Source organism: Actinoallomurus sp. NPDC052308 (assembly GCF_040679195.1).
GTDB lineage: Bacteria > Actinomycetota > Actinomycetes > Streptosporangiales > Streptosporangiaceae > Actinoallomurus > Actinoallomurus liliacearum.
The window spans coordinates 803686-859371 of the sequence record NZ_JBFAUM010000001.1 but is presented as its reverse complement, the minus strand read 5'-3'; the positions used below and the strand labels follow the sequence as shown (position 1 = coordinate 859371).

Below are 55686 nucleotides of genomic sequence, written 5' to 3'. Positions count from 1 at the left end.
GGAATGCCACCACCGCGCCGATCATCCCGCACTCCTACGGGTGTCGGCGGGGGTCGAACGGACGTGAGGTCCGTTGACAGTCCTGGGGCCGGATCTCAGCATGAGGCGACTTTGATCACCGGCGATTGGATCACTGATGCGCCTCCGTCCCGCCGTCGCCGCGGCGCTGACCGCGTTCGTCGCGGCCGTCTCATCCGCCGGGCCCGCCTCGGCGGGCGCCCGCGCCGCCGACCCACCCGTGAACGTCACCGTGAACGCGCGAGCGGGGCTGGCGACCATGCCCGCGACCGGGCTGGGCGTCAATGACGCGGTCTGGGACGCCGAACTCGGCACCACCGCGGTGTCGGACCGGTTGCAGGCGGCCGGCGTGCGGATGATCCGGTATCCGGGCGGTTCGTACGGGGACATCTATCACTGGAAGACCAACACCGCGCCGGGCGGCTACGTCGCCCCGAACACCGACTTCGACACCTTCATGGCCTCTGTACGGCGGGTCGGCGCGCAGCCGATGGTCATCGCCAACTACGGCACCGGGACGCCCGAAGAGGCGGCCGACTGGGTCCGGTACGCCAACGTGACCAAGGGGTACGGCGCGAAGTACTGGACGATCGGCAACGAGAACTACGGAAACGGCCACTACGGATCCGACTGGGAGGCCGACGACCACGCCGACAAGAGCCCCTCCGCGTACGCCAACGGCGTCGTCGCATACGCCGACGCGATGAAGGCGGTCGACCCCACGATCAAGGTCGGTGCCGTGCTCACCATGCCGGCGAACTGGCCGGACGCGGTGGTCGGCGACGGTGACTCGGCGAACTGGAACCAGACGGTGCTCTCGATCGCCGGATCGAAGATCGACTTCGTGGACGTGCACTGGTACCCGGGCGGCACCACCGCCGGCGAGTCCCTGGCCAGGCCGGGGCAGATCGACGACGCCATGTACCTGCTGCGGCGGCAGATCGCCCGGTATGCCGGGGACGGCACCGGCCGCATCGGCATCAGCCTCACCGAGACCAACGTGGGCGTGGGCGAGGACACCCAGCCGGCCGCGCTCTTCCTGGCCGACGCGTACAGCGGGCTGCTCGCGAACGGCGTCTTCACGGTCGACTGGTGGAACGTCCACAACGGGATCGGCACGGTCTCCACGGTGGCCGGCCAGACCGACTACGGCGACTTCGGCATGCTCTCCAGCGGGGGCTGCACGTCCGACGGGGCGACCTGCGAGCCGCCGCTCAACACGCCGTTCGCCCCGTACCACGGCCTGTCCATGATGAACGACTTCGCCCGCCCCGGGGACCAGTTCGTCCGGGCCGGCACCGACCAGGCCCTGGTCACCGCGCACGCCGCGCGCCGCCCGAACGGGGACCTCGCGGTGCTGCTGGTGAACAAGGACCCGGACAACGCCCACCCGGTGAGCATCGACTACGCCGGTTACACCCCCGCCGCCGCGGTGCCGACCGTGTACTCGTTCGGGAACGGCGACACCTCCGTGCACTCGGTCCAGACCGGCAGCGCGACGAGCCAGACCCTGCCGCCGTACTCGTTGACCACGCTCGTCCTGCACCCGGCGAGCACGCCCGCAGGAGCGCCCGCGACGCCCGGGCAACCGACCGCCTCGGCGGTCACCGACCGATCCGCGACGATCTCCTGGCCTGCGGCCGCCGCGGGCGCCCATCCGGTCGCCAAGTACGAGGTGTACCGGCAGAACGGCACGATCAGTGAAGAACTCGGTGAGACCGCCGGCACCTCGCTCACGGTCCGCAACCTCGATCCCGGCACCCGGTACACGGTGAACGTCCTCGCCCGCGACACCGCCGGGAAGGTGTCCTGGGCCTCGCCGCCGCTCACGTTCACCACCGGCAGCCCGGCGAGCAGCGCCTGCACCGTCCGCTTCACCGACCAGAACGACTGGGCCAGCGGCTACGTCGCCGGCGTGGACGTCACGAACAACGGTCCCGACCCGCTCGACGGCTGGACCCTGACGTTCACGTGGCCGACCGGATGGCAGCAGCTGAGCAGCGGCTGGAACGCCACGTGGACCCAGGACGGCCGGGACGTCAAGGCCACCAACCTCGACACGAACGGGAGGCTGGCCGCGGGCGCCACCGTGAGCATCGGCTTCGTCGGGGCCTACACCGGCCCGAACGTCCTCCCCGGGACGTTCCGGCTCAACGGAACGGTCTGCACGGTGGCCGAGTGACCGAAGGAGCACTGATCCCTGGCGTCTGCTGCGCCTCCTCGCTCAGCGGGCGCCAGTGATCCCCTTCCACTGGTACCGTCCTGCTTCCAACACACGGACAGAACGGACATAACGCCATGGCCGAACCGGTGAAGGGCCCCGCCAGTTACTTTCCGTCGATCGAGAAGAAGTACGGCCGCCCGATCGCCGAGTGGCAGGAGCTGATCCGCTCCTCGCCGCTCACCAAGCACATGGACCTCGTCTCCTGGCTGAAGACCGAGCACGGCCTGGGTCACGGCCACGCCAACGCGCTCGTCGCCCACACCCTCGCCGAGGACAGCGCCGAGTAGACCTACCGGGCCGGGGCGATGAGGACTTCCAAGGTGCGGGGGCCGTGGACGCCCTCCACGCGGTTCAGCTCGATGTCGCTCGTCGCGGACGGGCCGCTGATCCAGGTCTGCGGGCGGGACGGGTCGAGGCGTTCGAGCGCCTCGGGGACGGTGCGGACGATCTGCTCTCGCCGGACGACGCACAGGTGGTAGTCGGGGATCAGGGTGAGCGCGCGGCGGCCCTGGTCCGCGGCGCCGTCCAGGACGATCGTGCCGGTCTCGGCGATGGCGACCGCGCAGCCGGTGACCACGCCGTGCAGGGCGTCGAGGCCGGCCGCGGACAGGGCCGGGTCGTCCCGGACCGCCTCCGCGTCGCCGAGCCACTCGGCGGGGACGCCGGCGGGCGCGACGACCCGGCGGGCGCCGTGCCTCCGCAGCGCGTCCGCGACCGCCGCCGGCACGTCCGTGACCTCGTGCACGACCGCCTTGTAGTCGACGAGGCGGTCGACCAGCAGCTCGACGACGTCCGGGCCGGACCGGTCGCGGTCGTACGCGCGCGGCACCTCGACGTCCTCCGGCGCCTCCGTACGGGGGACGTCGGCGAGCGCCGCCCGGACGCGCGCCAGGATCCGGTCCCGGGAGCTCATCGATCCCCCTCCTCGCCCGCCCGCCGCGCCCACCAGTCGCGGAACGACTCGCGCGGCGGTACGGGCACCTCGCGGGTGTCCGACCAGGCCGACAGCGGGCCGGGCAGGCGACGCGGGGTCCAGCGGCGCAGCCGGCCGGCCGAACGCTGGGCCACGGCCAGCCACTTCGGGTCGGCCAGGACCCGGCGGGCGGCGCCCATCGCGAGGCGCTCCACGCGGTGGCCCTTCGTCACCACCTTGGCGCGCAGGTCGAGCAGCACCTCGGGGATGTTGATCGCGACCGGGCAGACCTCGTAACACGCGCCGCACAGCGTCGAGGCGTACGGCAGCGACTCCTCCAGCGGCCCGGTCAGGCCGCGCAGCTGCGGAGTGAGGATCGCGCCGATCGGCCCGGGGTACACCGAGCCGTACGCGTGGCCGCCCGTCCGCTCGTACACGGGGCAGACGTTCAGGCAGGCCGAGCAGCGGATGCAGCGCAGCGCCTGGCGGCCGACCCGGTCGGCCAGCACCGACGTACGGCCGTTGTCGACGAGGACCAGGTGGAACTCCTGGCCCTCCGTCGCGCCGGTCCACATCGAGGTGTACGGGTTCATCCGCTCCCCCGTCGACGAGCGGGGCAGCAGCTGCATGAACACCTCGAGGTCCCGCCAGGTCGGCACGAGCTTCTCGATGCCGACCACCGAGATGAGCGTCTCGGGCAGCGTCACGCACATCCGGCCGTTCCCCTCGGACTCGAGGACGACGAGGGTTCCGGTCTCGGCGACCGCGAAGTTGGCGCCCGAGATGCCGACCTTCGCGCGCAGGAACCGCTCGCGCAGGTGCAGCCGGGCGGCCTCGGCGAGGGCACGGGGATCGTCCTTCAGGCCCTCAGGGGCGGGGCGGCCCCAGGAGGCCATCCGGTCGCTGAAGATCTCCCGGATCTCCGCGCGGTTGCGGTGGATCGCCGGGACCAGGATGTGCGAGGGCAGGTCGTCGCCGAGCTGCACGATCAGCTCGGCGAGGTCGGTCTCGTACGCACGGATGCCGGCGGCGGCCAGCGCGGAGTTCAGCTCGAGCTCCTGGGTCGCCATCGACTTGACCTTGACGACCTCGGTCTCGCCGGTCGCCCTGACCAGGCCGACGATGATCCGGTTGGCCTCGGCGGCGTCCTCGGCCCAGTGCACGTGGCCGCCCGCGGCCGTGACCGCGGACTCCAGCCGTTCCAGGTAGACGTCGAGGTGCCGGAGCGTACGGTCCTTGATCGCCGCGCCCGCCGCGCGCAGCTCGGCCCAGTCGGGCTGCTCGCCGACGACGGCCGCGCGCCTGGCGCGGATCGTGTGGGTGGCCTTGCGCAGGTTGTGGCGCAGCTGCGCGTCGCCCACCGCCCGCGCCGCCGCCTCCGGAAACGCCGGCATCCCCACGAAGGTGGCCGTCATGTGGCCTCCTTCGGCGGAGGAGTGCCGACAAACGCCATGCTCATGGTTCGCTCGCTCATGCCGTATCTCCTTCCGTCGAGGCGAGGATCTGGGCGAGGTGGAGGACGCGGACGCCCGTGCGCTGGCGGGTCAGCGAACCGCCGATGTGCATGAGGCAGGAGTTGTCGGCGGCGCAGAGCACCTCGGCGCCGGTGTCCAGGACGTTGCGGACCTTGTCGGCGCACATGGCGGCGGACACGGCGGGGTTCTTGAGCGCGAAGGTGCCGCCGAACCCGCAGCACTCCTCGGCGCCGCCCAGCGGTACGAGGGTGAGCCCGCGCACGTGGGACAGCAGGTCGAAAGGCCGTGAGCCGACCTTGAGCGACCGGAGCGAGTGGCAGGTCGGGTGGTAGGTCACCGTGTGCGGGAAGTACGCGCCGACGTCGGTGACCTTGAGCACGTCGACCAGGAACTCCGACAGCTCGTACACGCCCTCGGGCGGCGTGACGCCGAGCGAGGGATACCACTCGCGGACCATCGCGGCGCACGATCCGGACGGCACCACGACCGCGTCGTAGCCGTCGAACGTCGCGGTGAAGCGGCGGGCCAGCGGCCGGGCGTCGTCGCGGTAGCCGGTGTTGAAGTGCATCTGCCCGCAGCAGGTCTGCTCGAGCGGGAAGTCGACCGTGCAACCGAGCCGTTCCAGCAGCCGGACGGTCGCCTTCCCGGTGCCGGGGAAGAGCGTGTCGTTAACGCAGGTGACGAACAGTGCGACCCGCATGACACTCACCTTAGTCCGTACACGCGGCGGGCCGTCGCGCCGAACACGGCGTCCCGGTCGCCGGCCGGCACCGCCTCCCGGGCGAGGTCGAGGACCTGCTCGTACGACGCGGCGAGCGTGCAGACCGGCCAGTCGGAGCCGTACATGACGCGGTCGGCGCCGAAGGAGTCCAGCACGTGGCGGGCGTACGGCAGGATGTCGGCGGGCTTCCAGCCGGGAGCCGCCTCGGTGACGAGGCCGGACAGCTTGACCGCCACGTTGGGCAGCGCGGAAAGGGACGTGATCCAGCCCGCCCACGGTTCCCAGGCGCCGCCGGCGATGTCGGGCTTGCCGGCGTGGTCGAGGACGAACGACACCTCCGGCAGCCGGCGCATGATCTCCAGGGCGGCCGTGGCCTGCGGTGGCCGGACCAGCACGTCGTACACCAGTCCGGCGGCCCCGACCGCCTCGACACCGCGTACGACGTCGGGCCGCAGCAGCCACTCGGGGTCCGGCTCGTCCTGGACCTGGTGGCGGACGCCGACGAGCAGCCCGCCGGACGGGCTCCGCCGCACCTCGGCGATCCGGTCCGCCACGTCCGGCGCGGCGAGGTCCACCCAGCCGACCACGCCCGCGACCGGGCCCGGCTCGTCCCCGTGGTCGAGCTCGACTGGGTCGGCCGCCGCCGCGAGCAGGTCGTACGTCTCGCCGACGTCGTGCAGCGCCTGCACGACGATCGAGTCCCGCACGCCGTACGCCCCGGTCAGCGCGGTGTAGCGGGCCGCGTCGAACCGGCCGCGGAGGGGGTCGGCCCACGGGCCGTCCATCCAGGGGTAGTCGCGGACGCCGGTGTCCCACAGGTGATGGTGCGCGTCGACCAGCACCGCCTCGGTCACAGGTCCTCCCAGAGCGTCTCGGGGATGTCCAGCTCGAACAGGTCGCCGTTGTCGTCGACCTCGGCCGCGCTGCGGCAGCCGACGAGGACGCTCGCCACCGCCGGGTGCCGGAGCGGGAACCGCAGCGCCGCCGCGCGCAGCGGAACGCCGTGCCCGGCGCAGATCCGCTCCAGCCGGGCGACGCGCTCCCGCAGCTCCGGCGGGGCGGGCGCGTAGTCGTACGTGGTGCCGCCCGCCAGCAGCCCGGAGTTGTAGACGCCGCCGGCGACGACCGAGGTGCCGCGCCGGGCGCAGGCGGGCAGCAGGTCCTCCTCGGCCGACCGGTCGAGGAGGGTGTACCGGCCGGCGCACAGCACGACGTCCAGGTCGAGGCGTTCGACGAACCGGGTGAGCATGGGGGTCTGGTTCATCCCGGCGCCGATCGCGCCGACCACGCCCTCGTCGCGGAGCGCGGCCAGCGCCGGGTACGCCGTCGCGTACACCTCCTCCTCGTGGTCGTCCGGGTCGTGCAGGTAGACGACGTCCACCCGGTCGACGCCGAGGCGTTTCAGCGACTCCTCCAGGGACCGGCGGACGCCGTCGGCGCTCCAGTCCCAGACCCGCTTGTACGGCGGCGGGTCGGCGAACCCCTCCGGCTCGGGCGGCTCCCCCGGTCCGAGAGGGACGAGGAGCCGCCCGACCTTGGTCGACAGGACGTACTCGCCGGTCAGGGCGGCGCCCATGCGGCGTTCGCCACGCCCGGCGCCGTAGTGCGGCGCGGTGTCGAAGTACCCGATGCCGCGCTCCTGGGCGCGGCGTACGGCCGCGGTGGCGTCGGCGTCGGACACCGGGGTGTAGAGCCCGCCGATCGCCGCGCCGCCGAACGACAGCGTCGTCACCTCGACGGGCGACCTTCCGAGTCTGCGGCGTTCCATGGCTACTCCTGTGCCTGGCCCGACGTGATCCTGCTGATGATCAGCGCGATCAGGATGATCGCACCGTTGAGCGCGCCGATCCACTGCGCCGGGACACCGGCCAGCGTGAGCACGTTCTGGATCAGGTAGAGCAGCAGGATGCCGGTGAAGGCGCCGAAGATGGTGCCCTTGCCGCCGTTGAGCGAGACGCCGCCGATCACCGCCGCCGCGAACACCGTGAAGATCGCGCCGTTGCCCTGGCTGGCCGCCACGGAGGCGAGCCGGCCGGTGAGCAGCAGGCCGCCGAGGGCGGCGAGGAGGCTCGCCAGCACGAGCGTGCCCCACAGCACCCGGTCGACGCGGATACCGGCGGCGCGGGCCGCATCGGCGTTGCCGCCGATAGCGTACAGCGACCGGCCCCAGCGGGTGTAGCCGGTCACCCCGATGGCCAGGGCGTACAGGACCAGGCAGATCCAGATCGACGCGGGCAGGCCCAGCCAGACGGCGTTGCCCAGGTAGATCATGGACGACGGCAGGTTGAAGAACGTCTTGCCGCCGCTGATGCCGGTCAGCAGGCCGCGCAGCACGATCAGCATGCCCAGCGTGACGATGAAGCCGTTCAGGCGGAACCGCACGATCAGCAGGCCGTTGATCCAGCCGATGACGGTGCCGACGGCGAGCGTGACCGGGATCGACCAAGCCCCGGGCAGCCAGCCGACGCCGTGCGTGATGCCGGGCGCGAGCACGAGCCAGGCGGCGATCCCCGGCGCGAGGCCGAACGTCGACTCCAGCGACAGGTCCATCCGCCCGCAGATGAGGATGAGCGCCTCGGCCAGCACGAGCAGCGAGATCTCCGACTGCTGCTGCAGCACGTTGACCAGATTGTCCCAGTGCAGGAACACCGGGTTGACGAAGTAGCCGACGATGGCGATCACAATGATCGCCGGTACCAGTGCGAGGTCGCGCAGGCGTGCCAGCCGTGGCGCGGTCATCCGGCCGCGGGCCGGCGCGGCCATGGCCGCCTGTGTCTCAGTCACGGATGCCCTCCATCGCGGCGATCAGTTCGTGGTCGTCCCAGCCGTCCGGCATCTCGGCGACGACGGCGCCCTTGAACAGGACGATCACCCGGTCGCAGGGACGGAGGTCGTCCAAGTCGTCGGAGATGATCAGGACGCCGGTGCCGTCGGCGGTCGCCGCGACGGCCGTGCCGAGCAGCGTCTCCTTGGCCTTGACGTCGACCCCGGCGGTGGGCTGCATAAGCACCAGCGCCTTCGGATCGCCCGCGAGCGCGCGGGCCATGACGACCTTCTGCTGGTTACCGCCGGACAGCGCGGACACCGGCTGCTCCGGCCCGGCCGCCTTGATGTCCAGGTCGGCGATGGCCCTGGCGCCGAGTTCGTCACGCCGCCGCGGCCCGATGATCCCGAAGCGGCCCAGCCGCTCGGGGACGGTCAGGGTGGTGTTCTCGGCGATGGACAGGCCGGGGATCAGACCCTCTTTGTGCCGGTCCTGCGGGACGAAGCCGAGGCCGGCCCGCAGCGCGGCGGGCACGCTGCCGGGGCGGGGCGTCGTGCCGCCGATCTGGACCGTGCCGTGGGCCGCCCGGCGCAGGCCGACGATCGACTCGCCGACGGCCATCTTCCCGGAGCCGCCGGCCCCGGCCAGCCCGACGATCTCGCCGGGGGCCACGGTCAGCGACACGTCCTCGAAGACGCCCGGGACGCCGAGGCCGGTGACGGTCAGGGCGGGCGGGGCGTCGCGCGCCGACGCGGGCCGGCCGGCGCCGAGGTCGATCAGCCCGGTGGCCTCGCCGGTCATCGCGGTGACCAGCGCCTCCTTGCCCAGCTCCGCGACCGGAGAGGTCACGATGTGCCGGGCGTCGCGCATGACGGTGACGGTGTCGCAGACCTCGTACACCTCGTCGAGGTGATGGCTGATGAACAGGAAGGTCACCCCGGACTCCCGCAGGGAGCGCATCCGGGTGAACAGTCGCTCGATCGCCTGGCCGTCGAGCTGGGCGGTCGGCTCGTCGAGGATGATGAACCGCGACCCGTGCGACAGCGCCCGCGCGATCTCCACGAGCTGCCGCTGCTCGACGGTGAGGCGCTCGGCCGGTGCCCGCACGTCGACGTCGACCTCCCAGGTGTCCAGCAGCTCGCGGGCGCGGCGGCGCAGCGAGCCCCAGGAGATCAGGCCACGGCCCTGCCTGTTCAAGCCCTGCCTATTCAAGAAAAGGTTCTCGGCCACGGACAGGGACGGGATGACCGTGAGCTTCTGGTAGACGCAGGCGACCCGCCGCCGCCACGCCTCGCGGTCCGCGAGGGGTGGGGCCGGTTCGCCGCCGAACTCGACCGTTCCGGAGCCCGGGGGGACGAGGCCGGTGAGCACCGACACCAGGGTGGACTTCCCGGCGCCGTTGCGGCCGACGAGGGCGTGGATCTCGCCGTCGCCCACGGCGAGGGACACGTCGTCGAGCGCGACGGTCACGCCGAAGCGCTTGCTGATCCTGTGGGCCGCCGCGACCGGCCGGACGCCGGCCGCGGCGCTGGCGGAATGGCTCATTTGACCTGGTTGCCCCAGAGTTGCGGGTCCGACGCCTTCAGCGAGCCCGCGTAGGTGCCGTCCTTGGTGACCAAGGGCGCGGGCAGCTGGTCCTCGAGCAGACCGGGCCGCGGCGCGACGATCGTCGAATCGTGGTCGGTCTTGCCCGGAGTGAACTTCTTGCCGTCAATGGCGGCCTTTACGTAGTACAGCGCGTACTTGGCGTACAGGTCGGCGGGCTGGGAGACGGTGGCGTCGATCTGCCCGGCCTCGATCGCCTTCAGCTCCTCGGGGATGCCGTCGTTCGAGATGATCGCGATGTGCTTCGGGTTGCCCGGCGGGAAGATCAGGCCCTTCTGCTTCAGGACGTTGAGCGTCGGGGCGAGGAACGCGCCGCCCGCCTGCATGTAGATCCCGTTCAAGTCCGGGTCGGCGGCGAGCGTCGTCTGCAGCTTGTTCGCGCCGACGTCACCCTTCCACTCCGTGGGCAGGCCGATGACCTTGACGCCCGGGTAGTTCTGGGACATGCACTGGTTGAACGCCTCGGTGCGGTCCCGGCCGTTGATGGAGGCGAGATCGCCCTCCAGCATCGCCACCTTGCCCTTGCCCTTCAGCGTGTCGCCGAGGAACTTGCAGGCCTTCTCGCCGTAGGCCCGGTTGTCCGCGCGGACCACCATGTAGACGTCGCCCTTGTCCGGGCGGGTGTCGACGGTGACCACCGGGATCTTCTTCTCCTGGAGCTGGTTCAAGGTGGGTGCGACCGCGGCGGTGTCCTGCGGGGCCAGCACCATGCCCTTCACGCCCTGCCCGATGAGCGACTGGACGTTCGCGGCGAGCTTGGCGATGTCGTTCTCGGAGTTGGTGGTCTTCAGGTCCAGGCCGTCCTGTTTGGCGTACTGCGGGACGTACTTGATGTAGGAGTTCCAGAAGTCGGTGTCGGACCGGGGATAGTCCACGCCGACGGCACCGCCGCCGGACGAGGCGCCGCTGCTGCTCTTACATCCGGTCACCAGCGTCGCGGCCGCCACGACCGCGGCACCCGCCGCGAGCACCTCTCGCTTCATCGCGTCCTCATTTCTCTGGGCGAAGTCGCAGGCCGGCCATGCCCCCGTCGACCGCCAGCGCCGTTCCTGTCGTCGCCGACGCCAGCGGGCTCGCCAGGTAGGCGATCGCCGCGGCGACCTCCTCCGGGCTGACCAGCCGGCCGTTCGGCTGGCGGGCCGCCAGGGCGACCCGCTCCGCCTCCGGATCGTCGGTCGCGGCGAGCAGCCGGCCGACCCAGGGGGTGTCGGCGGTGCCCGGGTTGACGCAGGTCACCCGGATACCGTCGCGCAGGTGATCCGCCGCCATCGCCAGGGTGAGCGACTGAACGGCTCCTTTGGTCGCCGAGTACAGCGCGCGCCGCGGCAGCCCGGCGGTGGCCGCGATCGAGCAGGTGTTGACGATCGCCGCGTGCTCGGATCGGCGCAGGTGCGGCAGGGCGGCACGGGTCACCCGCACCATGCCGAACACGTTGACGTCGAAGACGTCGCGCCACTCGTCGTCGCCGTTGTCCTCGACCGTGCCCTGCGCGCCGACCCCGGCGTTGTTGACCAGCACGTCCAGGCCGCCGAGGTGGTCGACCGCGGCCGCGACCGCCGCGCGGACCGACGCGTCGTCCCGTACGTCGGCCCGTACCCCGTGCAGCGGGGCGGGCGGCTCGGTCAGGTCGAGGCAGCTCACGGTCGCGCCGCGCTCGGTGAGCAGGCGGGCGGCGGCCAGCCCGATGCCGGAGGCCCCTCCGGTCACGATCGCCCTGATGCCGTCGAACTCCACGTCAAGACCTCCAGGCGGCGCCGTCGGGGTAGGCGTATTCGCGCAGGCTCTCGGGTCTGATCCGCGCCGACATGCCCGGAGCCGTCGGCGCGAGGTAGTGGCCGTCGCGGATGCGCACCGGGTCGGTGAAGTGCTCGTGCAGGTGGTCGACGTACTCGATGACGCGGTTCTCCGTGCTGCCGCTGACGGCGAGGTAGTCGAACATCGACAGGTGCTGCACGACCTCGCACAGCCCGACGCCGCCGGCGTGCGGGCACACCGGGACGCCGTACTTCGCCGCGAGCAGGAGGATCGCGACGTTCTCCGGCACTCCCGCGACGCGGCAGGCGTCGATCTGCAGCACGTCGATCGCGTCGGCCTGCAGCAGCTGCTTGAAGACGACGCGGTTCGCCACGTGCTCGCCGGTCGCCACCCGCACGGGCCGGACCGCCCGGCGCACGGCCGCGTGGCCCAGGATGTCGTCGGGGCTGGTCGGCTCCTCGATCCACCACGGGTCGTACGGTTCGAGGGCGTGGACCCACTCGATCGCCTGGTCGACGTCCCACCGCTGGTTGGCGTCGATCGCGATGCGGATGTCGGGCCCGACCGTCTCGCGGGCCAGCTCCATCCGCCGTACGTCGTCGGCCAGGTCGCCGCCGACCTTCAGCTTGATCTGGGTGAAGCCCTCCGCGACGGCCTCCCGGGCGAGGTCGACGAGCCTGTCGTCGGTGTACCCGAGCCAGCCGGGCGTGGTCGTGTACGCGGGGTAGCCGCCGGCCAGCAGGGCGGCCTCCCGGTCCTCGCGTCCCGCGCGGGCCGCCGTCAGCAGGCCGACGGCCTCTTCCGGGCGGAGGGCGTCGGTGAGGTACCTCCAGTCGGCCAGGTCGACGATCTGCTCGGGCGGCAGGTCCGCCAGCAGCCGCCAGACCGGCTTGCCGGCGACGCGGCCGGCCAGGTCGAACGCGGCGTTGATGATCGCGGCGGCGGCCATGTGGACCGCGCCCTTCTCCGGGCCGAGCCAGCGCAGGTGCGAGTCGTGGATCAGCCGCCGTGAGAAGCCGCCCAGGTCGGACAGGTCGATGTCGAGGCCGACGACCAGCGGCGCGTACGCCTGGACGGCGGCGACGCAGACCTCCGTACCGCGGCCGATCGTGAAGGTGAACCCGTGGCCCTCGGCGCCCTCGTCCGTGCGCAGCACGACGTACGCCGCGGAGTAGTCCGGATCCGGGTTCATCGCGTCCGAACCGTCGAGATGCCGCGAGGTCGGGAACCGGATGTCGTGGGCTTCGAGTGCGATGACCTTCATGTGAGCCTCTGCCGTTGCCGCCCGAGGCCGTCGATCTCGAGCTCCACGATGTCCCCCTGGCGCAGGAAGGAGATACCCGGGCTGCCCAGCGCGACGCCGGCCGGAGTCCCGGTGTTGATGACGTCCCCGGGGTCCAGGACCATGAACTGGCTGAGGTACCAGATCAGGTGGTCCACCGGGAAGATCATGTTCTTGGTGTCGCCGTCCTGCCGGAGCTCGCCGTTGACCCAGAGCCGCAGCCCGAGGTTCTGCGGGTCGTCGATCTCGTCGGCGGTCACCAGGTGCGGCCCCAGCGGGTTGAACGTCTCGCAGGACTTGCCCTTGTCCCACTGCCCGCCACGCTCGAGCTGGAACTCCCGCTCCGAGACGTCGTTGCTGATCGCGTACCCGGCGACGAGCGGTAGTGCGTCCGCCGGCGAGTCGAGGTAGCGGGCACGGGCGCCCAGCACGACGGCCAGCTCCACCTCGTAGTCGGTCTTCTCGCTGCCCCGTGGGATGAGCACGTCGTCGTCCGGGCCGACGACCGTGTTCGACGCCTTCATGAAGATGATCGGCTCGGCCGGGATGTCCGCGCCCGTCTCCTCCGCGTGGTCGCGGTAGTTCAGGCCGACGCACACGACCTTGCCGGGCCGGGCCACCGGCGCGCCGATCCGCTTGGTGTTCTGGATGGGCGGCAGCTCGCCCGCCGCGTACGCCGCCTTGGCCCGCTCCAGATCCGCGGCGAGGAAGTCGCCGTCGATCTCGCGGGTCAGGCCGGACAGATCGAGGAGCGAGCCGTCCTCGGCCAGGACCGCGGGGCGTTCGGCGCCTTCCGGACCGACACGCAGCAGCTTCACGTAGTCGTACCCCCTGCTCGTTCGGGTGGTCCGACCTCTCACCTATTCATCGGACCTCTTACCCGGACATGAGATCACTGGAGAGCACTGTCCTGGCAATACCCCGCTACATAGTTGTTACTTTCTACGAATTGGTACGACCTCTGCCGTCCGGCAGGATGTGATCCGCAGGCTGAGGAGGGAGCGCGCGTGACGGACGACGCCGGCGCCAGGACCACCGTCACCCAGCGGGCGATCGATGAGATCAAGACCCGGATCGCCATGGGTGAGTTCGCGCCCGGCCAGCGCCTGCCGACCGAACGCGACCTCGCCGCCGACCTGGGCCTGTCCCGCAGCTCGATGCGCGAGGCCATCCGCGCCCTGACCGTCATGGGCGTCCTGGAGGCGCGCCACGGGGCCGGCATCTACGTGACCCGGCTCGAACCGGGCGACCTGCTGGAGACGTTCGGCGTGGTCGCGGAGATCTCTCGCGGCGACACGCTGCTGCACCTCGTCCAGGTGCGCAAGATCCTCGAGCCCGCCGCCGCGGCCGCCGCGGCGGCCCGCATCGACGAGGCGGGTCTCGCCCGCCTGCGCGCCGAGATGACCGCCATGGAGCGGGGCACGACCGCCGAGGAGATCGTCGGGCACGACCTGGAGTTCCACCGCGTCATCACCGAGGCGGCGGGGAATCCGGTGCTCGGCGCGATCCTGGACGGGCTCAACAGCCGCACCTTCCGCGCCCGCGTCTGGCGCGGCTACCGCGAGGAGGGCGTCTTCCCGCGCACCAACCACGAGCACGACGCGATCTACCGGGCGCTGGTCGAGCGCGACCCCGACGGTGCCCGCGTCGCCGCGGCCGTGCACATCGGCGCCGTCGAGGAATGGGCCCGCCGGCAGGGAGGCGATGAGGAGTGACGATGCGCGTCGCGCTGCACACCCGGCTCAAGGCCGGCCGTGAGGAGGAGTACGAGCGAGCGCACCGGGAGGTCCCGCCGGAGCTCGTCCAGGCGATCAAGGACGGCGGCGCGCACGAGTGGACGATCTGGCGCAGCGGCCTGGATCTGTTCCACGTCATCGACTGCGACGACTACGCCGCCCTGCTGGCCGCCCTGGAGGACCTGCCGGTCAACGTCGCATGGCAGGCGCGTATGGCCGGCTACCTCGACGTCGTGCACGACTACTCCGGCGAGGGCGCCGCCAAGGGCCTCCCCACCGTCTGGCACCTGGAGTGAAGGGCCGGCGGAGTCCGCTGGACGCCGCCGCCTGGGCCCTCGCCGCCGGCCGGGCCCGCGTGAGCGCCGGGACGGCGAAAGAGCGCGGGCGGGTCACCAGGGGCCCGTCCGCGCTCGATTCGTGATCCCGGCCGCGTCCGGCCGGGACAGGTTCCGTCGGCCTGCCGGCCGACAGTCAGTTCTTGCCGCCCCTCCGAAGCCGGCGCAGGAACCTGCGCACCGATCCGGCCGCCAGGTCGTCCCGAAACTCGTAGAAGAATTGAGCCGCGGCCTGACTCACCGACTGCGACGAGTAGGACCCGACGATGAACTCAATCCGTGCAGTCGGCCGGCCCAGGTGCCCCTTGCGCGCCGAACCGAGGCCGGAGCGAAGCTGGGCCTTACAGGCCGGAATCTCGGCGACACCCACGACGACCTCTTCCACTACATCGCGAAGCGCCGAGAAGCCGGGGGCCTTCGACAAGGTCATCAGCTGCCTCGCGAAATCGCCGGCGGCGTAGTCGGCTCGCAGCTCGTACCTGGCGACGCAAAGGCCGTTCATGGACGGCGGGAAGGTCACGTGGTTGTAGGAGTCCGACTCCGGATGGGTCAGAGCGCTGACCATGTCCTCCAGGTCCCACTTCGCCCCCGAGCGGCTCACGTCCACCGCGAAGACGGCGACCTGCGGATGCGGCGTGACGGCCATTTCATTCCCTCTTTTCTGTCGCTCGATCGTCCGGCGCCTTTTGGTGCCGGACACAGAAGACGGTCCGCGAGAAGGCTGGTACGGCAACGCGGGTGGATGGGCGGCGACCATGGTGTACGGGCGGTCCCGACGTTCGTGGTGGGGGTGGCCGGACCGGCGGTTCGGGACGCCGCCGCCTGGGCCCTCGTCGCGGGTTGGGCCTACGCGACCGCCGAGACGTACCTCCTCACCCTCCGGCGCGGCCGGATGGCGGTCCTGCGAGGCGCGGCCCGGGCGCGGGCCACGCTGATCGGGTGCGCGGCGGCGGCCGTCGCCCTGACCGCCGCGCTGGTCTTACTGGCGCCGGCCCGCGCGGCGGCCGCGATCCCCCTGTCGGTGGACCGGCCGGTGGCGACGACCGCCGGATACGGCCTCACCGGGGCGGTCTGCGGCGGCCTGGCCGCACGGCGCCGCGGCGCCGTGCTGGAGCGCGTCCGGGCCGGCGTCCTGCACCGCGCGCTCGCCCTCGCCCCTCAGGACGGGCGGCCCCTCGCCGCCTGAGGTGGGCTACGACTCGCTGGGCATCATCACCCAGAGGATCAGGTAGATCACGAACTGCGGTCCGGGCAGCAGGCAGGACAGGATGGCCAGCAGCCGGACCGTCCATGCCGACATGCCGTACCGGCGGCCGAGCCCGGCGCAGACGCCGGCGATGACACGCCCCTTGCGCGGACGGGACAGACCGTTCATTGCGACACTCCTTCGCGTTCGTCTACCAACGACGCTAGGCCGCCCGCCCCGACCTCACATCGCTCCCGGGACCGATCCGGACTCGTCCCGTGGACCTACGGGTCGCCCCTAAGGGATGAGGTCGACCGACTCGCCGGGCCGAAGGCGGCGGAACTCCCGCTTCTGCCGCTCGCCCTCCCCGGCGAGCTGGCCGTCCAGCAGGCCCAGTCCGGCGTCGTTGAGCAGGCCGTCGTGGACCGCGAACGCGCGGCGGGGCGCCACCGCCCGCAGGTACTCGATCATCTCCGGGGCCTTCATCCACGGCGCCTGGCCGGGCACGAGGAGCGTGGGCGCCTCGAGGACGGTGAAGGCGTCACCCGGGTGGAAGACCTCCCCGTCGATGAGGAATCCGATGTTCTCCACGGGCGGGACGTCGGGATGCACCACCTCGTGCCGCTGCCCGGCCACGGCGACCTCGAAGCCCGCGATCGTCAGCCTCATCCTCCGATCGTGCCACGCGCCCGGCGGCCGCCTCCGCGAGCCGTGCACCGTTGACGGACCAAGCGGCAGCTTGGTAAGTACTGATCAAGGTCGGGGACACCATCGGCGGGGGTGCGTAAGGAGGCCGGACCATGCCCGTTCCCGACCAGCGGAATCCCGAGGTGACCCGTGCGGTGCTGACCCGCTGGCTGGCCGGGCGGCTGGCCGACGGCGACGTGACCCTGTCCGACCTGGAGATCCCCGGGACCACCGGGTTCTCCGCCGAGACGCTCCTGTTCGACGCCGAGCACGGCGGCCGTACCGAACGGTTAGTCGCCAAGGTGGCGCCGGTCCACTACCAGGTGTTCCCGGACCCGCTGCCGTACGCCGACCAGTACCGGCTGCTGCGCATCCTCGACGAGCGGACCGCGATCCCCGTCCCGCCGATCCGCTGGTACGAGCCCGACCCGACGCTGCTGGGCGCGCCGTTCTACGTCATCGACCGGGTCGACGGCCGGGCCCCCGACGACAACCCGCCGTACCACCAGGCGGGATGGGTCGCCGAGGCCGCTCCCGAACGGCGACACCGGATGTGGACGGCGGGCCTGGAGATCCTCGCCGAACTCCACCGGCTGGACCCGGCGCCCTTCGCCTTCCTCGACCGGACCAGGTACGGCCGGGGGGGACTGGACCAGCGGCTCGGCTACTACACCCACTACATGAGCTGGGCCTATCACCGCCCGCAGCCGACCTGCGCGGCGGCACTGCGGTGGCTGCGCGAACACCGGCCGCCCGAGCCCGGCCCGCCGGTGCTGCTGTGGGGCGACTCGCGCGTCGGGAACATCCTCTACGGCGACGACGGTGAGCCGCGCGCCGCGCTGGACTGGGAGATCGCCACGCTCGGCGCGCCCGAGGAGGACCTCGCCTGGTACATGTACCTCGACCGCCACCACTCGGAGGGCATCGGCGTGCCCCGCCTGCCCGGCTTCCCGTCCTACGCCGACACCGTCGCGTACTACGAGGAACTGACCGGCCGGCCGATGCGGCACCTGGCGTACTACGAGGTCCTGTCCGCCTTCAAGTTCGCAGTGATCATGGCGCGGATCGGGCAGGCGTTCATCGACTTCGACCTGGTGCCGCCCGACAGCGACTTCCCCGTGGACAACACCGCCTCGCGGCTCCTGGCCGCGCTGCTCGACCTGCCCGCGCCCGGTCCCGTGACCGGGCCGCCGCCCGGAGGCACGCGATGACGCTCTCCCCGCTCGACGACTACCCGGTCCACCAGGTCCCCGACGTCATGCGGCACGTCGGCACCTCCGACCGGAACTTCTACGACCGGTACTACTTCAACTGCCACTCCCGCTCGGACGAGCTGATGCTGATCGTCGGGCTCGGCCAGTACCCGAACCTGGGCGTCACCGACGCGTTCGCCCTGGTCCGGTACGGCCCGCTGCACCGCGTCGTCCGCGCCTCCCGCGAACTGGGCGCCGACCGTATGGACACGACGGTCGGTCCGTTCCGCGTCGAGGTGCTGGAAGGGCTGAAGCGCCTGCGCGTCGTCCTGGACCCGAACGACCACGGCCTGTCGTTCGACCTGACCTGGGAGGGCGCGATCCCGGCGCAACTGGAGCCCCCGCACTTCGTCCGCGCCCAGGAACGGGTGGTCTTCGACTCCCGGCGGCTCGCGCAGACCGGCCGGTGGACCGGCTCGATCACCGTGGACGACACGACGCTGCCGGTGACCCCGGACCGCTGGTGGGGCAGCCGCGACCGGTCCTGGGGCATCCGCCCGGTCGGCGAGGCGGAGCCGCCGGGCATCCAGGCGAAGAACTCGGCGAGCTTCTACTGGCTGTACGCGCCGATGCAGTTCGAGGACCACGCGATCCTGTGCATCCTCCAGGAGGACGCGCAGGGCCGGCGGATCCTGGAGGAGGCCGTACGCGTGTGGCCGGACGACCGCGCGCCGGAGTACCTCGGCCGCCCCGACTACCGGCCGACGTACGCCCCGGGGACCCGCGACGTCACCGAGGCGGTGATCTCCTTCGCGCCGCCGGCAGGTAAACCGTTCGACGTGCGCGTCACCCCGCTCCTGCCCGTCCACATGATGGTCGGCAGCGGCTACGGCCTCGAACCCGACTGGCGGCACGGGATGTACCAGGGCCCGGAGCCGAAGGTCCAGGGCGTCACGTACGACCTGCGCCGCGCGGAGGACGCGGCGAGGATGTGGGGCATGGTCGACGCCGTGGCCCGCTTCGACTACGACGGCGGAGTCGGCCACGGCCTCTTCGAGTACTGGGCCCTCGGCCCCCACCCGACCTTCCCCGACGACGTCTGACCGGCTCCTCGGCGAGATGGTGCGACAGACCGCTGTGCGGGTCGGCCTGGCGTGATCGGGAGTCGGAGGAAGATGATCCGCATGCCGCACACGACCCGCCCACCGATCGTGGACATCACCGAAGTCATTCCCGAACTGGCCGCTCATGCCCGTACCGCCATCCGGCTGCACCCTCGGCAAGGCGACCCGGGACCGGACGACAGCAGCATCGGCGGGCCGCTGCGGTGGCCCGCCGACGAGCCCTGGCCGTTCTGCGACGATCCGCACGAACTGGGCCCGTCCGCCGAGGCGCCGGTCGCGATGGTGCCGATCGCGCAGATCTACGCGGCCGACGTCCCCGCGTACCCGTTCCCAGAGGGGAGCGATCTGCTGCAGATCCTCTGGTGCCCCGACCACGATGGGGACTGGCCGGACGAGACGATCATGGTGCGGTGGCGCCGCGCGGCCGACGTGACCGCCGTCCTCGCCGACCCGCCGGCGCCGCACATGGTCGAGGCGACGTGGCTCGTGGCGGCTCCGTGCGTGCTCGACCCCGAACCGATCACCGAGTACCCGTACGCGGAGGAGCTTCCCCGGCAGATCCAGGATGCGATCAAGGAGTGGGAGACCGGTTATCCCGCGTACCAGTACGGTCTTTCGATCGCGTCCGGTTGCAAGCTGGGCGGCGGCATGGCCTGGAACGTCACCGGCATGGGGGAATCGCCGGAATGCGCGCAGTGCGGCGCTCCCTCCCACCTGATCCTCCAACTGGACAGCTCCGAATGGGGCGGTGAGTCCGACCATGACGGCGGTCCGCCCCGCTGGCGACCGATCGAGGACACCGACCTCCACGACGACGCCCGTTTGGCCGCGATACAGCCGACCGGGCTGGAGATCGGCCGCTACAGCCACGGCGGCTTCTTCATCTGCACCGCCGATCACCGACATCCGGCGACGTTCCACAGCCAATGACCGTCACTTCGAGGGGAATGGCCGCGCCCACGCCAAGGAGCGCACTGAACGTCGTGCACTCGGCGACCCGACGGCGAGCGCGGAACGCCGTCACGGCGTCGGCGGGCGCCGAGGCGGTTGGGGACGAAAAGGCCCCGGGCTCGCGGATGCTCGCCCGGGGCCGGTTCGTTCAGGTGGTCAGGCCTGTTCCGCTAGGCGGAAGGTGACGTCGCCGTTCTCGTCGACACTCGCGTCCAGCGTCATCTCATCCAGGATCGTCGCCGCGTCCGGTTCCAGGTAGACACGCGCGCCCTGATCCTCGACGATCTCATCGCCGGCCTGCGGCCCTTCGGCCACCGCGAGGGAGAGCGTGCCCGTCTCTTCGGTCTGGCCCTGAGTGGCGATCCGCAGGCCGGTCTGTGGTGAAAGCTCGGGCTGGCTGGTGACGGTACGGATCACCTGGACCGCCGAATCGGTCAGCGTCAGCACTGTCGACAGCTCCTTCGGTTCGATTGCAGGTCACGCACGGCGCACGGCCCCGTGCATGCGCCCTGCCATGCCCGACGCTCCGTATCGGCAAACATCCGGGATCTAGCGACTTGACGGAAATCAGGGCGCGAGAGCGGGCACGGCGTCCGGGATCGGGAGCTCGCTGTTCGGCAGGACGGCGAGGATCGGAGTGTCCAGGCCCGCCTCGACGTACTCGCGGATCCGCTCGCGGCACGCGTCCGGCGAGCCGTGCACGATGAGGTCGTCGACCACGTCGTCCGGGATCGCGTCGAGGGCGGCCTTGCGGTCGCCGGCGGCCCACGCCTCGTTCATCGCGGCGAGTTGCTCGCCGCGGCCCAGCCACTGATGGAAGGCCGCGTAGGCGGGCACGGTCAGGTACGCCGCGATCAGCCGGCGGCCGAGCGCCCGCGCCTCCTCGGCGTTCGACGTCGGGCAGACGAAGATCCGCGCGATCAGCTCCTTCTCCGTGCCGAACTCGCTCCGCACCGTCCGTACGTCCTGCGGCGCCAGCCAGTTGGTGATCGCACCGTCGGCCTCGCGAGCGGCGAGCCGGAGCATGCCGGGTCGCAGGGCGGCCAGGACGATGGGCGGCGGTGTCTTCGGGGGGTTGTCCAGCCGGAAGCCGGACACGCCGAGCGCCTCGTCCGTCACCTTCTCGCCCACGAGTGCCCGGCGCAGGAACCGCAGCGTGTCCCGGACGCGCTGGTACGGCTCGGTGAAGGGGATGCCGTTCCACCGCTCGACGATGACGGGCGAGGAGGTGCCGAGGCCGAGCACGAACCGGCCGGGGGCCAGGTCGGCGAGCGTGGCGGCCTGCTGGGCGAGCAGGCCGGGACCGCGCGTGTAGACCGGCACGATCGCCGGTCCGAGCCGCAGGTCGGGGGCCCACTGCGAGGCGAGCGCCAGCGGCGTGAACGCGTCGACCCCGTTGGTCTCCGCCGACCACGCGTCGGTGTAGCCGAGGCCGGCCAGGCCCTCGACGGTCTTGCGGTGCTCGGCCAGGGGCACGCCCATGAGCGGGATCGTCATTCCCCATCGAGACATGCGGAGCCTCCTCAGGCGATGGACGGACGGACGGTCGAACCGCCGTCGACGACGAGGGTCTGCCCGGTCAGCCAACTCGCCGTGTCCCCGGCCAGGAAGACCACCGCCTTGGCGATGTCCTCGGGCTCGCCGAGGCGGCCGAGCGGCATGTACTTGGCGATCTGCTCCTCGTTGTTCTCCCACAGCGCCCGGGCGAGCTGCGTCTTGACCAGTCCGGGGGCGACGGCGTTGACGCGCACCGAGGGGGCGAGTTCGACCGCGAACTGCCTGGTGAGGTGGATGACGGCGGCCTTCGTGGCGTTGTAGTAGCCGATGCCGTGCTCGGTCACCATGCCGCCGACGGAGGAGATGTTGACGATCGCCCCGCCGCGCGCCGCCATGGACAGCTTCCAGGCGAGCTGCGTCCACAGCACGACGGCGAACTGGTTGACCTGCACGGTCTTGTCGGCCCGCGCGGCGTCGATGTCGACCATCGGGCCGAAGTACGGGCTGGTGCCCGCGTTGTTCACGAGGACGTCCACGCCCCCGAACTCGGCCACGGCTGCCTCCACGCAGGCCCGCGCGGCGTCCTCGTCGCCGACGTGGGCGGCCTTCGGCAGCACGCCGACCCCGGGGTACGCGGCCCGGATGTCCTTCGCGACCTCCTCGAGCGCGTCCTGTTTGCGCGAGGACAGGACGACGTTGCAGCCCTCCGCGGCCAGCGCCTCCGCCGTGGCGCGCCCGATGCCGCGCGACGCGCCGGTGATCAGGGCGGTCTTGCCCGCCAGGCCGGTCTCGAGTCCCATGGTGCCGCCTTCCGTACTGACGCCCGGATCTTTCTGACAACCGAATCGGGTTCAGCCTAGTCTCGGATGTTACGTTCCTGCCATGCAGATCACCGGTAAGAACATCGTGATCACCGGAGCCGGGAGCGGGATCGGGGCCGCGCTGGCCCGCCGGTTCGCCGCCGAGGGCGCGGCCGCGCTCTGCCTGGCCGACCTCGACGGGGACGCGGTGGAGCGGGTAGCCGCCGGGCTGGAGTGCCGTACGGTCGCGCTCCGCGTCGACGTCGGCGACGAGGAGCAGGTCAAGGCGATGATCGGCAGGGCCGGCGAGTTCGGGCCGATCGATCTCGTGTGCTCCAACGCGGGCATCGGCACCGGCGCGGGGCTGGAGGCCTCCCCGGAGCAGTGGGCGGCCGCGTGGGCGGTCAACGTCCAGGCCCACGTGTACGCCGCGCGCGCCGCGCTGCCCGGCATGCTCGAGCGCGGCGAGGGCTATTTCCTGAACACCTGCTCGGCCGCCGGCCTGCTCACCCAGCCCGGCGACGCGCCGTACGCGGTGACGAAGCACGCCGCGGTGGCGTTCGCCGAGTGGCTCGCGCTCACGTACGGCGACCGGGGCGTCAAGGTGAGCGCGCTCTGCCCGCAGGGCGTGCGCACGCCGCTGCTGGCCGAGGCCCTGGAAGGCGTGGCGGGTCAGGTCGTGGCCGCGGCGGGCGCCGTCCTCGAACCCGATGACGTCGCCGAGGCCGTCGTCGCGGGTCTCATGGCCGAGGCCTTCCTGATCCTGCCGCACCCGGAGGTGGCCGAGTTCGAGCGCCGCAAGGCGGCCGACCGCGACCGCTGGCTCGCCGGGCTGCGCCGGATGGTCTCCTCCGTCCGGAACTGACCGCACCGCGATTCGGCGCCCCGCGCTCCGGTGCCCGACGAAGCGGCGTTCCGCGATCCGGCGTTCCGCGCTCCGGTGCGGACGGTCAGGGTGCCGCGCGGGACATGACGAAGCGGCGGAAGCCCTCGACGACGGGTGGGCGCGTCCGGCCGTCCACCCAGGCGAGCCCGATCGTCCGCCGGGCCCCCGTGAGGACGACCTCGGCCACGCCGGAGACCGGCTCGCCGGGCGGGACGATGGCGACGCCGAGTCCGGCGGCGACCAGGCCGCGGAGCGTGGCGGCCTCCTCGCCCTCGAAGGCGATGTCGGGCCGGACGCCCTCCTCCCGGAACAGTTCGTCGGTGATGGATCGCAGCCCGTACCCGGGCCGCATGAGGATGAACGGCTCGTCGGCGGCGTCGGACGGGCGTACCCGGCTGCGCCCGGCGAGCCGGTGCCCGGCCGGGACGGCGAGGCGCAGGCGTTCGGTCGTGAGCGGGTGCCAGGCGAGATCCGCCGGGCGCGGGCTGGTGATCGCCAGGTCGGCCCGGCCCTCGGTGACGGCCGCCACGAGGTGCTCGCTGCTGCCCTGGCTCAGCCGGAACGTCACGTGCGGGTGCTCTCGCCGGTAGTCGCGGAGCAGTTCGGGGACCAGCGCGGTCCCCTGGGTGTGCAGGAACGCCAGGCCGACCTCGCCGCTGTCCGGGTCGGCGGCCTGGGCCAGGGCGTGGCGGGCCGCCCGTTCCTCGGCGATCAGGCGTTCCGCGTGCCGGCGGAAGATCACGCCGTACGCGCTCAGCCTGAGCGTCCGGCCCTCGCGGTCGAACAGCCGGGTGCCGAGCTCGCGTTCGAGGCGGGCGATCGCGCGGGACAGGCCCGGCTGGGAGATCCGCAGCTCCGCCGCGGTCTGGGTGACGTGTCCGTCCTCGGCGAGTGCCAGGAACCAGCGCACCGTCTGCAGGTCCATGACTGTCCAGCATACTTTTCCGGCGAATCTTTCATTGGACGCATCGATGCAGTACGGCGCAGCCTGTAATGGTGCTCGTCACCTCCCCTCCCGATGTGGACCTGCGTCATCGGCGCGGCTCGCGCGGACTGCGCCGGGTGAACCTCGCGCTGTTCGCGGCGGGCCTGACCACTTTCATGTCGCTGTACTCGACCCAGGCGCTGCTGCCGGTGCTCTCGCGCGTGTTCGGCGTCTCCCCGACGGCGTCCAGCCTGCTGGTCTCGCTGTCGACCGGCGCGCTGGCACTCGCGGTGATTCCGGTGAGCTCCCTGTCGGAACGGCTCGGCCGGACCCGGATCATGCTGATCTCGTCCGTCGCGGCGGCGGCCCTCGGCCTGCTGCTGCCGCTCAGCCCGTCGTTCCCCGTGCTCGGCGTGATCCGCGCCGCGCAGGGGGTGGCGCTCGCCGGGGTGCCGGCCGTCGCGATGGCCTACCTCGCCGACGAGGTCCATCCCGAGGCGCTGGGCGGGGCGATGGGCCGGTACATCGCCGGAAACACGATCGGCGGCCTGCTGGGGCGGCTCATCCCCGGCTTCGTCATCGACCTGGCGGGCTGGCGGTGGGCGCTCGGCGTCACCGCGGTCGGCGCGCTGCTCCTCACCCTCGCCTTCTGGGCGCTGCTCCCCCGCTCCCGCTGCTTCCAGCCGTCCCGGAGCGGGCACGGGGCGGTGCTCCGGCACCTGCGCGATCCCGGCATGCGGCGGCTGTTCCTGATCGGGCTGGTGCTGATGGCCGGGTTCGTCACCGTCTACAACTACCTGGGCTACCGCCTCCTGGCCGCGCCGTTCGGGCTGCCGCAGTGGCTGACGGGCCTCGTCTTCCTGATGTACCTCGCGGGCACCTTCAGCTCCCCGGCGGCGGGGTCGCTGGCCGACCGGGTCGGGCGCCGCCCGGTCGTGTACGGCGCGTTCGCCCTCGCGGCCGTCGGGCTGCTGGCGACGCTGCCGAACACGCTGCCCGTCATGGGCGTGGGGCTGTTCGTCTTCACGGCCGGCTTCTTCGCGGCGCACTCGGTCGCCAGCGGCTGGGTGGGGCGGCGCGCCGCCGGCGGCAAGGCGCAGGCCTCGGCGCTCTACCTCTTCGCGTACTACGCGGGCAGCAGCATCGGCGGGTCGGCCGGCGGCCTGGCGTACGAGCACGGCCACTGGCCGGCCACGGTCGGCTACGCCCTGGCCCTCCTCGCGGTCGCCGCGCTGGCCGCTCGCCGCCTGACCGAACCCGCCGCGCGGAGCGTCGACTCGCGCTCCGAACCTTCCGCGCGCCGCCGGTCCGAACCCGTCGCGGGAGCCCGCCCCCGCCGGCCTTCGGCCCTTCCGCTCGAATAGAACACGTTATAGATTTGAGCGGTCGCTTGGTCAACAAGGAGGTCGCCGGTGGCGCAGCCTTCACCCGGGAACGAACCCGTGGCCGTCGAGGGGCCGGTGAGCGTGGTCGACGGCTGGTTCACCGTCGACCCGCCGCGCCTGACCGGCACCCGCTGCACCGCCTGCGGCACCGTCTACTTCCCGCCCCAGACGCTGACCTGCCGCAACCCCGCCTGCCACGGCGGCGACCTCGTCGCCACGCCGCTGTCGAGCCGGGGGCGGATCTGGTCCTACGCCGACGCGCGCTACCGTCCACCGCCGCCGTACGTCTCGGGTGAGGAGTTCGAGCCGTACGCGGTCGCCGCCGTCGAGCTGGCGGCCGAGCGGATCATCGTCCTCGGTCAGGTGGTGCGGGGCGTCGGCATCGCGGACCTGTCCGTCGGGATGGCGGCCGAACTCGTCGTCGAGGAGCTCGACCCCGGCCACCTCGTCTGGAAGTGGCGCCCGCTCTTCGAGGAGGGCCCGTGAGCGAGCGTAGCGAGCGAACCATGAGCACAGCGCGTCTGGTCACTCCCCGACGAAGGAGGGCCCCTGACGAGCGTAGCGAGCGAACCATGAGCACAGCATCTCTGGTCACTCCCCCGACGAAGGAGGGCCCGTGAAAGACGTCGCGGTGCTCGGCGTGGGCATGCACCCGTGGGGAAAGTGGGGGCGGAACTTCGTCGAGTACGGTCTCGCGGCGGCGCGGGACGCGCTGGACGACGCCGGGCTCGCCTGGACCGACGTCCAGTACGTCGCGGGCGCCGACACGATCCGGAACGGCTACCCGGGGTTCGTCGCGGGCGCGACGTTCGCCCAGGCGCTGGGCTGGTCGGGGGCGCGCGTCTCGAGCTGCTACGCGGCGTGCGCGTCCGGCGCGCAGGCGATGAGCATGGCCCGGGCGCAGATCCTCGCGGGCCTGGTGGACGTCGCCCTCGTCGTCGGCGCGGACGCGACGCCGAAGGGCTTCTTCGCGCCCGTCGGCGGCGACCGGCCCGACGATCCGGACTGGCTGCGGTTCCGGCTGCTGGGCGCGACCAACCCGGTCTACTTCGCGCTGTACGCGCGGCGCCGCATGGCCCTGTACGGTGCGACGCGCGACGACTTTGCCGCCGTGAAGGTGAAGAACGCCCGGCACGGCCGGCACAACCCGTACGCGCGGTACCGCAAGGAGGTCACCGCGGCGGACGTGGCCGGGTCGCCGGTGGTCGCCGATCCGCTGCGGCTGCTGGACATCTGCGCGACCAGTGACGGCGGCGCCGCCGTCGTCCTGTCCAGCGTCGAGTACGCGCGCAGGCACGGGCGGGGCGCTCCCGTGCGCATCGGCGCCATCGCCACGGTCACCCCGACCTTCCCGAACACCGCCCTCGAGCTGCCGAACTTCGCGACCGACTCGAGCGTCGCGGTCGCTCCGCCCGAGCGGCCGTTCCGCTCGGCGAACGCGGCGGCGGCGTACGAGGAGGCGGGGCTGGGCCCGGAGGACCTGTCGCTGGCCGAGGTGTACGACCTGTCCACGGCGCTGGAGCTGGACTGGTACGAGGACATCGGCCTGTGCAAGCCGGGCGAGGCGGAGGGTCTGCTGCGCGACGGGGCCACCGCGCTCGGCGGCCGCGTCCCGGTCAACCCGAGCGGCGGGCTGGCCTGCTTCGGTGAGGCGATTCCCGCCCAGGCCATCGCCCAGGTGTGCGAGTTGACCTGGCAGCTTCGCGGGCAGGCGGGAGCGCGCCAGGTGGAGGGGGCGCGCGCCGGGATCGCGGTGAACCAGGGGCTGTTCGGGCACGGATCGGCGATCGTCGCCCGGACGTGAGTTACGTCACTCGGCGTGCCCAGTAAGGCATTGCTGACCTGCGTGGACATCGCTTTGTGCGCAGGTCGACGACGGATTTGAGCACAGCGGGTTCTTGTCGGCCACGCTACGCGTCAGTATTTTTCACTGACGCGCCAGGGTTGTGTCCGTGTCGCACGCGTACCGTGTGGACGCCGGAAGCCCACCCTGACCGCGCGCCCAGTCCGCCGAGATTCGACGCGAGGTGCCGCGCTGATGCGTCCATTCCGGGAGCGCAATCCGCTGCCGATCGGCATCGCCGGCCTGGCGACCGTCGGCCTGGCGACACTGCTCGCGTTCAATCTGCAGCACTTCACCGGTGGCACGACGTACTCCGCGGCGTTCAGCGAGGCGGGCGGCCTGAAGCCCGGCGAAGAGGTGCGGATCGCCGGCGTGAAGGTCGGCAAGGTGGACAGCGTCGACCTCGACGGCGACCACGTGAAGGTCAAGTTCACCAGCAGCGCGCACTTCGGAACGCAGACCCGCGCCCAGATCAAGATCAAGACGCTGCTCGGCTCCCACTTCCTCGCCCTCGACCCGAAGGGGCCCGGGCGGCAGTCCACGGACCGGGAGATCCCGATCTCCCGCACCACCGCGCCGTACGAGGTCGTGCCCGCCCTCCAGGACGCCAGCGCCCAGCTCGGTCAGATCGACACGAAGCAGCTGGCCAAGGCGATGAACACCCTGAGCCAGACGATGGAGGGGTCCCCGGAGAACGTCCGGCGCACCCTGGCGGGCCTGCAGAAGATCTCCCGCGCGGTGTCCTCCCGGGACGACGAGCTGAACCAGCTGCTGAAGCACTCCAGCAACGTCACGTCGCTGCTCGCCGCCCGCAGCGGCGACCTCGCCGTGCTCGTCCAGAACGGCGGCCTGCTGCTCCAGGAGATCAACGACCGGCGGACGGTGATCAACCAGCTGCTGACCGGCACCGTCTCCCTGTCCCAGCAGATCACCGCGACCATCCACGAGAACCAGGCCACCCTCAACCCCGCGCTGCAGAACCTGCAGAAGGTCACGCAGATCCTGCTGCGCAACCAGGGCAACCTGGAGAAGTCCTTCGAGCTGATGGGCCCGTTCGGGACCGAACTGTCCGACGTGACCGGCAGCGGCCGGTGGTTCGACGTCTACATCCAGAACCTCATCCCGCTCCCCCTCTCGATCGCCCCGCCCAGCACCCAGAACGACACCACGGCGCAGCAGACCCCGGCGCAGGGAACTGCGACCCCGACGCCGGGGACGAGCAAGAAGTCCACCGGCGGCACCGGCACGGCCGGCCGCAAGTCCAAGAACACCAGGACCGGCAGCCCGTCCCCGTCCACGAGCAGCGGCAGCCCCTCCCCGTCCAAGACCGGAAATCCCTTCCCGTTCCTTCCGTGAACCCCGGTGCGCGCGGGCGGCCGGTCCGGGGCCACGATCGAGGTATGGACGTACGCGAGCTGACGACCTCGAAGGAGCTCTTCGCCGCGTCCGCGCTGCTCGCCGAGGTCTGGCGGCCGACCGACCCGATGCCGTACGAGATGCTCCAGGTGACGCGTCACATCGGGGGTTACATCGCCGGGGCGTTCGAGGGGAACACGATGGTCGGGGCGTGCGCGGCGTTTCCGACGGCCGACGGCGGCCTGCACTCCCACATCACCGGCGTCGCCGTGCCGGGCCGGGGCGTCGGGTACGCGATCAAGGTGCACCAGCGCGCGTGGGCGCTGGCGCGGGGCATCACGACGATCGGCTGGACCTTCGACCCGCTGACCCGGCGCAACGCGTACTTCAACCTCGTCAAGCTGGCGGCGCGTGCCACCGAGTACGCCGAGGACTTCTACGGCGACATGCCCGACGAGCTGAACATGGGCGACCCCAGCGACCGTCTCCTCCTGACCTGGCCGCTCGAGAGTCCGGACGTGGCCGCGGCCCTCGCGGGCGTGCCGGCGACGCGGCCGGAGCCCGGGGCGGACACGCCGATCGTGCTGCGCGCGAACGCGGCGGACCGGCCTGAGACACGCGACGCGGCGGGCGCCGCGACCCTCGCGGTCGGAACGCCGGCCGACGTCACCGCCCTGCGGGCCGGCGATCCGGACGCGGCCCGGGAGTGGCGGCGAGCGCAGCGGGCGGCGCTCGGCGGCGCGCTGGCGGAGGGGTACCGTGTGACCGGTTTCACCCGCGCCGGTTATTACCTCCTGGAGCGCCCGAGATGAAGCTCGCCGGAGTGGAGCTGCGGCGGATCCGCATGCCCCTCGTGACGCCGTTCCGCACGTCCTTCGGGACGGACATCGACCGGGAGGTCCTGCTCGTCCGGGTGTTCGGGGACGAGGTCGAGGGCTGGGGCGAGTGCGTGGCCGCCGCGGACCCGCTGTACTCCGCCGAGTACGTGAACGGCGACGAGCAGGTCATCCGCGACTTCCTGCTGCCCCGGCTGCCCGCGGACGTCACCGCCCGCGGCCTCGGCGCGGCGTTCGAACCGGTCCGGGGCCACCCGATGGCGAAGGCCGCCGTCGAGATGGCGGTGCTGGACGCCGAGCTGCGCCTGTCGGGGATGTCGTACGCCGCGTACCTGGGGGCGACGCGGACGCGGGTGCCGGCCGGGGTCTCCGTCGGGATCATGGACTCGATCCCCGAGCTGCTGGACGCCGTGGACGCCTACCTGCGGCAGGGATACGCGCGGATCAAGCTGAAGATCGAGCCGGGGTGGGACCTCGAACCGGTGCGCGCGGTGCGCGAGCGGTTCGGCGACATCCTCCTGCAGGTGGACGCCAACGCCGCGTACCGCCGCGCGGACCTGCGGCACCTCGCGGCGCTGGACCCGTTCGAGCTGCTGCTGATCGAGCAGCCGCTGCCAGAGGACGACCTGCTCGGGCACACGCGCCTCGCCCGGGCGCTGACCACCCCGATCTGCCTCGACGAGTCCATCGTCTCGGCGCGGGCCGCCGCCGACGCCATCACCCTGGGCGCGTGTTCGATCGTCAACGTGAAGGCGGGCCGCGTCGGCGGCTACCTGGAGGCCCGGCGGATCCACGACCTGTGCGCGGCCCACGGCGTTCCGGTCTGGTGCGGCGGGATGCTGGAGACCGGGCTGGGCCGGGCCGCCAACCTGGCGTTCGCGGCCCTGCCCGGCTGCACGCTGCCGGGTGACGTCTCGGCGTCCGACCGGTACTACACGCGCGACATCACCGAGCCGTTCCGGCTGGCGGACGGGTTGATGAGCGTGCCGTCCGGGCCGGGGCTCGGCGTGGCCCCGCTGCAGGACGTCCTGCACGAGTTCACCGAGCGGACCGACGTCGTACGGCTCCCCTAGTCCGCGACCGGCAGGTTGTAGACGCGCCGCACGCTGGACTCGACGCGGGAGATGTCCGTGCCGTAGATGTGCAGGGAGATCGCGATGCCGTCGCCGGAGTTCCGCACGCGGTGGATGTCGCCGGGCGGCGCGAAGCCGCTGACCTCGCCGACGTGGTTGTCGTTGACCCCCACGCGGACCAGGTGGTCGTCCCGCTGCACGTAGAGCTCCTCGTGCTCGACGCCCTGCAGCACGCCGAAGACGCACCAGGTGACGTGGTCGTGGATCGGCGTCACCTGCCCGGGCCGCCACACGAGCCCGACCAGGGAGAAGGTGCCGCCGGGCTCGACGTACAGCGTGTGGCTGACGTACCGGTCGGGGTCGCCCAGCCGCTCCTCGGCGGTCAGCACGTCCGGAGTCGGCATGTGGCGCCGCAGCTCATCGGCGACCAGCCGCGCGGTCTCCCGCCAGTCGGCGTGGCGGCCCACGGCGCCGCGCACCCCCGCCACCAGATCCTCCAGGCCAGGACGCACGGTCTCCAGAACGACTGTCATATCGGCCACCTCCTCCTGTTCAGGCTGCCGGAGGACGCACTCATCGGTCCAATGCCAATGCCCGGCCGCTCCCATAGACGGAGTCGATATATTGGCCGCATGCTGGACGTTTCCCGGCTCCGGGTGCTGGTCGCGGTGGCCCGTACGGGCTCGGTCACGGCCGCCGCGAAGGAGCTGCACTACTCCCAACCCTCGGTCAGCCACCACCTCGCGCGCCTGGAGGCCGAGACCGGCGCCAAGCTCGTGCAGCGCGTCGGCCGTGGCATCCGCCTCACCGACGCGGGCCGGACGCTCGCCGAACGGGGCGCGGAGATCCTCGGCAGGCTCGACGCGGCCGAGGCCGAACTGTCCGCCCACGTCGGGCTCGACCAGGGCCGGGTGCGCCTGGCCGCCTTCCCGTCGGCGCTCGGCACGTTCGTCCCCCGGGCCGCGTCGCTGCTGGCCGAGCGCCATCCCGGCCTCCGGGTGAGCCTCACCGAGGCCGAGCCGCCCGAGGCCGTCCGCATGCTCCGCGCCGGCTACGTCGACGCGGCGGTGATCTTCCGGTACGACCCCGGCGCCGAGGAGGACGACATCCGCACGTGGCGGCTGCTGGACGAGCCGAGCCACCTGGTGACGGCCGAGGCCGCCGAGCCGGACCTGGCGGCGTACGCCGACGCCGAGTGGATCGCCGGCTGCGACCGCTGCCGCCTGCACCTGCTCGAAATGTGCGAACGGGCGGGGTTCAGCCCCCGCATCTCGTTCACCACCGACGACTTCGTGGCCGTCCAGGCGCTCGTCGCGGCCGGTCTCGGCGTGACGGCGCTGCCGGCGCTGACGCTGCGCGCGGCCCGCAACCCGGACGTGTGCACCGTCGCACTGCCCGGCTCGACCCGTTATGTCCTTGCCGCCACGTACGGCGAGCCGCCCGAGCCCCCGGCCACCGCCGCCCTCCTCGACGCACTCCGCGAGACCACCGACGCGGAGCCTGATCCCCAGTCCGCCACCGCCGGTTCATAGCGGCCGACCCAGGTGACGAGACCGTCGGCCGCCCTGTACTCCGGCATGAGAACCGGCCCGCCCAGTGAGGGCAGGCCGGTTCACTTCAACGCGCGGGTGCCCAGTGGGTCACCTGTCGCGATGACACGCCCTCCGCCTTGGAAGCGGAGGGCTGTGGCGCAGAGCCAGCAGTGGCTCTGTCAGTCTTCTTCCAGGTCTCCGCGGTCGGCGGAAACCAGCGAGGCGATCGCCTCGTTGTGAGAGCGTCCGTAGTCGCCCCTCAGGGAGGCATACTCCGGCCAGTCGAGGCCCTTGAGGCAGACCTCCAGAGCCTCCTCGTGAGACAGAGACCCCCACTCGTCGTCGTAACGACGAGCGTTGCGGTAGATCTCCAGGTCGACGCCCTTGGCGTAGGCGTCCAACACCTCCTCGTGAGAGGCGATAGACAAAAGCCACGCGTACTCACCCACGTCGATGCCCTTGGCGTGGACCTCCAAGACCTCTGTGTGGGAGGGAGCACGCCGGCTCTCGCGGGCAAGGGCGTAGGCACCCACGTGGATGCCGTTCGCCTCGATCTCCAGCACCTCCGCGTGCGAGGCGCCGACCTCCAGCGCGTGGGCGTAATTGATGACATCGAACCCGCTGGCGTGGCCCAGCAGGGCCTCCTCATGAGAGGCACCGAACTCCCGCCGCGCGACGGCGTAGGGCTCTACGTCGATTCCGTTGCCGTACGCCTCCAACACCTCCGCGTGGGTGGCACCGGAGGTTCGCGCGTCGGTGTAGTCCCAGAGGGAAATACCCGTGCGGTGAGCCTCCACCGCCTCCGCGTGGGTGACACCGGCGTTGCGCGCGTCGACGTAGTCGTCGTACTTCCCGAAGACGACGCGAGCCCGCAGGCGGTCCAGGAAGGAAATCGCCCGAGCGTCGACGGTAAGCGGTGACGTGGTGTTGGTGATCTCGGACATGCGAGAACTCCTCGTGCTTAGTATCTTGTTTGTGCTCCTTTCGCCTCTACAGTCCTGAAGTGATCAGCCATGGCAACGTCGCTGTGACCATGACATCACCGATCTGCCAAAAGACCAGAAGCCAGGCCTCGTCTGATCGCGCACTGCCGACCGTTGAGCCGCAGCCGGATGGAGTGGATGAGGCCGGTCACCCTGGCGGACGTTAATGCATCCCACAGGCCGCGACGGTGACCGCTCCCGACCGGGAACGCCGGGCGGCCAGCAGCGCGGCGGCCGCCGCCGGGGCGCAGATCCAGCGCCGCCGCCGGCAGCGCGGGATGAGCCAGGCGGAACTGGCGCGGCGCACCGGACTGAGCAAGGCGACGCTGTCGCAACTGGAAGCCGGCGCCGGCAACCCCACGATCGACACGCTCGACGCCATCGCCGTCGCGCTGAGCATCCCGCTCACCGACCTGCTGACCCGCGACGCGTCGCCGGACACCGTTCACCTCGCCGCGACCGCCGCGAGCGATGAGGGCCCGACCCGGGAGCTGCTCCGGCGCATCAGCGGCGGTCACAGCCTCGAACTCTGGCGGCTCCGTCTCCCGGCGCAGACCTCCGTCGACGGCGTGCCCCACGCGCCGGGCACGATCGAGCACCTTCTCGTCGCCTCCGGGCGGCTCGTCGCCGGCCCGACCGAGGATCCGCGGTCGCTCGACGCGGGGGACCTGCTGGCCTTCGCCGGAGACGCCCCGCACGCCTACCGCACCGACGACGTCCCGGCGGACGTCACCGTCGTCATCGCCTCACCGGCCATCGGCTGAGCCCTGACAGACGGAGATTCCCGGTCTCTAAGGTGACGCCTTGAGTCAGCTGCTGCTGTCCGAGAAGGTACGCCGAAACACCGCCTACTGGTGTCTCGACAGCGCGATCGCAACCTCGACGCACGCACCCTTGTCAGTGCTCCGGACGCTCTTCCGCCACGTCAGTTCGGTATTGTCGCTCGCGTAGAGCATGGGAACAGACCTCGCTCGCGTTGGGGGACCTAGATCGTCGCTGTGACAGCAGCGATCACCGCGATCGTATCCTTAGGACTCAACGCCGTCTCCCTCAAGCGGTCGAACGCAGCCGTATACTGCTCGACCCCCTCTTCAATGAAGAGTTCCCCCGACATCGTTTCGATGTAGACGGCCGGCGCGTCCGCAGCGTCGGCGAACTGCAAAACCGTGAAGCTCCCGGCCAGGGCAGGATGCGTGGCCGCGTCAAACGGCATGACCTGGAGGGTAATGTTGGGTCGTTCCGCGAGTTCCAGGAGACGCTTCAATTGAGCGCGCATCACGTCGGGACCACCGACGATGCGGCGGATCGCGCCCTCGTCGACCACGGAGTGCAGGTGAGCCGGATCTGAGGCCCGAAGGATCTGCTGCCGCTGCATGCGAACAGTGATGAGGTCGTCGATCTCGACGTCCTTCAGCGAAGGTACCGAACCGGCGAACAGGGCTCGCGCATAGTCGGGAGTCTGGAGCAGACCGGGAATAACCATCGCCTCGAACGATGCGATGACAGACACCTCGGCTTCCAGGCCGATATAGGTGGTGTACGGGCGGCTGAGCATCTTGTCGTAAGACTGCCACCAGCCCTTGAGGCGACCGTCCCGAGCGAGTTTGACGTAGTAATCCCGTCGCTCATCAGTGACTTTGTAGACCTTTTCACACAGGTCTTCGATGTCGCGCGGATTAGGCCGCACGCCCTTGCCGCTCTCTATGTAGAGCACCTTGGATTCGCTCCAGCCGAGTGCCGCTGCGACGTCGGCGGCGGACATACCGCTCGTTCTACGCAGTTCCCGCATTTCGGCGGCGACCCGCCGTCGGCGAACTGTGGGACTGAGCCCACGCCGGTCGGTCATGGCTCTCTCCATGGGTGAGGTGTAGCGATCGTAGGCCACAGGCGGCTTACGAACCCGACATGCGACACATAAGTGACGCCTTTAATTTAGAGGATTGAATTTTCTTCCCGCAGGGAGCATTGTGTCGTCCAGTCCTCTCTGAGAGTGATGATTCTGGCACTGTCCGTGCACATGCGGCACGCCGACCGACATGCGACAGGAGTGATCTTCCTGTGACACTCGACCCGACGGTCGTTCCCGGCCACGCCGATCCCCCGATCGCGGCAAGCCGTCCCTCATGGCTGGCGCTGCGCGCGCGGCCGGAGTACGCCTCGAAGGCCCGCGCCTTCGCCAGTACGGCGGTGTTCGGGTATCCGTTCGACGCCTACGAGATCGCTCTCATCGTCAGCGAACTGGTGACGAACGCCATCCGCGCCGCTATGGCCCTACGCGCATGGCCGGACGACAGCTATCCGATCGGAGTCGAACTGCTGGCCACCGCCCGATACGTGCACCTGGCCGTCACCGACCCCGATCACCGGCCGATGCCCGCGCCCGATCAGGGCGGCCTGCTCGCCGAGCATGGCCGCGGCCTGACCATCGTCGACCAGCACGCCGCCGATCGATGGGTCACCTACGCGGAGCATGGCAAAACCGTCCACGTCGTCATCGCGGCTCCGGGAGTCACCCTCACAGTCGCGGAACTCACAGCCCGCCATGCCCCTGCATGAGCCGGGGAAGGCAGCAAGTCGCCGACCGATCCGGGAGGGCGACCACAGGCGGTCAGTCGAGTCCTTTCACCCGTTCGATGACGCTGGGCGAGATCTCGGTGTTGTTGCGGGTGAGGTAGCGGATCAGGACCCGTAGTTCCTCGTCGGTGTAGTCGGCCATGGCCTTCTCGTACAGCTCTGCCACCGGCAGGAAGCGCCGGCCGAGCTCGGTGACCGGACCGTCCTTCAGCGCCTCGACGATGACCCGGCGCCGGTCCTGGTCGTCCCGGCGGCGCCGCACCATCCCGGCCCGCTCCAGCCGGTCGATCACGGCGGTGATGGCTCCGCCGGTGGTGAGGAACATGGCGTCCGCGAGCTGTCCCGGTGTCATCGGCCCGCGCAGTTGCAGCAGGTTGATGCACTGCATGTCGGTGACGTTGATGCCCGACCGGCTGGCGATGGCGTTGTGCAGCAGCACCGTCCACACGGTGCTCACCCGGGCCTGGTGACTCAGCTCCGCGATGAGCTCCGCACGCTCGGACGCCGCCATCGAACCTCACTTCCGGCCGGGGCTCAGGACGCTCTCATTTAGAGCTTTCCTCGCTCATTCTATCCGTGGCCAGGGAAGTTCCGACCCGCGACGCGACCGATCTCATGGTCTGGCGGCGCGCTCGGCGATCTGTTTGGCCCAGCGGTAGTCGGCCTTGCCGGCCGGGGAGCGCTGCATCTCCGGCACGAAGGCGTACGTCCGGGGGACCTTGTAGCCGGACAGGACGCCGCGGCAGTGGGCGTCGAGGTCGGCCACGGCCGGCGGCTCGCCGTACGGCTGGACGACGGCGGCGACGCGGCTGCCGAACCGCTCGTCGGGGATGCCGGTGACCAGCGCGTCGAAGACCGCGGGGTGGCGTTTGAGGACCGCCTCGATCTCCTCGGGGTAGACCTTCTCCCCGCCGGTGTTGATGCACTGCGAGCCCCGGCCGAAGATCGCGATCGTGCCGTCCGCCTCGACCGTCGCGATGTCCCCGGTGAGCAGCCAGCGCACCCCGTCGACCTCGACGAACGTCTTCGCCGTCTTCGCGGGGTCGTTGTAGTAGCCGAAGGCGATGTGGCCGCTCTTTGCGACCTGCCCGATCACGCCGGAGCCCGGCTCGACCTCCTTCAGCGCGTCGTCCAGCACCCGTAGCCGCGGGTCGTTCGGCCGGTAGCGCATGCCCGACTCCGGGGAGGACCCCTCGACGCCGGACGCGGTGAAGCCCGACTCCGAGGATCCGAAGTTGTCGAGGATCATCACGTTCGGCAGGAGCTCCTGCAGCCGGTCCCGGACGGAGCCCGACAGGATCGCCCCCGTGGAGCTGAGCACGCCGAGCGGGCTCAGGTCATGCGATCCGGCCGCGATGGCGTCGGCGAGCGGCCGGGCCATCGCGTCGCCGGTGATGTTGATCGTGAAGACCTTCTCGGCCTCGATCGCCTGCAGCACTTCCACGGCGTCGAAGCGGCGCGTGTAGACGATCGTCGCGCCCATCCACCAGCCGATGAACGTGGCCATCTGCGCGGCGCCGTGCATGAGCGGCGCGGCCGCCATCATCACGAGCGGCCCGGAGCCCTTGGCTGCCTCGATCACCTCGTCGGGCGTCTTCCGCGGCTCGCCGTACGGGTTGCCGCCGCCGAACGCCATGAACAGGTCCTCGCACCGCCACATCACGCCCTTGGGCATGCCGGTCGTGCCGCCCGTGTAGATGATGTAGACGTCCTGGCCGGACCGCTCCGGGAGGTCCCGCGCGGCCGGCGACTCCGCCAGGGCGTCGCGGTAGGACACGGCGTGCGGGGACTCCCCGCCGACGACGATCCGGTGCCGCAGCGACGGCACCCGGGACGCCACCGCCTCGACCCGGTCCTCGAACTCCGCGTCGTACACCAGCGCCACCAGGTCGGCGTCGGAGTAGAGGTACTCCAGCTCCGCCTCGACGTACCGGTAGTTGACGTTGACCGGCACGGCGCGGATCTTCAGCGCGGCGAGCAGCGCCGCCACGTACTCCACGCCGTTGTACAGCTGGATCCCGACGTGCCCGCCGGGCTCGACGCCCGCCGCGCGCAGATGACGCGCCAGCCGGTCCGCCTCCTCGTCCAGCTCGGCGTACGTCCGGCGTTCCGTGCCGCCGGCCGAGTCGTGGACGACCACGGCGGTGCGCTCGCCGATCGCCTCCGCGAGTCCTTCGAACAGGTCGGCGTGGTTGAACTCCATCGCGGGCCTCCGTAGGGCCGGTCCGGGGGATCAGGGTCGGTCGGAGCCGACGACCCACATCGCGTAGAACTGCGCGCCGCCGCCGTACGCGTGTCCGAGGGCCCTGCGCGCGCCCTCGACCTGGTGCTCGCCGGCCAGCCCGCGTACCTGCAGGGCCGCCTCGGCGAAGCGGATGAGACCGGACGCGCCGATCGGGTTGGACGACAGCACGCCGCCCGAGGCGTTCCAGGGGATGTCGCCGTCGAGGGCGGTCGCGCCGCTCTCGGTGAGCTTCCAGCCCTCGCCGTCGCCGCAGAAGCCGAGGTTCTCCAGCCACATCGGCTCGTACCAGGAGAACGGGACGTACACCTCGGCGCAGTCCAGTTCGCGGCGCGGGTCCGTGATGCCCGCCTGCCGGTACACGTCGGCGGCGCAGTCCTTGCCCGCCTGCGGGCTCACGGTGTCCCGGCCCGCGAAGAAGATCGGCTCCGAGCGCATGGCGGTGCCGTGCACCCAGGCGGGCGGGTTCGGGGCCCGGCGGGCGGCGTCCTCGGAGGCGAGCACCATCGCGGCCGCGCCGTCGCTGGACGGGCAGGTCTCGAGGTAGCGGATCGGCTCCCACAGCATCGGCGTCGACTCGACCATCTCGCGGGAGATGCCGGGGATGCGCAGGTGGGCGTAGGGGTTCTTCAGGGCGTTCTGCCGGTCCTTGACCGCGACGAGCGTGCCGATGTGGTCGGGCGCGCCGGTCCGCCGCATGTACGCGCGGATGTGCGGGGCGAAGTAGCCGCCCGCCCCCACGACGATCGTCGGCGACAGCGGCGGGTGCGTCGACAGCGCCCAGGTCGCGTTCGACTCGGACTGCTTCTCCCAGGCGACGACGAGCACGCGGTCGTGCACGCCGGCCTGTACGAGGCTCGCCGCGACGAGGGCGGTGGACCCGCCGACCGACCCGGCGGTGTGCACGCGGATCATCGGCTTGCCGCGCGCGCCGAGCGCGTCCGCGAGGTACGCCTCGGGCATCATGACGCCCTCGAACAGGTCGGGCGCCTTGCCGATGACGACCGCGTCGATGTCCTTCCACGTCAGCCCGGCGTCCTCGAGGGCGCGCAGCGCCGCCTCGCGTACGAGCCCGGCGATGGACACGTCGGTGCGCTTGGTGCGGTACTTGGTCTGGCCGACCCCGATCACCGCGCAGGCGTTTCCCATCCTCATGCCTCCAGGACGCAGACGAGGTTGTGCTGCAGGCACGGCCCGGACGCCGCGTGCCCGAGCGTGCGGCGGGCCTCGCCGCGGTGGATCCACGACGCGGCCTCGCCGACCCGGATGAGACCGGTGGCCATGACGGGGTTCGCGGCCAGCGGTCCGCCGGACGGGTTGACGCGCACGTCGTCGGCCAGGCCGATCGCCTCCCTGAGGATCGGTTCCTCGTGGCTGAACTGCGCGTGCAGCTCGGCCACCTCGACGTCCCGCGCGCCCGCCTTCGCGGCGGCCAGCGCGGCCGACTCCGAGCGGCTCAGGTCGCGGACGCCGAGGGAGTGCGCCTCGATCCGGTGGTCGATGCCGCGGATCCAGGCCGGGCGCTCGATCAGCTCCCGGGCGCGGTCGCCGGCGGCCAGCACGACCGCCGCCGCGCCGTCGGTGATCGGCGCGCAGTCGTACGGCCGCAGCGGCGCGACCTCGTAGCCCTCGTCCGCCGGGTCGGGCAGGTCGAGGGCGTACGGGTTGGCGCGCCCCGCCTCGCGGGACCGGGCGGCCACGGCGCGCAGGTCGTCCTCCTTGTGCCCGGCGTCCAGGAACGCGCGGGCCTGCAGCGCGGCGAGCGACACCTGGTCGGGGCCGAGCGGTGCCAGGTAGTACGGGTCGAGCTGCAACGTCATGATCTCCCGCAGCGACCCCTGGGAGGACTTGCCGAAGCCGTACACCAGCGCGGTGTCGACGTCGCCGTGCTGCAGGCGGACCCACGCCTCGTACAGCGCCCACGCGCCGTCCATCTCGACGTGGCTTTCGGAGATCGGCGGCCAGGCCCCGACCGTGTCCAGCGCGGACACGAACGAGAACGGCGCCCCGGCGAGGTAGTCCAGCGAGCCGGAGCACGTGAACCCGAAGCGGTTCAGCCCGGTGGCCTGCTTGATCTCGGTGATGACGGGGGCGAGCAGCTCGACCTCGGTCAGCCCGGCGTCCTCGCCCGTGTGCTTCGTCTGCGCGAACGCGACGACCGCGACGTCCCTCGTCACAGGTACTCCTTGATGTCGTCGAAGGGGACGTCGGGCTCGCCGGTGGGTTCGAACCACTTGATGTTCTCCATGGTCCGGCCCCACTCCTCGCGCGGCTTCCAGGCCGCCTTGACCCGCATGCCCATCCGCACCCGGTCGGCGTCGATGCCGGCGACCAGCGCGAGCAGGGAGATGTCGGAGCCGTCGAGCAGGATGTACGCCGAGACGAACGGCACCTGCGGGGCGCGCGGGTCCGGGATGTTGTTCACCGCGAACGTCGTGACCGTGCCGGTGCCGGCGACCTCCACCTCCTCGGTCGTGGGCACGCCGTCGACCGGGCACAGCCCGCGCATCGGCACGTAGACCTTGCCGCAGACGTCGCAGCGGTGGCCGAGGAGGCGGCCCTCCGACACCCCGTCGAGGAACCTCGTCAGCGCCCGGCCCGCGTTCAAGCGGTACTCCGCCCGGCTCGGCGCCGTGATCATCGTGACGTCGGGCCGGAAGCACTCGATGTCCCGGATCGACCCGGTCCGCTCGGCCCGGAACCTCGGCCGTACGCGCATGCCGGTGCGCAGGGACTTCGGCGGGTCGGCGCCCGGTTCGAACGTCCCCACGTCGAGGGCGTGCAGGAGGGCGGTGTCGGCGCCGTCGGGCCGGATCAGCGCCCAGGCGAACGGCCGGTCCAGGGGGTGGACCGCGCGCGGCCGCGACACCCACGACCAGGACGTCACCGTGCCGCCGGGCCCGACCTCGACGTACTCGTCCGTGACCGCCTCGCCGTCCGCGTCGTACTCGGCCGGCGGGAACAGCACCCCGCCGGAGGCCGTACGGACCCCGACGAGGCGGCCGTCGCGCAGTTCGGTGAGGAACCGGCCGATCACCGGGCCGACCGACCGGGTGTAGCCGCCGGGGAATTCCAGGGCGTGGTCGGCGACCAGCGGTTCCGGGGGCTCAGATGGCATTCTTGCGGTCCTTCCAGTACGGGTCCCGCAGCTTGCGTTTGAGGAGTTTTCCGTTGGGCTCGCGCGGCATCCGCTCGATGAAGTCGAACGACCGCGGCCACTTCATCCGGGCCAGCCGGCCGTCCAGGGAGGCGAGGATCTCCTCGGCCAGTTCCGGCCCCGGCGCGACGCCCTCGGCGGGCTCGATCACGGCCTTGATCTGCTCGCCCCACTCGTCGTCGGGGATGCCGAAGACGGCGACGTCGGCGACCTTGGGGTGGATGACGATCTCGTTCTCGATCTCGGCCGGGTAGATGTTCGCCCCGCCGGAGATGATCATGTCGGCCTTGCGGTCGGACAGGAACAGGTGGCCGTCCTCGGTGAGGTAGCCGATGTCGCCGACGGTGAAGAAGTCCTTGAGGCGGTTCGCCTGCGTCTTCGCGGGATCGCCCTTGTACTCGAACGAGGCGCTCATCATCTTCATGTAGATGGTTCCGGGCGTGCCGGGCGGGACCTCGTTGCCGTCGTCGTCGACGATCAGCAGCTCACTGATCGGCCAGGCCTTGCCGACGGTCCCGGGGTGCTCCCGCCAGTCCTGCGGGCTCGCGATCGTGCCGCCGCCCTCGGTCGCCGCGTAGTACTCCCAGACACAGTCGCCCCACCAGTCGAGCATCGCCTGCTTGAGCGGCACCGGGCAGGGCGCGGCGGCGTGGATCGCCCACCGCATCGACGAGACGTCGTACCGCTTGCGCACCTCCTCCGGCAGCGACAGCAGGCGCTTGAAGTGGGTCGGCACCATGTGCGTGTTCGTGATCCGGTACCGCTCGATGAGGCGCAGCGCCTCCTCGGCGTCCCACCGGTCCATGTAGACGAGCGTGTGCCCCATGTGCAGCGCCGACCCGCCGAACTGGGTGACCGCCGTGTGGTAGTTCGGCGAGGTGACCAGGTGCGCGTTCGGCGGGCCCGGCGTGAAGCCGAAGAACGTCAGCAGGAAGGTCATCAGCTCGGCGCTGTCGTCCGGGTCGATCCCGGCCAGCGCGCGCCGGACGCCCTTGGGCCGCCCCGTGGTCCCCGACGTGTAGTGCATCGTCGCGCCGTTCGTGCGGTCCTCCGGGAGCGTGTCCGGCTGTCCGGCGACCAGCTCGCCGAAGTCCCGGAAGCCCGGCACGTCGCCGAACGCGAAGCGCCGCCGCGGGTCGAGCCCCGCCTCCTCCGCCCCCCGGGCGCCCTCGGCCGCGTACCGCTCGTGGACGAAGAAGGCCTTGGCCTCGCTGTCCGCGACGATGTAGCCGATCTCCGGACCGGTCAGGTGCCAGTTGATCGGCGTGTAGTACCAGCCGGCCTGCAGCGCGGCGAGGTAGAGGATGAGGCCCTCGACGCCGTTGGGCACCAGCCCGCAGACGCCGTCGCCCGGTCTCAGCCCGAGGTCGCGCAGCCCGTGGACCACCTGGTCACACCGGGCGAGCAGGTCCGCAGCGCGGTACTCGGTCCCGTCCGGATCCACGGCCGCGACCCAGTCCGGGTCCTTCGCCGCAAGTCGCCAAAAGCCCAACGAGCCCATGGACTACTCCCTGTACGTCTCGGCACCGGTCGTACGGAGGTTCCGCTCGCAGTAGATCACGTTCTCGTTTTGTGCGGCAAGCCCTGTTGAGATGCGACGAGCGTCACTAGAATCCGTTCTTGTTTCAGCGTCGCGTGACCTCATGCGCGGCCGCGAGCAGGGAGGACGGCAATGGCGGAACGACTGCCCATCAGCACCCCGCACTGCACGGTCGAGCGCGACGGCCACGTCGTCACCGTGACCATGAACCGACCCGAGGCCCGCAACGCCCTCAGCACCGACATGCTCATCGGCATGGCCGACGCGTGGGCCTACATCTCCGATACCCCGGATGTCCGGGTCGGCATCCTCACGGGGGCCGCCGGGCAGTTCTGCGCCGGCGCCGACCTGAAGGCCATGGGCCGGCCGTCGGAGGACGAGCGGGTACGGCGGCGTGCGTCCGAGATCGAGAACTTCCACTGGAAGGGTCTCCTGCGCGACTCGCAGCCGAAGAAGCCGCTGATCAGCGCGATCGAGGGGTACGCCGTGGCCGGCGGCACCGAGCTGCTGGTCGGCACCGACATCCGCGTCGTCGCGGAGGGCGCCACGCTCGGGCTGTACGAGGCGAAGCGCGGCCTGTTCCCCATGGGCGGCTGCGCGATCCGGCTCCCCCGCCAGATCCCGTACGCCTTCGCGATGGACATCCTGCTCACCGGGCGGTCCGTCACCCCGGGCGAGGCGCTGCGGATGGGCCTGATCAACCGGATCGTCCCGGACGGCCAGGCGCTCAAGACCGCCCGCGAGATCGCCGACGACATCGCGTCCTGCGGTCCGCTGGCCGTCCAGGCGATCCTGGAGACCTACCGCCGGACCGAGGGCCAGGCCGAGGCCGACGCGTTGCGGATCTCCGACGAACTCGGCTGGCCGGTCATCGGCTCGGCCGACGCCAAGGAGGGCGCCCGCGCGTTCAAGGAGAAGCGCCCGGCCGTCTTCACGGGCGAGTGACGCGCTCTCCGGCCCGCCGGCCGGGAACGACCGGGTAGCCGACGCCGCGTCCGGCGATCAGGACGGAACCGCACAAGGCGTCCTCCCGTCCCATCCTGCGACTGATTCGACGTGATCACCACGGATGGGGTGGCGATGGGCGGGTTCAACCGCGGCCTGGGAACGGTCGTCACGGCGGTGGCCGTGGCCGTCGTGGCGGCCGGCTGCAATGACGAGACCGGCGGCGACGCGGCGACGTCGCCCACGGCGAAGCCGTCCGCCCAGGGGGTGGTCGCGGTCGACGGCGCCCCGCTGCGCACGCACTACATGTCCTGGCCCGGCAAGTCGTTCAAGGTCGACCTCCTGGGACTCGACCAGGTGGCGCCGGCCCGCGTCGTCGCCCGGTTCCGCGTCACCGCGGGGCCGGGATCGGCGGTCGCGCCGACCGTGTGGGCCGCTCCGGCGCACTCCGGGGACCACGCGCCGAGCGGCGCTCTTCTCCTGGACTCCGGCCACGCCACCGAGTACCCGGTGCTTCGCACGCAGTCCGGCGCCTGCCTGTGCACGGAACTGAACGACGTCAAGGCCGGGCAGCAGGTCGATCTGGACGCCGTCTTCCCGGCGCCGGCGGGCGGCGCGGGGAAGATGATCGTGGTGTTCCCGAACACGCCGCCCTTCCTGGACGTCCCGATCACGGCGCACGCCCCGTACGTCCTGCACCAGCGGCAGGGCGGCACGCCGCTGAACCCGGTGACGACGCCCACGGCCACGCCGGAGAGCTACCCGCTCGTCACCACGGTCCGGCACGGCGACGAGACCGACGCGACGGGCGGCGGCAAGACCAGCGTCCGGCTCTCCTCCGACGTGCTCTTCGCGACGAACAGCGCGAAGCTGACCGGGAAGGCGCAGTCCCTGCTCAAGCAGGTGAGCGCGAAGATCGAGAAGTCGCCGGGCACCACCGTCGCGGTCGACGGGTACGCCGACAACACCGGCACCGACGCGGTGAACCTCCCGCTCTCCAAGAAGCGCGCCGAGAACGTCCGGGCGGCACTGCGCACACTGGTGAAACGGCAGGGGATCCAGTACTCGGCCGCCGGACACGGGTCGGCCGATCCGATCGCGGACAACGGCAAGCCCGCGGGTCGCGCCCTGAACCGGCGTGTCGTCATCACGTTCGCCGCCTTGGCGCAGGCGTCGCAGGACAAGCGGCCGCTGCCCGCCGCCGGCGCGGACCCGGCCGGACAGCCCGACGCTCCGGCGGTCGCCTCGGTGCACGCCGGCAAGGGGCCCATCCCGTTGCTGCCGTGGCCGAAGTCGATGACCTTCGGCGTCACCGGCCTCATCCGCCAGCCGAACGGTTTCGCGGTGCTCACGTGGACGCTGCACAACGTCAACAGGCACCCGATACCGGCCGGGTTCGCCACCGACCTGGCGGACGTCTTCCGCAACGCCGGACCGGGTCGCATCGTGCTGGGCGTCGGCCAGGACGAGTACAAGAACGTCACGGACACCAGGCAGCAGGCGGTGTTCCCGGGATACTCGCTCCGCCAGGGCGACTACGTCGTGCGCGCCCAGGGAAGCCTCGCCGGCTGGAACATGTTCCGGCTCCCCGCGGGCGTGCGGACCGTCACCGTTCGGGTCCCCGGCTTCCCCGCCGTGCCGAACGTCCCGGTCCAGGCGTCGAAGTCCTGACGGCGACTCCTCGATCGCGCTGAGCGGTGGACGCCCGGGACGCCGTCCCGCTACGATCCCGACCGTCTGGACGGTCGGTAACTCGTGATCGAGGGGACGTATGCGGGGTCGGATCCTGGACGCCGTCGAGCGGTTGCTCGTGTCCGCCGGAGCGGACGCGGTGCGGTTGGACGCCGTCGCGGCCGAGGCCGGGGTCAGCAAGGGCGGCCTGCTGCACCACTTCAGGTCCAAGCAGGCGTTGCTCGAGGGAGTTCTGAACCGCCTCGTCGACCGGTTCGAGGCCGAACTGCCGCCGGGCGGGTCACCGCCCGGCGCCTTCACCCGGGCCTGGCTGGACGCCACCATCCCCGACGCCGACGCCCCCGCGCGGGACCACGCCGACCAGGTGTCCGTGGCCCTGCTGGCCGGGATGTCGGGCGGGCCGGAGGTGCTGGCCGCGCTGCGGCGGCACTACGAGACCTGGCAGCGCCGGCTCGCCGACGACGGGCTCGACCCGGCGACGGCCACCCTGGTCCGCTTGGCGGTCGACGGCTGGTGGATGGCCCGGCTGCTGGACCTGGCCCCACCCGGCGGCGACCTCCACCGTGGGGTACGGGCGCGACTGACCGCGATGATCGAGGAGGGCACGTGATGCCGTACGTCCTGCTGGCCCTGGCGATCGCCGCGGAGGTCGCCGCGACCCTGTCGCTGCGCGCCTCGGAGGGCTTCTCCCGGCTCGGCCCGTCGCTGATCGTGGCGGCCGGCTACCTGATCTCCTTCGTCCTCCTGGCCAAGGTGCTCACCCGGCTGAACGTCGGCCCGGTGTACGCGATCTGGTCCGCGCTGGGCACCGTGGGGGCGTTCGTCGGCGGCGCCCTGCTGTTCGGCGAGCAGGCCCGGCCGGCCACCGTCATCGGAGCGGCGATCGTCATCGCCGGAGTGATCGTGATGAACCTCGGCGGCGGAGTCCACCAGTGACCCGCGTCACGGGCTGGACCAAGCCGGCCATGCCGCTCACCGACAACACCGGAGTCCGCGATCGCGGTTGACGCAGAGCGGCAGAGGAAGCACAATCGGTAGCAACGCCGCCGCTTCGCGAAGCGGTCAGGAAGTGAGCCCGGGAAGTTCCCGCTGGACGGTGGGGTCCCGGGCTTGCGCTTTTCTCAAGCCTTCACTACGCACACCGTAACGAGTGACGTGAGCTGTTCCAAGTGGGCGGGATTCCCGCAACGGGCGGCCACCACTGCACCTGCCACCACGTCTGGCAGCCAAAGAAGCGGCTCCTCAGGGCCAGATTCATGGTCGACTCGAATATCTGGGCTTATCTCCTGCCGCGCTCGCAACGCTCTGACGAGGTTCAGGTCATTGCGGTTCTGCCGCGCCTCACGCGCCTCGAACACGATGCTGTGCACACCCATTCCGGACAACTCGAAGAACAGGCGCTCCATGCACTTACGTCGGCGACGCTCCGAGGTCTCTCCGGCTGTCCCGATGCGAACGACAGCGAGATGAAGCACCTCAAGCGACATGACCGTCTCGATGAGGAGACGGCGTCGCTTGTCAGACTCGTGATACCAGTGCACTTTGTGCTGCCCGGGGAGCCTTAGGCTCGCGACCGCTTCCCGCACCGGCCAGCGAGCGTTCGGCTCCATGATCGACGCAACGAGGATGTAGACGTCGGGGTCGAGTTTGCGGTTGGACTCGGACTCGTCGACGAAAGCGCACCAGGACAACGCGCCCTCCTCCGCGCGAAGCGCCCCTCTCCTTCCGCGGGTCGAGGGCGAACGGACCTGCGATTTCGCTGCTCAACATGCCAGGAAGCGCCGATCACCGCAGGTGATTACATAAAGTGACCGTTTAGTGGCTTTTCTCTGAGGGAGAAACCCGTCAAAACACGGGCCTCTGAGGAGGAACAGATGGCCACGCAGATATGGCGGCGTCGGCGCGGACGGGTCGAGGAGACCACGACTTCGCGTCCGGCGGTGAGCGATGCCCGGACCCGGCGCTGGAACACCACGCGCGTCCGGCGGTTCCAGCGGCACGACGGGCTCAGCGCGTTCGTGTGGCTGGTCGCCTGGACCATCACTCTCGTTCTGCTGTTCGGCATCGCCCTGACCTGGGGCGGCGCCAATCCGGGCAACGGCGTGGTGCACGCCGTGTTGCGCGCCGGCACCTGGCTGGCGACCCCGTTCGACGACGTCTTCCGCAACTCCGACGCGCGCAAGCAGCTCTCGGAGAACTGGCTGTTCGCCGCCGGCGTGTACCTGGTCGCCGGCCGCGTCCTCGCCTGGCTCCTGCGCTGGTGACGGTCGGCCCTTCGGCCGGGTCCGGGGCCGTGGCCCACAGCGGGTCATGGTCCCGGATTCGCGGAACTTGACCAATCCGCGTCAGGTTCGGCGGAAATCTCTGGCTCGGGGCGATCTGGCGCTGTTAGCTTCCCGGCCATGACCGTCACCGATGACTTCATCAACGCGCTGCCCAAGGTGGAACTTCACGTTCATCTGGTCGGTTCGGCATCCGTGCCCACCGTGCTGGAGCTGGCCCATCGGCACACCGGCCACCACGTGCCGACGAACGAGGCGGCCCTGCGGGAGTTCTTCGAGTTCCGCGACTTCCCGCACTTCGCCGAGGTCTACTTCGCGGTCAACGGCCTGATCCGGGAGCCCGAGGACGTCGCGACGCTGGTCACCGGCGTGGCCCGGGACCTGGCCGCGCAGAACGTCCGCTACGTCGAGCTGACCGTGACGCCGTACTCCCACGTGTCGGTCGGCATGACGATGCCCGCCGTGACCGAGGCGCTGGACATCGCCGCCCGGGAGGTGGCGGACCGGATCGAGGTCGCCTACGTCTTCGACATCCCCGGCGAGTTCGGGCAGGACGCGGACCGCAAGACCCTCGACCACGCGCTGAACCACCCGCCGGAGAAGCTCGTCGGCTTCGGCATCGGCGGCGTCGAGCAGGACCGGCTCTCGCACCAGCAGTCGATCCGGGACGCGTTCCGCGCGGCGGTCGCCGCGGGGCTGCACAGCGTGCCGCATGCCGGTGAGATGAGCGGTCCGGAGACGATCTGGGAGGCCATCCGGGAGCTGAAGGCCGAGCGGATCGGGCACGGGCTCAACTGCCTCGACGACCCGGAGCTGGTGGCGTACCTGCGGGAGACGCAACTGCCGCTGGAGGTGTGCCCGACCTCGAACGTCTGCACCAAGCAGGTTGCGGACATCGCCGCGCACCCGCTCCCCCGGATGCTGGCCGAGGGCCTGTACGTGACGCTGAACAGCGACGACCCGCCGATGTTCAACACGACGCTGACCAACGAGTACCGCGTGGCGGCGCGGGACCTGGGGCTCGGCCGCGCGGAGCTCGCCGACCTGGCCCGGGCCGGCGTCCGCGCCTCGTTCCTGGCCGAGGACCGCAAGCGGGCGATCCTCGCCGAGATCGACGCCGTCCAGCCGGCCTGAGCCGGTGGCCGTACCGAAGGCTCGGTGAAGGCCGGAGGACTCGTCGTCTGGAACGCGACGATCCGGGAGGAGACGCGGCGGTGCGGCCGCGTTCACCGAGCCGTCCGTACGGGTGCCGTGGCGGGCCGCCGGCGGGCGCGGGTCCACGCCCGCCGGCACCCGGGGCTCAGGAGTCGGTGAGGGTGTTCAGGCGCTCCATCGTCTCGACGTACTCCTCGACGAGGTCGTAGATGACCTGGGCGGCGGTCTTGACCTGGTTCATCGAGCCGACGATCTGGCCGACCGGGAAGGTCGTCAGCTCGCCCGCGCCGGCGCGGTTGATCCGCCGGAGCGCGTCGGAGATGAGCATGAACTGCATCGGCATCGGGAGGGTGCCGGGCGACTCCGGGGACTCCCAGGCGTCGGTCCAGGCGGTCTTGAGCATCCGCGCGGGCTTGCCGGTCCAGGATCGGGAGCGGACGGTGTCGCGGGACGTCGCGGCGAGGAGCCTGTCGCGGGACGCCTCGGGGGTGTCGGCCTCCTCGACGGTGAGCCAGACGGAGCCGGTCCAGACGCCCTCGGCGCCGAGGGCGAGGCCGGCGGCGAGCTGGCGGCCACGGCCGATGCCGCCCGCGGCCAGCACGATGGTGTCGGGGCCGACGGCGTCGGCGACCTCGGGGATGAGCACCATCGTCGCCACGTCGCCGGTGTGACCGCCGGCCTCGGTGCCCTGGGCGACGATGATGTCGACGCCGACCTCGACCTGCTTGCGGGCGTGGCGGGCGTTGCTGGCCAGGCCGGCGACCTTCACGCCGTGCTGGTGGGCCTGCTCGACGACGTCCGCCGGGGGCGGGCCGAGCGCGTTGGCCAGGAGGGCGATCGGGTGCTTCAGCGCCACCTCGACCTGGGGGCGGGCGGTGGCGTCGGTCCAGCCGAGGAGGTAGTGGCCGGCGCCCTCCTCGGTGAGCGGGTCGACGCCGTGGCGTTCGAGCAGGTCGTTGACGAACCGCCGGTGGCGTTCGGGGATCATGCCCTGGAGCTTGGCGAGCAGCTCGCCGGCGTCACCGAGGTCCGCGCCCTCGTACGTGGCGGGCATGACGACGTCGACGCCGTACGGCTTTCCGCCGACGTGCTCGTCGATCCACGCCAGCTCGGTCTCCAGTTGCTCGGGGGTGAAGTAGAGCGCGCCGAGGACGCCCATCCCGCCGGCGCGGCTGACCGCGGCGACGACGTCGCGGCAGTGGCTGAAAGCGAAGATCGGATACTCGATGCCGAAGAGTTCTGTTACCCGTGTCCGCACAGTCCCGACCATAGGGGCCGATTCAGCTAACTGCAACAGGTTCTAGTTAGGTTCTCTCAGAAGCCCAGGCTTGTTCTCGGTCGCACACGGTGTAACACGTAACAGCAGACTTGCGGCTGATATCCCGACCAGAGGTGTTGACGACGGTATGGGCGATTGTTAGCTTGCCCCCGGTCGGGGCTCTCACGCTGGGAGCGGTGCCCGGAGGCCAGCACAGATGACCGATCCGTTCGGATCAGCCAATGGAACGGCCGCCCGGCCGGCGGCAACGCGGCCACCGGTCAGGGGACCGTCTCCGCCTGCCCTGGTGCACCGCGAGCCCCTCCTCGCCCGTGCCCGCGCCCACCTCGCCGTGGGCGGCAGCGTCGTGCTGACCGGCCCGACCGGCATCGGCAAGTCCACCCTGCTGGCGACCCTGGCCGCCGGGTTCACCGACCACCAGGTGCTGCGCTGCTCGCTGTCGGCCACCGAACGGCACCTGCCGTTCCTCGGCCTCATCGACCTGCTCGCCGAGACCGGCGACGACCTCCTCCACACGCTCCCGAAGCACCAGCGGGCCGTCCTGGAGGCGGCGCTGCTGCGGCGCGACGACCCGGTCGGCGAGCGCGACGTCCTCGGCCTGCGCGTCGCCGTGCTGGCGGCGTTCCGCACCCTCTGCGCCGCCGGGCCGGTCCTCCTCGTCGTCGACGACGCGCAGTGGCTGGACGCGCCGAGCGCGGAGCTGCTGGCGTTCATCGCCCGGCGCGCCGGAGGGCTGCCCCTGCGCGCCCTGGTCGGCCTGCGCGCGGGCCCGGGCGAGCCGCAGGACCCTCCGGAACTCTGCCCGTCGCCCGTGCTGACGTTGCCGGTGCCCGCGATGACCGCCGCGGAGATCGGCGGGCTGCTCGGCGACCTGCGGCTGCCGCGCGCGGTCCTGGCCAAGGTGCACCGGGCCAGTGACGGCAACCCGTTCTTCGCCCTGGAGCTGGGCCGGGCGCTCGCCGACCACCGCGAACCGCTCGATCCGGCGGCGCCGCTGCCGGTGCCCGACGGGCTGCGCACGCTGATGATGGACCGCCTGCTGGCGCTGTCCTCCGGCGCGCGGCGGACACTGCTCCTCGCCTGCGCGGCGGCCCGCCCGACGCTCGCCCTGCTGCGCGCCGCGGGCCGGCCGGAGGCCGCCGCGGACATCGCCGAGGCGCGGCACGCCGGGATCGTCGCGCCCGGGGACGTCATCCGGTTCACGCATCCGCTGCTGTCGGCGGTGCTGTACGCGGAGTCGGCCGAGCGGGACCGTCTCACCGCCCACGCGGCCCTCGCCGACGTGGTCACCGACCCGGTGGAGCGGGCCCACCACCTCGCGGTCGTCGCCCCGGGCCGGGACGCCCAGGTCGCCGAGACCCTCGGCGAGGCCGCCACCGCCGCGCGCCGGCGCGGGGCCCGCGCCGCCGCCGCGCGGCTGGGGCTCCTGGCCGCCGAGCGCACCACCAAGCCGGAGGCTGAGCCGGGGCTGCGGCTCACCGCCGCCGAGGACGCGCTCGCCGCGGGCGAGTTCGCGATGGCGCGCGGCATCGCCGAGGACGTCCTGGGGGCGGCCGTACTGCCCGCCGAGCGGGTGCGGGCGTGGATCGTGCTGCTGGACTCCTGCGGGCAGGCCCTCGCCGAGCTCGACGAGGTGTTCCCGCGCGCGCTCGCCGACGCGCGGGACGATCCGGCGCTGCTCGCCCCGCTGCACTACCGCCTCGCCTGGCGGGCCTGGCTCGTCAAGGGCTCCGCGCCGAAGGCCCGCACGGAGGCGGCGACGGCGGCCCGGCTGGCGGCGGAGGCGGGCGACCGCAGCACCGAGCTGCTGGCCCTGACCAAACAGGCCCTGGCGGAGTTCCACATCGGGTCGCCGGAGGCGGAACGCACGATGGCGCGGGCGCTGGCCGGGCCCCATGACCCGGCGATCCGGCTCGGCCACAACGGCCCCGTGTACCTGCGCTACCGGCATCACCTCCTGCACGACCGGCTGGAGGAGGCGCGCGGCGAGCTGCGCTCCCTGACCTACGCGGTGCGCCAGCGCGGCGCGGTGGAGAGCCTGTTCATGTGCCTGTACGGCTCCGCGCAGGTCGAGATGGCGCGCGGCCGCTGCGACCGCGCCCTCGACCTGGCCTACCAGTGCCTGCGGCTGGCCCAGGACAGCGAGCTGAGCCAGGGGCCGGCCTGGTGCGCGGTCGCGTTCGCCGAGGCGGCGGGCGGCTCGCTGGACCGTGGCCTGGCCGCCGCCGAACGCGGTGTCGGGCACAGCGAGGACGACGGGGACCTGCTGTTCCTGCCGACGACGCTGCACGCGCTGGGGCACATCCGGCTGCTGCGCGGCGACCCGGCCGGCGCCGCCGACGCCCTGCGTCGGGTGCGCGTCATGGAGGCCGCGCAGGGCCTGGCCGAGCCCGGACTGCGGCGCTGGCACGCCGACCTCGCCGAGGCGCTCGCGGCGATCGGGGCGGTCGCGGAGGCGGACGAGCTGATCGAGGAGACGAGGCGGCAGGCCGCCCGGCTCGGCCGGCCGAGCGTGCTGGCCGCCCTGGACCGGGCCGCCGCTCTCGTCCTGGCCGCGCGCGGCGACCCGGCCGGGGCCGTACCCGTGCTGACACGGGCCGTCCGGGCGCAGGCGACACTCCCCTATCCGGTCGACGAGGGCCGGGCGCGGCTCGAGCTCGGCCGCCTGCACCTGCGCGCGGGAGACGTGCAGGCGGCGCGGGAGGCCCTGCACGGGGCGCGCCGGGTGCTCCTGCACGCCAAGGCCGCGCCGTGGATCGCGGCGGTGACCGCCGAGCTCGACCGGCTCGACCTCGGCGTTCCGGCGACGGCCGGCGACGGCGATCCGCTGCGGGCGCTGTCCGGCATGGAACGCCGGGTGGCCACGCTCGTCGCCGAGGGGGCGACGAACCGGGAGATCGCCGCCCGGCTGTTCGTGAGCATCAAGACGGTCGAGGCGGCGCTGACCAGGTCGTACCGCAAGCTCGGGGTGCGTTCCCGGGTCGGCCTCACCCGGGCCGTCACGAGCCCGCGCCCGGAGGACCGCTCGGCGTAGGGATTTCCCTACGGCTCCTTGAAGAGTCTTTTCAGCTTCCCTTCGGAACCGGACACTCTGCGCAAGGTCCTCCAAACCGGTGGGCCGAGACCCTGCCCCTTCCGCCTGCCCGCCATGCGCGGGCCAACCCCTTGGCGAAAGGAACCCTCCGCTCATGTCCAAACGACGCATCGCGACGGTGTCGGCCACGGCCGTCCTCGCCGTCGCGGGCGGACTGCTGACGGCTCCGGCCGTCACCGCCGCCCCGTCCCAGGTCCCCGCCAAAGCCCCCGCCAAACCGCAGCCGGCGGGGCGTTCGGCGTTCACGCCGAGCGACTTCACGGTGAACCCCTCCCCCACCACCCGCAAGCAGGTCGTCGCCGACGCCCGCAAGGCCCTCGCGGCGCACAAGAGCGCCGGGCACGTGAAGTCGGGTGACGCCTTCACGCCGCGCACGGTCGTGGTCGCCAAGAACGGCGCGGCCGACGTGCGGTTCGACCGGACGTTCCACGGTCTGCCGGTCTACGGCGGCGACCTGATCGTGCACCTCAAGCCCGGGGGTGCGTACCGCGCGCTGAACACGGCCACCCCCACCGCGGCCGTGTCCACGACGCCGCACGTCGCCGCCGCCGACGCGGCCCGCGCCTCGCGCGGGCAGCTGGCCGGCACGGTGTCCTCGGTCGGCAGGCCGCACCTCGCCGTGTGGGCCACCGGCCGGTCCTCCCAGCTCGTCTGGGAGACCGTCGTACGCGGCGTGCGCGCCGACCGTACGCCGAGCGTCCTGCACGTCCTGGTGGACGCGACCAAGGGCAAGGTCGTGACCAAGCGGGACGAGATCGACACCCTCCTGTCGCCGGCCCAGCAGGCCGCCGCCGAGGCGCGCGCCAAGGCCGCGCCGAACGGCGGGGTCCACGCCCTCACCGCGGGCACCGGGAACTCGATCTACAGCGGCACGGTGTCGATCGACCTGACGCAGTCGGGCAGCACGTGGTCGATGAAGGACCCGTCGCACGGCAACGGGTACACCACGAACCTGAACCACGCGACGAGCGGCACCGGGACGACGTTCAGCAACTCGACCGGGACGTTCGGCAACGGCACCAACAGCGACGCGGCGTCGGCCGGCGTCGACGCGCACTACGGCGCGGCCGAGACGTTCGACTACTACAAGAACGTCCAGGGCCGTAGCGGCATCTTCGGCAACGGCGCGGGCGTGCCGTCCCGTACGCACTACGGCAACGCCTACGTCAACGCCTTCTGGGACGGCTCCCAGATGACGTACGGCGACGGCTCCGGGAACGCCCGTCCCCTCGTCGAGCTCGACGTCGCCGGCCACGAGATGAGCCACGGCGTCAGCGGCGCGCTCACCGGCTGGGACGAGACCGGCGAGACCGGCGGCATGAACGAGGGCACCAGCGACATCTTCGGCACCATGGTGGAGTTCTACGCGAACAACGCCAAGGACACGCCCGACTACACGATGGGCGAGCTGATCAACATCAACGGCGACAACAAGCCGTTGCGGTACATGTACAACCCCTCGCTCGATGGCAGCTCGCCGAACTGCTACACGAGCAGCAACGGCTCGCTGGACCCGCACTACTCGCTCGGCCCACTGTCCCACTGGTTCTTCCTGCTGGCCGTCGGCAGCGGTGACCACGGGTACGGCAACAGCCCGACCTGCAACAGCTCCACCGTCACCGGCATCGGCAACGACAAGGCCGGCAAGATCTGGTACAAGGCGCTCGCGTCGTACGCCAACAGCAGCGAGAACTACGCACAAGCGCGCACCGACTCGCTGAAGGCCGCCGCCGACCTGTACGGCACGCACTGCACCGAGTACAACACCGTGAACGCCGCGTGGGCGGCGGTCAGCGTCACCGGTTCCGACCCGGTCCCCGGCACCTGCCCCGGCCAGCCCGGCGCGCCGTCGGTGACCAACCCCGGCAACCAGACCAGCACGGTCGGCACCGCGGCCAGCCTGCAGATCCAGGCCAGCGACCCGAACGGGCAGACGCTGACCTACAGCGCGACGGGCCTGCCCGCCGGGCTGTCGATCAACGCCTCGACCGGCCTGATCTCCGGCACGCCCACGACGGCCGGGACCTCCTCGGTCACCGTGACCGCGAAGAACACCTCCAACCTGACCGGCAGCACGACGTTCACCTGGACGGTGAACCCGGTCGGCGGCGGGTGCTCCTCGCCGGGCAACAAGGTGAGCAACGGCGGATTCGAGAGCGGCACCTCACCGTGGACGACGACCTCGGGCGTCGTCTCGGCCAACGGCAGCGGTGAGACCTCGCACTCGGGCAGCTACTTCGCCTGGCTCGACGGCTACGGCACCACCCACACCGACAGCGCCACCCAGTCGGTGACGATCCCGTCCGGCTGCAAGGCCTCGCTCAGCTTCTACCTGCACATCGACACGAGCGAGACCGGCAGCACGGTCTACGACAAGCTGACGGTCAAGGTCGGCAGCACCACGCTGGCCACCTACAGCAACGTCGACGCCGCGTCCGGATACACGCAGAAGACCTTCGACGTGTCGTCCTACGCCGGCCAGACCGTGACGCTATCGTTCAGCGGCACCGAGGACTCGGGCCTGCAGACGAGCTTCGTGCTCGACGACGTCGCCATCAACGCATCCTGACCGTGATCCATCGGGGCGCGCGCCGGCGTCGGCGCCGGGGGCCGGGAGAATACACCAGTTTAAAATGTATTT

56 protein-coding genes are annotated in these 55686 nt (G+C 71.5%); 26 read left to right on the top strand and 30 right to left on the bottom strand.

The features are described 5' to 3' along the window. The first annotated feature begins 136 nt into the window (after positions 1-136). Positions 137-2200, top strand: coding sequence for a cellulose binding domain-containing protein (locus tag AB0L00_RS04350; protein ID WP_364428134.1), 2064 nt, complete (start codon positions 137-139; stop codon positions 2198-2200). A gap of 116 nt (positions 2201-2316) precedes the next feature. Then, positions 2317-2529: a DUF4287 domain-containing protein gene (locus AB0L00_RS04345; protein WP_364428132.1), complete on the top strand. Its 213-nt coding sequence runs from the start codon at positions 2317-2319 to the stop codon at positions 2527-2529. A gap of 2 nt (positions 2530-2531) precedes the next feature. On the opposite strand, the gene AB0L00_RS04340 is transcribed toward AB0L00_RS04345, so the two are convergent. Genes AB0L00_RS04340 through AB0L00_RS04290 form a run of 11 tightly spaced genes read right to left on the bottom strand, consistent with a single transcriptional unit; the run spans position 2532 to position 13575 of the window. Further along, positions 2532-3155: a lactate utilization protein C gene (locus tag AB0L00_RS04340; protein WP_364428129.1), complete on the bottom strand. Its 624-nt coding sequence runs from the start codon at positions 3153-3155 to the stop codon at positions 2532-2534. Next, positions 3152-4570: a lactate utilization protein B gene (locus tag AB0L00_RS04335; RefSeq protein ID WP_364428126.1), complete on the bottom strand. Its 1419-nt coding sequence runs from the start codon at positions 4568-4570 to the stop codon at positions 3152-3154. Before AB0L00_RS04335 ends, AB0L00_RS04340 begins: the two co-directional genes overlap by 4 nt. A gap of 55 nt (positions 4571-4625) precedes the next feature. Then, positions 4626-5330: a (Fe-S)-binding protein gene (locus AB0L00_RS04330; protein WP_364428123.1), complete on the bottom strand. Its 705-nt coding sequence runs from the start codon at positions 5328-5330 to the stop codon at positions 4626-4628. 5 nt (positions 5331-5335) lie between these two features. Beyond that, positions 5336-6205, bottom strand: a complete 870-nt coding sequence (locus AB0L00_RS04325) for an amidohydrolase family protein (protein ID WP_364428121.1) — start codon at positions 6203-6205, stop codon at positions 5336-5338. After that, on the bottom strand, positions 6202-7119 hold the full coding sequence (locus tag AB0L00_RS04320; protein WP_364428118.1) for an aldo/keto reductase: 918 nt from the start codon (positions 7117-7119) through the stop codon (positions 6202-6204). The genes AB0L00_RS04325 and AB0L00_RS04320 overlap by 4 nt, the downstream gene beginning before the upstream one ends. A 2-nt stretch (positions 7120-7121) precedes the next feature. Further along, positions 7122-8135, bottom strand: a complete 1014-nt coding sequence (locus AB0L00_RS04315; RefSeq protein WP_364428116.1) for an ABC transporter permease — start codon at positions 8133-8135, stop codon at positions 7122-7124. After that, a complete protein-coding gene (locus tag AB0L00_RS04310; RefSeq protein WP_364428113.1) occupies positions 8128-9660 on the bottom strand; it encodes a sugar ABC transporter ATP-binding protein in 1533 nt (510 codons plus the stop codon). The genes AB0L00_RS04315 and AB0L00_RS04310 overlap by 8 nt, the downstream gene beginning before the upstream one ends. Beyond that, complete coding sequence (locus tag AB0L00_RS04305) at positions 9657-10703, bottom strand: sugar ABC transporter substrate-binding protein (protein WP_364428110.1); 1047 nt, start codon at positions 10701-10703, stop codon at positions 9657-9659. Before AB0L00_RS04305 ends, AB0L00_RS04310 begins: the two co-directional genes overlap by 4 nt. Positions 10704-10710: 7 nt before the next feature. Continuing rightward, positions 10711-11454, bottom strand: coding sequence for an SDR family oxidoreductase (locus AB0L00_RS04300; RefSeq protein WP_364428107.1), 744 nt, complete (start codon positions 11452-11454; stop codon positions 10711-10713). 1 nt (position 11455) lies between these two features. Next, positions 11456-12739 (bottom strand): enolase C-terminal domain-like protein, encoded by a 1284-nt coding sequence (locus AB0L00_RS04295; RefSeq protein WP_364428105.1) that lies wholly within the window; start codon positions 12737-12739, stop codon positions 11456-11458. Continuing rightward, the gene (locus AB0L00_RS04290) at positions 12736-13575 is read right to left on the bottom strand and encodes a fumarylacetoacetate hydrolase family protein (RefSeq protein ID WP_364429002.1); all 840 of its coding nucleotides are present in this window, start codon (positions 13573-13575) and stop codon (positions 12736-12738) included. Before AB0L00_RS04290 ends, AB0L00_RS04295 begins: the two co-directional genes overlap by 4 nt. Before the next feature lie 189 nt (positions 13576-13764). On the opposite strand from AB0L00_RS04290, the gene AB0L00_RS04285 reads away from it, so the two are divergent. Both AB0L00_RS04285 and AB0L00_RS04280 read left to right on the top strand, forming a co-directional pair. After that, a complete protein-coding gene (locus tag AB0L00_RS04285) occupies positions 13765-14472 on the top strand; it encodes a FadR/GntR family transcriptional regulator (RefSeq protein ID WP_364428102.1) in 708 nt (235 codons plus the stop codon). Between the two features lie 2 nt (positions 14473-14474). Next, positions 14475-14789: an L-rhamnose mutarotase gene (locus AB0L00_RS04280; protein ID WP_364428099.1), complete on the top strand. Its 315-nt coding sequence runs from the start codon at positions 14475-14477 to the stop codon at positions 14787-14789. A 175-nt stretch (positions 14790-14964) separates the two neighbouring features. Here the strand turns inward: AB0L00_RS04280 and AB0L00_RS04275 are convergent, their stop codons facing one another. Then, positions 14965-15474, bottom strand: a complete 510-nt coding sequence (locus AB0L00_RS04275) for a hypothetical protein (RefSeq protein WP_364428096.1) — start codon at positions 15472-15474, stop codon at positions 14965-14967. Between the two features lie 96 nt (positions 15475-15570). Between AB0L00_RS04275 and AB0L00_RS04270 the strand changes: the two genes are divergently transcribed. Next, positions 15571-16014, top strand: coding sequence for a hypothetical protein (locus tag AB0L00_RS04270; RefSeq protein ID WP_364428093.1), 444 nt, complete (start codon positions 15571-15573; stop codon positions 16012-16014). 6 nt (positions 16015-16020) lie between these two features. Here the strand turns inward: AB0L00_RS04270 and AB0L00_RS04265 are convergent, their stop codons facing one another. Further along, on the bottom strand, positions 16021-16203 hold the full coding sequence (locus AB0L00_RS04265) for a PspC domain-containing protein (RefSeq protein ID WP_345360432.1): 183 nt from the start codon (positions 16201-16203) through the stop codon (positions 16021-16023). A gap of 108 nt (positions 16204-16311) precedes the next feature. Continuing rightward, entirely contained in the window at positions 16312-16683 is a 372-nt protein-coding gene (locus tag AB0L00_RS04260) for a hypothetical protein (RefSeq protein ID WP_364428090.1), read from the bottom strand. Between the two features lie 131 nt (positions 16684-16814). Here AB0L00_RS04260 and AB0L00_RS04255 point away from each other — a divergent pair, with 131 nt between their 5' ends. From AB0L00_RS04255 to AB0L00_RS04245, 3 genes are all read left to right on the top strand, one after another. Further along, positions 16815-17912, top strand: a complete 1098-nt coding sequence (locus AB0L00_RS04255; protein ID WP_364428088.1) for a phosphotransferase family protein — start codon at positions 16815-16817, stop codon at positions 17910-17912. Beyond that, positions 17909-18997 carry a hypothetical protein gene (locus tag AB0L00_RS04250; RefSeq protein WP_364428085.1) on the top strand — a complete coding sequence of 363 codons (1089 nt, stop codon included), beginning with the start codon at positions 17909-17911 and terminating at the stop codon, positions 18995-18997. The genes AB0L00_RS04255 and AB0L00_RS04250 overlap by 4 nt, the downstream gene beginning before the upstream one ends. Positions 18998-19078: 81 nt before the next feature. After that, positions 19079-19948, top strand: a complete 870-nt coding sequence (locus AB0L00_RS04245) for a hypothetical protein (RefSeq protein ID WP_364428082.1) — start codon at positions 19079-19081, stop codon at positions 19946-19948. A 177-nt stretch (positions 19949-20125) separates the two neighbouring features. Here the strand turns inward: AB0L00_RS04245 and AB0L00_RS04240 are convergent, their stop codons facing one another. The 3 genes from AB0L00_RS04240 to AB0L00_RS04230 all read right to left on the bottom strand — a co-directional run bounded on the left by AB0L00_RS04240 (position 20126) and on the right by AB0L00_RS04230 (position 22266). Then, a complete protein-coding gene (locus tag AB0L00_RS04240; RefSeq protein WP_364428079.1) occupies positions 20126-20416 on the bottom strand; it encodes an iron-sulfur cluster biosynthesis family protein in 291 nt (96 codons plus the stop codon). 120 nt (positions 20417-20536) lie between these two features. After that, a complete protein-coding gene (locus AB0L00_RS04235) occupies positions 20537-21481 on the bottom strand; it encodes an LLM class F420-dependent oxidoreductase (protein WP_364428076.1) in 945 nt (314 codons plus the stop codon). 11 nt (positions 21482-21492) lie between these two features. Beyond that, positions 21493-22266 carry an SDR family oxidoreductase gene (locus AB0L00_RS04230; RefSeq protein WP_364428073.1) on the bottom strand — a complete coding sequence of 258 codons (774 nt, stop codon included), beginning with the start codon at positions 22264-22266 and terminating at the stop codon, positions 21493-21495. An 82-nt stretch (positions 22267-22348) separates the two neighbouring features. On the opposite strand from AB0L00_RS04230, the gene AB0L00_RS04225 reads away from it, so the two are divergent. Beyond that, a complete protein-coding gene (locus AB0L00_RS04225; RefSeq protein ID WP_364428071.1) occupies positions 22349-23131 on the top strand; it encodes an SDR family oxidoreductase in 783 nt (260 codons plus the stop codon). 85 nt (positions 23132-23216) lie between these two features. Here AB0L00_RS04225 and AB0L00_RS04220 read toward each other — a convergent pair whose 3' ends face one another. Beyond that, positions 23217-24077, bottom strand: coding sequence for a LysR family transcriptional regulator (locus AB0L00_RS04220; protein ID WP_364428068.1), 861 nt, complete (start codon positions 24075-24077; stop codon positions 23217-23219). A gap of 95 nt (positions 24078-24172) precedes the next feature. Here AB0L00_RS04220 and AB0L00_RS04215 point away from each other — a divergent pair, with 95 nt between their 5' ends. The 6 genes from AB0L00_RS04215 to menC all read left to right on the top strand — a co-directional run bounded on the left by AB0L00_RS04215 (position 24173) and on the right by menC (position 30570). Beyond that, on the top strand, positions 24173-25441 hold the full coding sequence (locus AB0L00_RS04215; RefSeq protein WP_364428065.1) for an MFS transporter: 1269 nt from the start codon (positions 24173-24175) through the stop codon (positions 25439-25441). 48 nt (positions 25442-25489) lie between these two features. Beyond that, positions 25490-25948, top strand: coding sequence for a zinc ribbon domain-containing protein (locus AB0L00_RS04210; RefSeq protein WP_364428062.1), 459 nt, complete (start codon positions 25490-25492; stop codon positions 25946-25948). Between the two features lie 130 nt (positions 25949-26078). Next, positions 26079-27266, top strand: coding sequence for a lipid-transfer protein (locus AB0L00_RS04205; protein WP_364428060.1), 1188 nt, complete (start codon positions 26079-26081; stop codon positions 27264-27266). Positions 27267-27500: 234 nt separating this feature from the next. Further along, positions 27501-28661: an MCE family protein gene (locus AB0L00_RS04200; RefSeq protein ID WP_364428057.1), complete on the top strand. Its 1161-nt coding sequence runs from the start codon at positions 27501-27503 to the stop codon at positions 28659-28661. Between the two features lie 44 nt (positions 28662-28705). Further along, on the top strand, positions 28706-29473 hold the full coding sequence (locus tag AB0L00_RS04195) for a GNAT family N-acetyltransferase (RefSeq protein ID WP_364428054.1): 768 nt from the start codon (positions 28706-28708) through the stop codon (positions 29471-29473). Beyond that, a complete protein-coding gene (gene menC, locus AB0L00_RS04190) occupies positions 29470-30570 on the top strand; it encodes an o-succinylbenzoate synthase (RefSeq protein WP_364428051.1) in 1101 nt (366 codons plus the stop codon). The genes AB0L00_RS04195 and menC overlap by 4 nt, the downstream gene beginning before the upstream one ends. Here the strand turns inward: menC and AB0L00_RS04185 are convergent. Further along, complete coding sequence (locus AB0L00_RS04185) at positions 30567-31103, bottom strand: cysteine dioxygenase family protein (RefSeq protein WP_364428048.1); 537 nt, start codon at positions 31101-31103, stop codon at positions 30567-30569. The two genes, menC and AB0L00_RS04185, sit on opposite strands and share 4 nt — an antisense overlap. 99 nt (positions 31104-31202) lie before the next feature. Here AB0L00_RS04185 and AB0L00_RS04180 point away from each other — a divergent pair, with 99 nt between their 5' ends. Then, complete coding sequence (locus tag AB0L00_RS04180) at positions 31203-32102, top strand: LysR family transcriptional regulator (RefSeq protein ID WP_364428045.1); 900 nt, start codon at positions 31203-31205, stop codon at positions 32100-32102. Positions 32103-32281: 179 nt separating this feature from the next. Here the strand turns inward: AB0L00_RS04180 and AB0L00_RS04175 are convergent, their stop codons facing one another. Next, the gene (locus AB0L00_RS04175) at positions 32282-33046 is read right to left on the bottom strand and encodes a hypothetical protein (protein WP_364428042.1); all 765 of its coding nucleotides are present in this window, start codon (positions 33044-33046) and stop codon (positions 32282-32284) included. A 227-nt stretch (positions 33047-33273) separates the two neighbouring features. On the opposite strand from AB0L00_RS04175, the gene AB0L00_RS04170 reads away from it, so the two are divergent. After that, positions 33274-33849 (top strand): XRE family transcriptional regulator, encoded by a 576-nt coding sequence (locus AB0L00_RS04170; protein ID WP_364428039.1) that lies wholly within the window; start codon positions 33274-33276, stop codon positions 33847-33849. A gap of 84 nt (positions 33850-33933) precedes the next feature. On the opposite strand, the gene AB0L00_RS04165 is transcribed toward AB0L00_RS04170, so the two are convergent. Together AB0L00_RS04165 and AB0L00_RS04160 are read right to left on the bottom strand one after the other, a co-directional pair. After that, positions 33934-34041 (bottom strand): DUF397 domain-containing protein, encoded by a 108-nt coding sequence (locus AB0L00_RS04165; RefSeq protein ID WP_364428036.1) that lies wholly within the window; start codon positions 34039-34041, stop codon positions 33934-33936. 29 nt (positions 34042-34070) lie between these two features. Then, positions 34071-34931: a helix-turn-helix transcriptional regulator gene (locus AB0L00_RS04160; protein WP_364428033.1), complete on the bottom strand. Its 861-nt coding sequence runs from the start codon at positions 34929-34931 to the stop codon at positions 34071-34073. Positions 34932-35143: 212 nt separating this feature from the next. Here AB0L00_RS04160 and AB0L00_RS04155 point away from each other — a divergent pair, with 212 nt between their 5' ends. Beyond that, complete coding sequence (locus AB0L00_RS04155) at positions 35144-35641, top strand: ATP-binding protein (protein WP_364428030.1); 498 nt, start codon at positions 35144-35146, stop codon at positions 35639-35641. A 52-nt stretch (positions 35642-35693) separates the two neighbouring features. Here the strand turns inward: AB0L00_RS04155 and AB0L00_RS04150 are convergent, their stop codons facing one another. The 6 genes from AB0L00_RS04150 to AB0L00_RS04125 form a co-directional block, all read right to left on the bottom strand. Beyond that, complete coding sequence (locus AB0L00_RS04150) at positions 35694-36170, bottom strand: MarR family transcriptional regulator (protein WP_364428027.1); 477 nt, start codon at positions 36168-36170, stop codon at positions 35694-35696. A gap of 102 nt (positions 36171-36272) precedes the next feature. Continuing rightward, on the bottom strand, positions 36273-37862 hold the full coding sequence (locus AB0L00_RS04145; protein WP_364428024.1) for an acyl-CoA synthetase: 1590 nt from the start codon (positions 37860-37862) through the stop codon (positions 36273-36275). Between the two features lie 30 nt (positions 37863-37892). Next, a complete protein-coding gene (locus AB0L00_RS04140) occupies positions 37893-39050 on the bottom strand; it encodes a thiolase domain-containing protein (protein ID WP_364428999.1) in 1158 nt (385 codons plus the stop codon). 2 nt (positions 39051-39052) lie between these two features. After that, a complete protein-coding gene (locus AB0L00_RS04135) occupies positions 39053-40078 on the bottom strand; it encodes a thiolase domain-containing protein (RefSeq protein ID WP_364428021.1) in 1026 nt (341 codons plus the stop codon). Further along, complete coding sequence (locus AB0L00_RS04130; protein ID WP_364428018.1) at positions 40075-41019, bottom strand: OB-fold domain-containing protein; 945 nt, start codon at positions 41017-41019, stop codon at positions 40075-40077. Before AB0L00_RS04130 ends, AB0L00_RS04135 begins: the two co-directional genes overlap by 4 nt. Further along, positions 41009-42559, bottom strand: coding sequence for an acyl-CoA synthetase (locus tag AB0L00_RS04125; RefSeq protein ID WP_364428015.1), 1551 nt, complete (start codon positions 42557-42559; stop codon positions 41009-41011). Before AB0L00_RS04125 ends, AB0L00_RS04130 begins: the two co-directional genes overlap by 11 nt. 171 nt (positions 42560-42730) lie before the next feature. Between AB0L00_RS04125 and AB0L00_RS04120 the strand changes: the two genes are divergently transcribed. The 4 genes from AB0L00_RS04120 to AB0L00_RS04105 all read left to right on the top strand — a co-directional run bounded on the left by AB0L00_RS04120 (position 42731) and on the right by AB0L00_RS04105 (position 46171). After that, positions 42731-43543: a crotonase/enoyl-CoA hydratase family protein gene (locus AB0L00_RS04120; protein ID WP_364428012.1), complete on the top strand. Its 813-nt coding sequence runs from the start codon at positions 42731-42733 to the stop codon at positions 43541-43543. Positions 43544-43654: 111 nt separating this feature from the next. Then, complete coding sequence (locus tag AB0L00_RS04115; RefSeq protein ID WP_364428009.1) at positions 43655-45214, top strand: OmpA family protein; 1560 nt, start codon at positions 43655-43657, stop codon at positions 45212-45214. Positions 45215-45314: 100 nt separating this feature from the next. Next, entirely contained in the window at positions 45315-45845 is a 531-nt protein-coding gene (locus AB0L00_RS04110; RefSeq protein WP_364428006.1) for a TetR/AcrR family transcriptional regulator, read from the top strand. Continuing rightward, positions 45845-46171 carry a multidrug efflux SMR transporter gene (locus tag AB0L00_RS04105; RefSeq protein WP_364428996.1) on the top strand — a complete coding sequence of 109 codons (327 nt, stop codon included), beginning with the start codon at positions 45845-45847 and terminating at the stop codon, positions 46169-46171. Before AB0L00_RS04110 ends, AB0L00_RS04105 begins: the two co-directional genes overlap by 1 nt. A gap of 185 nt (positions 46172-46356) precedes the next feature. Here AB0L00_RS04105 and AB0L00_RS04100 read toward each other — a convergent pair whose 3' ends face one another. After that, positions 46357-46926 carry a hypothetical protein gene (locus AB0L00_RS04100; protein ID WP_364428003.1) on the bottom strand — a complete coding sequence of 190 codons (570 nt, stop codon included), beginning with the start codon at positions 46924-46926 and terminating at the stop codon, positions 46357-46359. 183 nt (positions 46927-47109) lie between these two features. Between AB0L00_RS04100 and AB0L00_RS04095 the strand changes: the two genes are divergently transcribed. Together AB0L00_RS04095 and add are read left to right on the top strand one after the other, a co-directional pair. Then, entirely contained in the window at positions 47110-47499 is a 390-nt protein-coding gene (locus tag AB0L00_RS04095; protein ID WP_364428000.1) for a hypothetical protein, read from the top strand. Positions 47500-47637: 138 nt separating this feature from the next. Next, positions 47638-48651 (top strand): adenosine deaminase, encoded by a 1014-nt coding sequence (gene add / locus AB0L00_RS04090; RefSeq protein ID WP_364427997.1) that lies wholly within the window; start codon positions 47638-47640, stop codon positions 48649-48651. Between the two features lie 166 nt (positions 48652-48817). Here add and AB0L00_RS04085 read toward each other — a convergent pair whose 3' ends face one another. Next, a complete protein-coding gene (locus tag AB0L00_RS04085; RefSeq protein WP_364427994.1) occupies positions 48818-49930 on the bottom strand; it encodes a nitronate monooxygenase family protein in 1113 nt (370 codons plus the stop codon). Between the two features lie 307 nt (positions 49931-50237). On the opposite strand from AB0L00_RS04085, the gene AB0L00_RS04080 reads away from it, so the two are divergent. Further along, positions 50238-52985, top strand: a complete 2748-nt coding sequence (locus AB0L00_RS04080) for an AAA family ATPase (protein WP_364427992.1) — start codon at positions 50238-50240, stop codon at positions 52983-52985. A 154-nt stretch (positions 52986-53139) separates the two neighbouring features. Next, positions 53140-55614 carry a M4 family metallopeptidase gene (locus AB0L00_RS04075; protein ID WP_364427990.1) on the top strand — a complete coding sequence of 825 codons (2475 nt, stop codon included), beginning with the start codon at positions 53140-53142 and terminating at the stop codon, positions 55612-55614. Positions 55615-55686 lie beyond the last annotated feature (72 nt).

Bases quoted from the DNA above. Each gene is read 5' to 3' on its own strand.
- AB0L00_RS04160 (WP_364428033.1), bottom strand. From the start codon at position 34,931: ATGACCGACCGGCGTGGGCTCAGTCCCACAGTTCGCCGACGGCGGGTC.
- AB0L00_RS04230 (WP_364428073.1), bottom strand. From the start codon at position 22,266: ATGGGACTCGAGACCGGCCTGGCGGGCAAGACCGCCCTGATCACCGGC.
- AB0L00_RS04110 (WP_364428006.1), top strand. From the start codon at position 45,315: ATGCGGGGTCGGATCCTGGACGCCGTCGAGCGGTTGCTCGTGTCCGCC.
- AB0L00_RS04335 (WP_364428126.1), bottom strand. From the start codon at position 4,570: ATGACGGCCACCTTCGTGGGGATGCCGGCGTTTCCGGAGGCGGCGGCG.
- AB0L00_RS04180 (WP_364428045.1), top strand. From the start codon at position 31,203: ATGCTGGACGTTTCCCGGCTCCGGGTGCTGGTCGCGGTGGCCCGTACG.
- AB0L00_RS04140 (WP_364428999.1), bottom strand. From the start codon at position 39,050: ATGGGAAACGCCTGCGCGGTGATCGGGGTCGGCCAGACCAAGTACCGC.
- add (WP_364427997.1), top strand. From the start codon at position 47,638: ATGACCGTCACCGATGACTTCATCAACGCGCTGCCCAAGGTGGAACTT.
- AB0L00_RS04265 (WP_345360432.1), bottom strand. From the start codon at position 16,203: ATGAACGGTCTGTCCCGTCCGCGCAAGGGGCGTGTCATCGCCGGCGTC.
- AB0L00_RS04295 (WP_364428105.1), bottom strand. From the start codon at position 12,739: ATGAAGGTCATCGCACTCGAAGCCCACGACATCCGGTTCCCGACCTCG.
- AB0L00_RS04120 (WP_364428012.1), top strand. From the start codon at position 42,731: ATGGCGGAACGACTGCCCATCAGCACCCCGCACTGCACGGTCGAGCGC.
- AB0L00_RS04225 (WP_364428071.1), top strand. From the start codon at position 22,349: ATGCAGATCACCGGTAAGAACATCGTGATCACCGGAGCCGGGAGCGGG.
- AB0L00_RS04350 (WP_364428134.1), top strand. From the start codon at position 137: ATGCGCCTCCGTCCCGCCGTCGCCGCGGCGCTGACCGCGTTCGTCGCG.
- AB0L00_RS04340 (WP_364428129.1), bottom strand. From the start codon at position 3,155: ATGAGCTCCCGGGACCGGATCCTGGCGCGCGTCCGGGCGGCGCTCGCC.
- AB0L00_RS04330 (WP_364428123.1), bottom strand. From the start codon at position 5,330: ATGCGGGTCGCACTGTTCGTCACCTGCGTTAACGACACGCTCTTCCCC.
- AB0L00_RS04150 (WP_364428027.1), bottom strand. From the start codon at position 36,170: ATGGCGGCGTCCGAGCGTGCGGAGCTCATCGCGGAGCTGAGTCACCAG.
- AB0L00_RS04125 (WP_364428015.1), bottom strand. From the start codon at position 42,559: ATGGGCTCGTTGGGCTTTTGGCGACTTGCGGCGAAGGACCCGGACTGG.
- AB0L00_RS04255 (WP_364428088.1), top strand. From the start codon at position 16,815: ATGCCCGTTCCCGACCAGCGGAATCCCGAGGTGACCCGTGCGGTGCTG.
- AB0L00_RS04245 (WP_364428082.1), top strand. From the start codon at position 19,079: ATGCCGCACACGACCCGCCCACCGATCGTGGACATCACCGAAGTCATT.
- AB0L00_RS04220 (WP_364428068.1), bottom strand. From the start codon at position 24,077: ATGGACCTGCAGACGGTGCGCTGGTTCCTGGCACTCGCCGAGGACGGA.
- AB0L00_RS04130 (WP_364428018.1), bottom strand. From the start codon at position 41,019: ATGCCATCTGAGCCCCCGGAACCGCTGGTCGCCGACCACGCCCTGGAA.
- AB0L00_RS04280 (WP_364428099.1), top strand. From the start codon at position 14,475: ATGCGCGTCGCGCTGCACACCCGGCTCAAGGCCGGCCGTGAGGAGGAG.
- AB0L00_RS04305 (WP_364428110.1), bottom strand. From the start codon at position 10,703: ATGAAGCGAGAGGTGCTCGCGGCGGGTGCCGCGGTCGTGGCGGCCGCG.
- AB0L00_RS04095 (WP_364428000.1), top strand. From the start codon at position 47,110: ATGGCCACGCAGATATGGCGGCGTCGGCGCGGACGGGTCGAGGAGACC.
- AB0L00_RS04195 (WP_364428054.1), top strand. From the start codon at position 28,706: ATGGACGTACGCGAGCTGACGACCTCGAAGGAGCTCTTCGCCGCGTCC.
- AB0L00_RS04345 (WP_364428132.1), top strand. From the start codon at position 2,317: ATGGCCGAACCGGTGAAGGGCCCCGCCAGTTACTTTCCGTCGATCGAG.
- AB0L00_RS04270 (WP_364428093.1), top strand. From the start codon at position 15,571: ATGGGCGGCGACCATGGTGTACGGGCGGTCCCGACGTTCGTGGTGGGG.
- AB0L00_RS04075 (WP_364427990.1), top strand. From the start codon at position 53,140: ATGTCCAAACGACGCATCGCGACGGTGTCGGCCACGGCCGTCCTCGCC.
- AB0L00_RS04200 (WP_364428057.1), top strand. From the start codon at position 27,501: ATGCGTCCATTCCGGGAGCGCAATCCGCTGCCGATCGGCATCGCCGGC.
- AB0L00_RS04235 (WP_364428076.1), bottom strand. From the start codon at position 21,481: ATGTCTCGATGGGGAATGACGATCCCGCTCATGGGCGTGCCCCTGGCC.
- AB0L00_RS04260 (WP_364428090.1), bottom strand. From the start codon at position 16,683: ATGAGGCTGACGATCGCGGGCTTCGAGGTCGCCGTGGCCGGGCAGCGG.
- AB0L00_RS04165 (WP_364428036.1), bottom strand. From the start codon at position 34,041: ATGCTCTACGCGAGCGACAATACCGAACTGACGTGGCGGAAGAGCGTC.
- AB0L00_RS04310 (WP_364428113.1), bottom strand. From the start codon at position 9,660: ATGAGCCATTCCGCCAGCGCCGCGGCCGGCGTCCGGCCGGTCGCGGCG.
- AB0L00_RS04145 (WP_364428024.1), bottom strand. From the start codon at position 37,862: ATGGAGTTCAACCACGCCGACCTGTTCGAAGGACTCGCGGAGGCGATC.
- AB0L00_RS04275 (WP_364428096.1), bottom strand. From the start codon at position 15,474: ATGGCCGTCACGCCGCATCCGCAGGTCGCCGTCTTCGCGGTGGACGTG.
- AB0L00_RS04250 (WP_364428085.1), top strand. From the start codon at position 17,909: ATGACGCTCTCCCCGCTCGACGACTACCCGGTCCACCAGGTCCCCGAC.
- AB0L00_RS04320 (WP_364428118.1), bottom strand. From the start codon at position 7,119: ATGGAACGCCGCAGACTCGGAAGGTCGCCCGTCGAGGTGACGACGCTG.
- AB0L00_RS04175 (WP_364428042.1), bottom strand. From the start codon at position 33,046: ATGTCCGAGATCACCAACACCACGTCACCGCTTACCGTCGACGCTCGG.
- AB0L00_RS04105 (WP_364428996.1), top strand. From the start codon at position 45,845: ATGCCGTACGTCCTGCTGGCCCTGGCGATCGCCGCGGAGGTCGCCGCG.
- AB0L00_RS04185 (WP_364428048.1), bottom strand. From the start codon at position 31,103: ATGACAGTCGTTCTGGAGACCGTGCGTCCTGGCCTGGAGGATCTGGTG.
- menC (WP_364428051.1), top strand. From the start codon at position 29,470: ATGAAGCTCGCCGGAGTGGAGCTGCGGCGGATCCGCATGCCCCTCGTG.